Annotated in this window: 65 protein-coding genes and 2 tRNA genes (2 of these 67 running past the window's edge); 34 read left to right on the plus strand and 33 right to left on the minus strand. The window is 62.1% G+C overall.

The features are described 5' to 3' along the window. From ACYJ11_RS13620 to ACYJ11_RS13630, 3 genes are all read left to right on the plus strand, one after another. Positions 1 to 59 carry the 3' end of a 2-oxoacid:acceptor oxidoreductase subunit alpha gene (locus ACYJ11_RS13620; RefSeq protein ID WP_188976875.1) on the plus strand. 1,702 nt of this gene lie to the left of the window's left edge, so the window shows 59 of its 1,761 coding nt (coding positions 1,703-1,761); the start codon falls outside the window, past its left edge; it ends in the stop codon at positions 57 to 59. Next, entirely contained in the window at positions 56 to 919 is an 864-nt protein-coding gene (locus tag ACYJ11_RS13625) for a 2-oxoacid:ferredoxin oxidoreductase subunit beta (RefSeq protein ID WP_306706397.1), read from the plus strand. The genes ACYJ11_RS13620 and ACYJ11_RS13625 overlap by 4 nt, the downstream gene beginning before the upstream one ends. 259 nt (positions 920 to 1,178) lie before the next feature. After that, positions 1,179 to 2,549, plus strand: a complete 1,371-nt coding sequence (locus tag ACYJ11_RS13630) for a cryptochrome/photolyase family protein (protein ID WP_461648443.1) — start codon at positions 1,179 to 1,181, stop codon at positions 2,547 to 2,549. 28 nt (positions 2,550 to 2,577) lie between these two features. Here the strand turns inward: ACYJ11_RS13630 and ACYJ11_RS13635 are convergent, their stop codons facing one another. The 4 genes from ACYJ11_RS13635 to ACYJ11_RS13650 form a co-directional block, all read right to left on the minus strand. Beyond that, positions 2,578 to 2,787, minus strand: coding sequence for a TOBE domain-containing protein (locus ACYJ11_RS13635; RefSeq protein WP_188976877.1), 210 nt, complete (start codon positions 2,785 to 2,787; stop codon positions 2,578 to 2,580). Positions 2,788 to 2,873: 86 nt separating this feature from the next. Next, positions 2,874 to 3,356, minus strand: coding sequence for a metal-dependent hydrolase (locus ACYJ11_RS13640; protein ID WP_461648170.1), 483 nt, complete (start codon positions 3,354 to 3,356; stop codon positions 2,874 to 2,876). Beyond that, complete coding sequence (locus ACYJ11_RS13645) at positions 3,356 to 3,904, minus strand: hypothetical protein (protein WP_461648171.1); 549 nt, start codon at positions 3,902 to 3,904, stop codon at positions 3,356 to 3,358. The genes ACYJ11_RS13640 and ACYJ11_RS13645 overlap by 1 nt, the downstream gene beginning before the upstream one ends. A gap of 62 nt (positions 3,905 to 3,966) precedes the next feature. Next, complete coding sequence (locus ACYJ11_RS13650) at positions 3,967 to 5,136, minus strand: hypothetical protein (protein WP_461648172.1); 1,170 nt, start codon at positions 5,134 to 5,136, stop codon at positions 3,967 to 3,969. Positions 5,137 to 5,247: 111 nt separating this feature from the next. On the opposite strand from ACYJ11_RS13650, the gene ACYJ11_RS13655 reads away from it, so the two are divergent. The 4 genes from ACYJ11_RS13655 to ACYJ11_RS13670 all read left to right on the plus strand — a co-directional run bounded on the left by ACYJ11_RS13655 (position 5,248) and on the right by ACYJ11_RS13670 (position 8,163). Further along, positions 5,248 to 6,483: a digeranylgeranylglycerophospholipid reductase gene (locus ACYJ11_RS13655; RefSeq protein ID WP_170095994.1), complete on the plus strand. Its 1,236-nt coding sequence runs from the start codon at positions 5,248 to 5,250 to the stop codon at positions 6,481 to 6,483. Positions 6,484 to 6,537: 54 nt separating this feature from the next. Next, positions 6,538 to 7,251, plus strand: coding sequence for an NAD(+)/NADH kinase (locus ACYJ11_RS13660; RefSeq protein ID WP_461648173.1), 714 nt, complete (start codon positions 6,538 to 6,540; stop codon positions 7,249 to 7,251). Between the two features lie 41 nt (positions 7,252 to 7,292). Then, entirely contained in the window at positions 7,293 to 7,754 is a 462-nt protein-coding gene (locus ACYJ11_RS13665) for a DUF7313 family protein (protein WP_170095996.1), read from the plus strand. Positions 7,755 to 7,986: 232 nt separating this feature from the next. Beyond that, the gene (locus ACYJ11_RS13670; protein ID WP_170095997.1) at positions 7,987 to 8,163 is read left to right on the plus strand and encodes a DUF7317 family protein; all 177 of its coding nucleotides are present in this window, start codon (positions 7,987 to 7,989) and stop codon (positions 8,161 to 8,163) included. Between the two features lie 37 nt (positions 8,164 to 8,200). On the opposite strand, the gene ACYJ11_RS13675 is transcribed toward ACYJ11_RS13670, so the two are convergent. From ACYJ11_RS13675 to ACYJ11_RS13710, 8 genes are all read right to left on the minus strand, one after another. Beyond that, a complete protein-coding gene (locus ACYJ11_RS13675; RefSeq protein WP_004517812.1) occupies positions 8,201 to 8,470 on the minus strand; it encodes a DUF7314 family protein in 270 nt (89 codons plus the stop codon). 10 nt (positions 8,471 to 8,480) lie between these two features. Then, entirely contained in the window at positions 8,481 to 8,780 is a 300-nt protein-coding gene (locus tag ACYJ11_RS13680) for a DUF7315 family membrane protein (RefSeq protein ID WP_188976891.1), read from the minus strand. 111 nt (positions 8,781 to 8,891) lie between these two features. Then, positions 8,892 to 9,656: a cytochrome bc complex cytochrome b subunit gene (locus tag ACYJ11_RS13685; protein WP_188976893.1), complete on the minus strand. Its 765-nt coding sequence runs from the start codon at positions 9,654 to 9,656 to the stop codon at positions 8,892 to 8,894. Positions 9,657 to 9,660: 4 nt separating this feature from the next. Further along, positions 9,661 to 10,464 carry a cytochrome b gene (locus ACYJ11_RS13690; protein WP_005534629.1) on the minus strand — a complete coding sequence of 268 codons (804 nt, stop codon included), beginning with the start codon at positions 10,462 to 10,464 and terminating at the stop codon, positions 9,661 to 9,663. Between the two features lie 3 nt (positions 10,465 to 10,467). Then, positions 10,468 to 11,334, minus strand: a complete 867-nt coding sequence (locus ACYJ11_RS13695) for a ubiquinol-cytochrome c reductase iron-sulfur subunit (protein WP_170095999.1) — start codon at positions 11,332 to 11,334, stop codon at positions 10,468 to 10,470. A gap of 1 nt (position 11,335) precedes the next feature. Beyond that, entirely contained in the window at positions 11,336 to 11,755 is a 420-nt protein-coding gene (locus tag ACYJ11_RS13700; RefSeq protein WP_170096000.1) for a DUF7318 family protein, read from the minus strand. Then, a complete protein-coding gene (locus tag ACYJ11_RS13705) occupies positions 11,755 to 12,411 on the minus strand; it encodes a halocyanin domain-containing protein (RefSeq protein WP_461648174.1) in 657 nt (218 codons plus the stop codon). Before ACYJ11_RS13705 ends, ACYJ11_RS13700 begins: the two co-directional genes overlap by 1 nt. Before the next feature lie 64 nt (positions 12,412 to 12,475). Continuing rightward, positions 12,476 to 13,399 (minus strand): DUF7319 domain-containing protein, encoded by a 924-nt coding sequence (locus ACYJ11_RS13710; protein ID WP_461648175.1) that lies wholly within the window; start codon positions 13,397 to 13,399, stop codon positions 12,476 to 12,478. Between the two features lie 87 nt (positions 13,400 to 13,486). On the opposite strand from ACYJ11_RS13710, the gene ACYJ11_RS13715 reads away from it, so the two are divergent. Together ACYJ11_RS13715 and ACYJ11_RS13720 are read left to right on the plus strand one after the other, a co-directional pair. After that, positions 13,487 to 13,969 carry a DUF7321 family protein gene (locus ACYJ11_RS13715; RefSeq protein ID WP_461648176.1) on the plus strand — a complete coding sequence of 161 codons (483 nt, stop codon included), beginning with the start codon at positions 13,487 to 13,489 and terminating at the stop codon, positions 13,967 to 13,969. Positions 13,970 to 14,059: 90 nt separating this feature from the next. Continuing rightward, positions 14,060 to 14,566: a universal stress protein gene (locus ACYJ11_RS13720; RefSeq protein ID WP_461648177.1), complete on the plus strand. Its 507-nt coding sequence runs from the start codon at positions 14,060 to 14,062 to the stop codon at positions 14,564 to 14,566. 16 nt (positions 14,567 to 14,582) lie between these two features. Here ACYJ11_RS13720 and nth read toward each other — a convergent pair whose 3' ends face one another. Further along, positions 14,583 to 15,266, minus strand: coding sequence for an endonuclease III (nth, locus tag ACYJ11_RS13725; protein ID WP_188976901.1), 684 nt, complete (start codon positions 15,264 to 15,266; stop codon positions 14,583 to 14,585). A gap of 117 nt (positions 15,267 to 15,383) precedes the next feature. Between nth and ACYJ11_RS13730 the strand changes: the two genes are divergently transcribed. Together ACYJ11_RS13730 and ACYJ11_RS13735 are read left to right on the plus strand one after the other, a co-directional pair. Further along, positions 15,384 to 15,902 carry a GNAT family N-acetyltransferase gene (locus ACYJ11_RS13730; protein WP_461648178.1) on the plus strand — a complete coding sequence of 173 codons (519 nt, stop codon included), beginning with the start codon at positions 15,384 to 15,386 and terminating at the stop codon, positions 15,900 to 15,902. Between the two features lie 55 nt (positions 15,903 to 15,957). Continuing rightward, positions 15,958 to 16,497: a GNAT family N-acetyltransferase gene (locus ACYJ11_RS13735; protein ID WP_461648179.1), complete on the plus strand. Its 540-nt coding sequence runs from the start codon at positions 15,958 to 15,960 to the stop codon at positions 16,495 to 16,497. Here the strand turns inward: ACYJ11_RS13735 and ACYJ11_RS13740 are convergent, their stop codons facing one another. Then, complete coding sequence (locus ACYJ11_RS13740; protein WP_461648180.1) at positions 16,498 to 16,953, minus strand: redoxin domain-containing protein; 456 nt, start codon at positions 16,951 to 16,953, stop codon at positions 16,498 to 16,500. Positions 16,954 to 17,156: 203 nt separating this feature from the next. Here ACYJ11_RS13740 and ACYJ11_RS13745 point away from each other — a divergent pair, with 203 nt between their 5' ends. Continuing rightward, positions 17,157 to 17,456: a PRC-barrel domain-containing protein gene (locus tag ACYJ11_RS13745; RefSeq protein WP_005534615.1), complete on the plus strand. Its 300-nt coding sequence runs from the start codon at positions 17,157 to 17,159 to the stop codon at positions 17,454 to 17,456. Here ACYJ11_RS13745 and ACYJ11_RS13750 read toward each other — a convergent pair. Beyond that, positions 17,453 to 18,919 (minus strand): DHH family phosphoesterase, encoded by a 1,467-nt coding sequence (locus ACYJ11_RS13750; RefSeq protein ID WP_005534613.1) that lies wholly within the window; start codon positions 18,917 to 18,919, stop codon positions 17,453 to 17,455. The genes ACYJ11_RS13745 and ACYJ11_RS13750 overlap by 4 nt on opposite strands. A gap of 256 nt (positions 18,920 to 19,175) precedes the next feature. Between ACYJ11_RS13750 and ACYJ11_RS13755 the strand changes: the two genes are divergently transcribed. Further along, positions 19,176 to 19,249: transfer RNA gene (locus tag ACYJ11_RS13755), tRNA-Lys, on the plus strand. Positions 19,250 to 19,458: 209 nt separating this feature from the next. Here the strand turns inward: ACYJ11_RS13755 and ACYJ11_RS13760 are convergent. Then, a complete protein-coding gene (locus ACYJ11_RS13760) occupies positions 19,459 to 20,250 on the minus strand; it encodes a YihY/virulence factor BrkB family protein (RefSeq protein ID WP_461648181.1) in 792 nt (263 codons plus the stop codon). A 135-nt stretch (positions 20,251 to 20,385) separates the two neighbouring features. Continuing rightward, complete coding sequence (locus ACYJ11_RS13765; RefSeq protein ID WP_461648444.1) at positions 20,386 to 20,826, minus strand: GNAT family N-acetyltransferase; 441 nt, start codon at positions 20,824 to 20,826, stop codon at positions 20,386 to 20,388. Positions 20,827 to 20,913: 87 nt separating this feature from the next. Here ACYJ11_RS13765 and ACYJ11_RS13770 point away from each other — a divergent pair, with 87 nt between their 5' ends. Then, positions 20,914 to 21,138, plus strand: coding sequence for a hypothetical protein (locus ACYJ11_RS13770; protein WP_421642298.1), 225 nt, complete (start codon positions 20,914 to 20,916; stop codon positions 21,136 to 21,138). Positions 21,139 to 21,342: 204 nt separating this feature from the next. On the opposite strand, the gene guaB is transcribed toward ACYJ11_RS13770, so the two are convergent. After that, on the minus strand, positions 21,343 to 22,827 hold the full coding sequence (gene guaB, locus ACYJ11_RS13775) for an IMP dehydrogenase (RefSeq protein WP_170096011.1): 1,485 nt from the start codon (positions 22,825 to 22,827) through the stop codon (positions 21,343 to 21,345). A gap of 413 nt (positions 22,828 to 23,240) precedes the next feature. Here guaB and ACYJ11_RS13780 point away from each other — a divergent pair, with 413 nt between their 5' ends. From ACYJ11_RS13780 to ACYJ11_RS13805, 6 genes are all read left to right on the plus strand, one after another. Further along, complete coding sequence (locus ACYJ11_RS13780) at positions 23,241 to 24,128, plus strand: DUF5794 domain-containing protein (protein ID WP_461648182.1); 888 nt, start codon at positions 23,241 to 23,243, stop codon at positions 24,126 to 24,128. 41 nt (positions 24,129 to 24,169) lie between these two features. Next, positions 24,170 to 24,397: a DUF5795 family protein gene (locus ACYJ11_RS13785; RefSeq protein ID WP_050037997.1), complete on the plus strand. Its 228-nt coding sequence runs from the start codon at positions 24,170 to 24,172 to the stop codon at positions 24,395 to 24,397. Between the two features lie 54 nt (positions 24,398 to 24,451). Further along, a tRNA-Trp gene (locus ACYJ11_RS13790) sits at positions 24,452 to 24,632 on the plus strand. A 200-nt stretch (positions 24,633 to 24,832) separates the two neighbouring features. Then, positions 24,833 to 25,513: a carbonic anhydrase gene (locus ACYJ11_RS13795; protein WP_461648183.1), complete on the plus strand. Its 681-nt coding sequence runs from the start codon at positions 24,833 to 24,835 to the stop codon at positions 25,511 to 25,513. Positions 25,514 to 25,649: 136 nt separating this feature from the next. Beyond that, the gene (locus tag ACYJ11_RS13800) at positions 25,650 to 25,895 is read left to right on the plus strand and encodes an AbrB/MazE/SpoVT family DNA-binding domain-containing protein (protein WP_188976991.1); all 246 of its coding nucleotides are present in this window, start codon (positions 25,650 to 25,652) and stop codon (positions 25,893 to 25,895) included. Then, on the plus strand, positions 25,892 to 26,278 hold the full coding sequence (locus ACYJ11_RS13805; protein ID WP_188976992.1) for a PIN domain-containing protein: 387 nt from the start codon (positions 25,892 to 25,894) through the stop codon (positions 26,276 to 26,278). Before ACYJ11_RS13800 ends, ACYJ11_RS13805 begins: the two co-directional genes overlap by 4 nt. A gap of 192 nt (positions 26,279 to 26,470) precedes the next feature. Here the strand turns inward: ACYJ11_RS13805 and ACYJ11_RS13810 are convergent, their stop codons facing one another. Beyond that, positions 26,471 to 26,764: a chorismate mutase gene (locus ACYJ11_RS13810; protein WP_004592890.1), complete on the minus strand. Its 294-nt coding sequence runs from the start codon at positions 26,762 to 26,764 to the stop codon at positions 26,471 to 26,473. After that, the gene (locus tag ACYJ11_RS13815) at positions 26,761 to 27,639 is read right to left on the minus strand and encodes a shikimate kinase (RefSeq protein ID WP_188976994.1); all 879 of its coding nucleotides are present in this window, start codon (positions 27,637 to 27,639) and stop codon (positions 26,761 to 26,763) included. Before ACYJ11_RS13815 ends, ACYJ11_RS13810 begins: the two co-directional genes overlap by 4 nt. Positions 27,640 to 27,780: 141 nt before the next feature. On the opposite strand from ACYJ11_RS13815, the gene ACYJ11_RS13820 reads away from it, so the two are divergent. Beyond that, entirely contained in the window at positions 27,781 to 28,218 is a 438-nt protein-coding gene (locus ACYJ11_RS13820; protein WP_461648184.1) for a hypothetical protein, read from the plus strand. Positions 28,219 to 28,240: 22 nt separating this feature from the next. Here the strand turns inward: ACYJ11_RS13820 and ACYJ11_RS13825 are convergent, their stop codons facing one another. Then, positions 28,241 to 28,375: a hypothetical protein gene (locus tag ACYJ11_RS13825; RefSeq protein WP_255356166.1), complete on the minus strand. Its 135-nt coding sequence runs from the start codon at positions 28,373 to 28,375 to the stop codon at positions 28,241 to 28,243. 124 nt (positions 28,376 to 28,499) lie between these two features. On the opposite strand from ACYJ11_RS13825, the gene ACYJ11_RS13830 reads away from it, so the two are divergent. Both ACYJ11_RS13830 and ACYJ11_RS13835 read left to right on the plus strand, forming a co-directional pair. Continuing rightward, positions 28,500 to 29,183 carry a potassium channel family protein gene (locus tag ACYJ11_RS13830; RefSeq protein WP_461648185.1) on the plus strand — a complete coding sequence of 228 codons (684 nt, stop codon included), beginning with the start codon at positions 28,500 to 28,502 and terminating at the stop codon, positions 29,181 to 29,183. A gap of 1 nt (position 29,184) precedes the next feature. Beyond that, positions 29,185 to 30,879, plus strand: coding sequence for a potassium transporter TrkG (locus ACYJ11_RS13835; RefSeq protein WP_461648186.1), 1,695 nt, complete (start codon positions 29,185 to 29,187; stop codon positions 30,877 to 30,879). A gap of 27 nt (positions 30,880 to 30,906) precedes the next feature. Here the strand turns inward: ACYJ11_RS13835 and ACYJ11_RS13840 are convergent, their stop codons facing one another. The 6 genes from ACYJ11_RS13840 to ACYJ11_RS13865 form a co-directional block, all read right to left on the minus strand. After that, entirely contained in the window at positions 30,907 to 31,263 is a 357-nt protein-coding gene (locus ACYJ11_RS13840; protein ID WP_170096023.1) for a hypothetical protein, read from the minus strand. 73 nt (positions 31,264 to 31,336) lie between these two features. Further along, entirely contained in the window at positions 31,337 to 32,872 is a 1,536-nt protein-coding gene (locus ACYJ11_RS13845) for a TrkH family potassium uptake protein (protein WP_461648187.1), read from the minus strand. Between the two features lie 206 nt (positions 32,873 to 33,078). Then, a complete protein-coding gene (locus ACYJ11_RS13850; protein WP_461648188.1) occupies positions 33,079 to 33,501 on the minus strand; it encodes a hypothetical protein in 423 nt (140 codons plus the stop codon). A 22-nt stretch (positions 33,502 to 33,523) separates the two neighbouring features. Continuing rightward, complete coding sequence (locus ACYJ11_RS13855) at positions 33,524 to 34,261, minus strand: cell surface protein (protein ID WP_461648189.1); 738 nt, start codon at positions 34,259 to 34,261, stop codon at positions 33,524 to 33,526. Positions 34,262 to 34,306: 45 nt separating this feature from the next. Beyond that, entirely contained in the window at positions 34,307 to 36,973 is a 2,667-nt protein-coding gene (locus ACYJ11_RS13860; protein WP_461648190.1) for an alkaline phosphatase PhoX, read from the minus strand. Between the two features lie 278 nt (positions 36,974 to 37,251). Continuing rightward, complete coding sequence (locus ACYJ11_RS13865) at positions 37,252 to 37,539, minus strand: DUF7111 family protein (protein WP_461648191.1); 288 nt, start codon at positions 37,537 to 37,539, stop codon at positions 37,252 to 37,254. Between the two features lie 87 nt (positions 37,540 to 37,626). Here ACYJ11_RS13865 and ACYJ11_RS13870 point away from each other — a divergent pair, with 87 nt between their 5' ends. Then, positions 37,627 to 37,917 (plus strand): PadR family transcriptional regulator, encoded by a 291-nt coding sequence (locus ACYJ11_RS13870; protein ID WP_188977010.1) that lies wholly within the window; start codon positions 37,627 to 37,629, stop codon positions 37,915 to 37,917. Between the two features lie 83 nt (positions 37,918 to 38,000). Next, on the plus strand, positions 38,001 to 38,255 hold the full coding sequence (locus ACYJ11_RS13875; protein WP_005534539.1) for a hypothetical protein: 255 nt from the start codon (positions 38,001 to 38,003) through the stop codon (positions 38,253 to 38,255). Here the strand turns inward: ACYJ11_RS13875 and ACYJ11_RS13880 are convergent. Continuing rightward, positions 38,252 to 39,400 carry an acyl-CoA dehydrogenase gene (locus tag ACYJ11_RS13880; RefSeq protein ID WP_461648192.1) on the minus strand — a complete coding sequence of 383 codons (1,149 nt, stop codon included), beginning with the start codon at positions 39,398 to 39,400 and terminating at the stop codon, positions 38,252 to 38,254. The two genes, ACYJ11_RS13875 and ACYJ11_RS13880, sit on opposite strands and share 4 nt — an antisense overlap. 105 nt (positions 39,401 to 39,505) lie before the next feature. After that, positions 39,506 to 40,363, minus strand: a complete 858-nt coding sequence (locus ACYJ11_RS13885; protein WP_170096032.1) for a 3-hydroxyacyl-CoA dehydrogenase family protein — start codon at positions 40,361 to 40,363, stop codon at positions 39,506 to 39,508. A gap of 268 nt (positions 40,364 to 40,631) precedes the next feature. On the opposite strand from ACYJ11_RS13885, the gene ACYJ11_RS13890 reads away from it, so the two are divergent. After that, the gene (locus ACYJ11_RS13890; RefSeq protein ID WP_461648193.1) at positions 40,632 to 41,507 is read left to right on the plus strand and encodes a class 1 fructose-bisphosphatase; all 876 of its coding nucleotides are present in this window, start codon (positions 40,632 to 40,634) and stop codon (positions 41,505 to 41,507) included. Between the two features lie 18 nt (positions 41,508 to 41,525). Here the strand turns inward: ACYJ11_RS13890 and ACYJ11_RS13895 are convergent, their stop codons facing one another. Then, positions 41,526 to 43,529, minus strand: a complete 2,004-nt coding sequence (locus tag ACYJ11_RS13895) for a PKD domain-containing protein (protein ID WP_461648194.1) — start codon at positions 43,527 to 43,529, stop codon at positions 41,526 to 41,528. Positions 43,530 to 43,767: 238 nt separating this feature from the next. Here ACYJ11_RS13895 and ACYJ11_RS13900 point away from each other — a divergent pair, with 238 nt between their 5' ends. The 4 genes from ACYJ11_RS13900 to ACYJ11_RS13915 all read left to right on the plus strand — a co-directional run bounded on the left by ACYJ11_RS13900 (position 43,768) and on the right by ACYJ11_RS13915 (position 47,200). Next, positions 43,768 to 44,151, plus strand: a complete 384-nt coding sequence (locus ACYJ11_RS13900) for a DUF5658 family protein (protein ID WP_188977014.1) — start codon at positions 43,768 to 43,770, stop codon at positions 44,149 to 44,151. 190 nt (positions 44,152 to 44,341) lie between these two features. Beyond that, entirely contained in the window at positions 44,342 to 45,598 is a 1,257-nt protein-coding gene (locus ACYJ11_RS13905; RefSeq protein WP_461648195.1) for a Glu/Leu/Phe/Val family dehydrogenase, read from the plus strand. Between the two features lie 63 nt (positions 45,599 to 45,661). Further along, positions 45,662 to 46,147 carry an SRPBCC family protein gene (locus tag ACYJ11_RS13910; RefSeq protein ID WP_461648196.1) on the plus strand — a complete coding sequence of 162 codons (486 nt, stop codon included), beginning with the start codon at positions 45,662 to 45,664 and terminating at the stop codon, positions 46,145 to 46,147. 144 nt (positions 46,148 to 46,291) lie between these two features. After that, a complete protein-coding gene (locus ACYJ11_RS13915) occupies positions 46,292 to 47,200 on the plus strand; it encodes a DMT family transporter (protein WP_461648197.1) in 909 nt (302 codons plus the stop codon). A gap of 16 nt (positions 47,201 to 47,216) precedes the next feature. On the opposite strand, the gene ACYJ11_RS13920 is transcribed toward ACYJ11_RS13915, so the two are convergent. Continuing rightward, a complete protein-coding gene (locus tag ACYJ11_RS13920) occupies positions 47,217 to 48,011 on the minus strand; it encodes an RIO1 family regulatory kinase/ATPase domain-containing protein (protein WP_461648198.1) in 795 nt (264 codons plus the stop codon). A gap of 82 nt (positions 48,012 to 48,093) precedes the next feature. On the opposite strand from ACYJ11_RS13920, the gene ACYJ11_RS13925 reads away from it, so the two are divergent. Further along, the gene (locus ACYJ11_RS13925) at positions 48,094 to 49,233 is read left to right on the plus strand and encodes an acyl-CoA dehydrogenase family protein (RefSeq protein ID WP_461648199.1); all 1,140 of its coding nucleotides are present in this window, start codon (positions 48,094 to 48,096) and stop codon (positions 49,231 to 49,233) included. 15 nt (positions 49,234 to 49,248) lie between these two features. Here ACYJ11_RS13925 and ACYJ11_RS13930 read toward each other — a convergent pair whose 3' ends face one another. Further along, positions 49,249 to 49,665: a universal stress protein gene (locus tag ACYJ11_RS13930; protein ID WP_188977019.1), complete on the minus strand. Its 417-nt coding sequence runs from the start codon at positions 49,663 to 49,665 to the stop codon at positions 49,249 to 49,251. Between the two features lie 55 nt (positions 49,666 to 49,720). Next, on the minus strand, positions 49,721 to 51,193 hold the full coding sequence (locus tag ACYJ11_RS13935) for an RtcB family protein (protein WP_461648200.1): 1,473 nt from the start codon (positions 51,191 to 51,193) through the stop codon (positions 49,721 to 49,723). Positions 51,194 to 51,415: 222 nt separating this feature from the next. On the opposite strand from ACYJ11_RS13935, the gene ACYJ11_RS13940 reads away from it, so the two are divergent. From ACYJ11_RS13940 to ACYJ11_RS13950, 3 genes are all read left to right on the plus strand, one after another. After that, entirely contained in the window at positions 51,416 to 51,940 is a 525-nt protein-coding gene (locus ACYJ11_RS13940; RefSeq protein ID WP_005534519.1) for a DoxX family membrane protein, read from the plus strand. A gap of 14 nt (positions 51,941 to 51,954) precedes the next feature. After that, positions 51,955 to 52,251, plus strand: coding sequence for a hypothetical protein (locus ACYJ11_RS13945; protein WP_461648201.1), 297 nt, complete (start codon positions 51,955 to 51,957; stop codon positions 52,249 to 52,251). Positions 52,252 to 52,442: 191 nt separating this feature from the next. Beyond that, positions 52,443 to 52,821: the 5' portion of a metal-dependent hydrolase gene (locus ACYJ11_RS13950; protein ID WP_461648202.1), read on the plus strand. The gene runs 314 nt beyond the window's last position; the window shows 379 of its 693 coding nt (coding positions 1-379); it begins with the start codon at positions 52,443 to 52,445; its stop codon lies off the right edge, out of view.

Consider the following 52,821-nt stretch of genomic DNA (forward strand, 5'->3'; position numbering starts at 1 on the left):
ACGAACTGGCGACCGAGATCAAGCAAACGCTTGACACACCCGCGGAGGCAACACAATGAGTTCCGACGTTCGCTTCACAGACTTCAAATCCGACAAGCAACCGACCTGGTGTCCCGGCTGCGGTGACTTCGGGACGATGAACGGCATGATGAAGGCACTGGCAGAGACGGGCAACGACCCCGACAACACCTTCATCGTCGCCGGTATCGGCTGTTCCGGCAAGATCGGGACGTACATGCACAGCTACGCGCTTCACGGCGTCCACGGCCGCGCTCTGCCGGTGGGCATCGGCGTGAAGATGGCCAACCCGGACCTCGAAGTGATGGTCTCGGGCGGCGACGGCGACGGCTACTCCATCGGTGCCGGCCACTTCATCCACGCTGTTCGCCGGAACGTCGACATGAGCTACGTCGTGATGGACAACCGCATCTACGGGCTGACCAAAGGGCAGGCCTCGCCGACCTCGCGCGAGGACTTCGAAACCTCGACCTCGCCTGACGGGCCGAACCAGCCGCCAGTCAACCCGAAGGCGCTGGCGCTGGCCTCCGGTGCGACGTTCATCGCGCAGTCGTTCTCCTCGAACGCACAGCGACACGCCGAGATCGTCCAGAAGGCCGTCGAACACGACGGGTTCGGCTTCGTGAACGTCTACTCGCCGTGTGTGACGTTCAACGACGTGGACACCTACGATTACTTCCGCGACGCCATCGTGGACCTCGACGAGTCCGACCACGACCCATCGGACCGCGACCAGGCCAAGGACAAGATCCTCGAAAGCGAGAAGGAGTACATGGGCGTCCTGTATCAGGACGAGGACTCCGTCCCATTCGAGGAGCGTGAGGGCGTCGAGGGCTCGATGGCCGAGATTCCGGACGGCGCGCCCGAGGGCGCGATGGATCTCGTCCGCGAGTTCTACTAGACCACCTTTTTCAGCGTCGCCTTTCCTCGCGCGATCACAGAGCGCGCTGTGGGAAGGCTCCTCGAAAAACGTGGGCGAAAAAGGCCGGAATCGAGGCCGAGCCTCGATTCCGGTGAAACGGCGGCCTGCGGCCGCCGTATGCTGACCACTGTGATTTTTGACTCGCTGACCACCCGGCGACAGCACATTGGCTTTGGGACCGACGCCTACACAATAGAATCGGGTTTGGACCCATATGCGGGCATCCCTAACAACAGGTATGCACGTCTTCTGGCACCAGCGGGACCTCCGGATACCGGATAACCGCGGACTGACTGCCGCCGCCGCAGACGAGGAAGTACTGCCGGTGTATGTTCTCGACACGGACCTGCTGTCGAAGGTCGGGAAGCGGCAGCGAGCGTTCCTGCTGGCCGGCGTCCGAGCGCTGAAACAGGCGTATCGGGACCACGGCGGAGATCTACTCGTCAGGAAGGGAAGCGCCGTCGAGGTGCTCTCAGATGTCGTCGACGAGTACGATGCCGACCGGGTGTACTACAACGAACACTACCGGCCCGCGCGGCGGAACCGCCAGCGGCGAGTCAACGAGTCGCTCCCGACGAAATCGCTGACAGACCTCGTGCTCGTCGACCCGGCGGGGCTCGATAGCCGGTACCAGAACCACAGTCGCTTCTACGACGACTGGCAGGCCCACCACAAGCTACCGCCGGTAGGACGTCCGGAAGGCGACTCGCTCGTCGACATGTCGGACTCGACGACGGCCCCGAGCATCAAGACGGATATCGACTTGCCGACGCCCGGCTACGAGGGCGCACGGCAGCGGTATGACGACTTCCTCACCGGCGGCATCGAGACGTACAACGACACTCGGGATGATATGCGGGCTGCCGTCGAGCGGCCGACCAGCGCCGTCTCGCGTATGTCGCCGTACCTCGCGGCGGGGATGATCGGCATCCGCGAGATGTGGCGGGACGCGTCCGACCGACATACAGAAGCCACCGGCGACGCCCAGCGGAACATCCAGAAGTACCGCTACGAGCTTTCGTGGCGCGAACAGAGCTACCACCTGCTGTACCACAATCCGACGCTGCTGTCGGAGAACTACAAGTCGTTCCCGAACCGCATCGAGTGGGAAAACGACGAAGACAACTTCGAGGCCTGGAAGCGCGGCGAGACGGGGTATCCGTTTATCGACGCCGGGATGCGCCAGCTCGAACGGGAGGGGTACATCCACAACCGGCCGCGCCAGAACGTCGCGTCCTTCCTCACAAAACACCTCCTCGTCGACTGGCGTGAAGGGGCGCGGCACTTCCGGAAGCGACTGGTCGACCACGACCCGGCTAACAACGCCGCCAGCTGGCAGTGGACGGCCTCGACCGGGACCGACTCCGTGGACGTGCGGATCTTCGACCCAGTCGCGCAGATGAGCAAGTACGACAGCGGCGCGGACTACGTCACAGAGTACGTGCCGGAACTTCGTGACGTTCCGGCGAACAAAATCGTCGACTGGCCGACGCTCTCGGACGGCGAACGCGAGGACCTGGCCCCAAACTACTACCACCCAATCGTCGACCGGAACGCCGCTTACGAGCGAGCACAGCGCGTGTTCGAGACAGCGCTTGGAAAGCGGTAACCGGGTTGCAGCCTCGTTGTCGCCGTTCTCAGTCCTTGTTAACCATCACTTCGCTGGCCTTGATGACTGCCGACACCTCGTCGCCTTCTGCGAGGTCGAGCCGATCCGCGGACCCGCGTGTGATCGTCGACGTGACCGTCTCGCCGCCGTCCAGTTCGATGACCACCTCGGCCATCACTTCATCCATCGTCACTGAACGAATCGTCCCGCTGAGGTTGTTCCGGGCACTGAGTGCCATGCGAACTGGTTAGATATGCAATAGTAATACAGTTGTCATCCCGGGGAGTATGGTCGCGAGGCTGGCAAGTGGGCCGGTCCGTATAATCACGAGCGGGACGCGAACAGCCACGCTGCCACCGCGACGGTTCCGGTGACGCCCGTGAGCCAGATATCCGTACTCAGGTACAGCCCCGGGGTCGGCGGGTGGTACTGTGTCAGTGGCCACAGCACTTCGTACGACCGCCCAGAGGCCTTCAGCAGAAGTGCATCGGCAAACAGGTGGCTGGCCGCCCCGAGCGACAGCAGGCCGAACACGCGCCGTCGGTCGGAGCGGTTCACGATGACCGTCCCTACGAGGACAGCGACGAACGCGCCGCCGAGCGTGTGGACGCCCAGCCAGTCGAACGGAATATCCAGCGCCGCCTCGACGGCCGCAGCGTCCACGAGAATCTTGATCTTCGCCATATCCGGGATGAACGCGCCGGCCATCCCCACAGTGACGTACTCGCCGGTGAGCCAGTCATACCGGAGTGACAAGAGAGTACAGACGGTGAACGCGATGAAGGCGTGCGAGAGCAGGTCCGGCATCAGAGAAATACCTCCCGTATCTTACCGAGAACCGTCTGTATCGGCCGGAGCCGGTTCTCTCGCCGGCAGAGCGCCCACGTCTGCCAGTTCAGCCGCCAGCCACAGATCAGCCGTCCAAGGGTCCACAGGCCGGCGATAGCGGAAACGAGATACATCGCCGTGTAGTTCATCGCTGGCACGCGCACGCTGTTCTCCGCGGTGATGGTTTGGTCCGGGCCGAGCGTCCCGTACACCTGCAGCGATTCGCCTTCGGTGACGGCTTTGTCGACGTTCCGGACGGTGATCGTGAGCATGCCGCTGTGGTACTCGCCGTTGGCAGCGTACTCGTACCCGACGGCGATCTCGACTGGCTCGGTCTTGGTCACCGTGCCGGTCACCTGAACGGACTCGCCGACGTACCTGTCGTAGTCCGTAGCCAGTGCGTCCTCTGCGGGATAATCGCCCAGTTCGGGGGCCGGCATGGCGGTGCCGAGTCCGACCATGAGTGCGAACAGCACGGCTAGCAATCCACAGATAGCTGCGACCCTGCCCACCCGCGAATGAAGCATTCAAATTTCGGTGCGGGCGGTGGGATATAAACTCTGGCGCTCGACCGGTATCGCTCGTGTGCTTACTCAGGCTTCCCGGGCAGGACATCCGGGTCGCCGGAGCGGTAGATGTACTCGACAGCGACGCCGGTCAGCGGCGAGTCGGCGGCCGTGGCGTAGGACTTCGCGAGATCGAGGTACTGTTCGGTCACGTCGACGACGCGCCGATAGGCGGCTTCGTCGTCGGGCGCGAGCAGGTACTCGGCGGTGACGGGCGTCAGTTGTCCCTCCGCGCGGTCGTCCTTGTAGTCGTCCACGTCGTCGAGCCACACCTGTGCGCCGATGATGGCGAGGACGATGGCCTTCGCGAACTCGTCGTCGATGTCGAGGCCAGCGAGTCGGTAGAGATCAAGCATTCCGTCGTAGAGGACGCCCACGCGAGCGTACTGGGTCTTGCTGTAGGGGAGTTCCTTCTCTGTCTCGGTGAGGGTCGCCGGCTCCTCGTCGTACTCGGCGAACTTGTACGCCTCGCGGATATCGGTCAGGGCATCGGCGTCGCCGTCCTCGGCCGCGGTCATCAGCTCCCGGAAGTAGTCGTCGCGGTCCTGATGGGCCTCGCTGTAGTCGACGGCCCACTGATAGGCGTTCTCGACAACAGGCGGCATGTCCTCCAACAGGCCGTCGAGATGGGACTGCAGCGCGGACTGGGCGACCTCGGCGACGCGACGACGGTCAGCTTCGCTCACGTCAAAGTCGACCTCGAAATCTTCGAACTCGTCGTCGTTGATGGCGTCGCGCATGTCGCCATCGATGAGTGCCTCGATGGAGAGGCGAGTCATCTGCTCGGCGCGGACGACCATCTCGCGGGGTGCGAGGTCCTGTGCAGGCCCCTTTTCCAGTGCCGTCTCGTCGACCGTCGGGACGCCGTCGGCGATAGTATCGATAACGGGGTCACCGGGTGCCTGCTGACGGGCGTTGCGGTAGACGTAGCCGAGCGTCAGCTGTGCAGGCAGGATGAGCTTCGTGTCATAGGAGAACTCGACCGGACGGCCGAACTCGTCTTCGAGGGCATCCTCAATGCGGTCGGTTACGTCGGCGACCATCGACTCTGTCCGCTCGTCGATCTCGGACTTCAACGAGAGGCTGCCGGCGTCGAACACACCGGTGTCCGCGTAGTATCCCAGCACTGCCCGTACTGCCGTGGGAAGCCGCCGTCTATCCGCGAGCACGCCCGCGCCTGTCTTGAGAACCATTGTATGTCGCCCCGGGTGTTCCCGTCATGGTAGTGGGGCCGTCTTTACCCTTTCGAGAACGCCCTCGGTATATTCGGAAAGACTGATTACTGACAGGGAATACCCACAACCATGCGCGAGCGCTTTGACGTGGTAATAGCCGGAGCCGGCCCTGCCGGGGCGCAGTGTGCCCGTGATCTAGCGGAGCGAAACTACGAGGTGCTCGTTCTCGAAAGCGAGCCCGAAGACGGGTTCCCGCGTCAGAGCAACAAGTCTACCGCCGGGACGTTTATGTCGGCGATGACGGGCTTTGCGATTCCTGATGACGTGGTGATGAACTACACAGACAACGTCGTGCTTGAGTCCCCCAACGACCATTACGTCCGCAGTCAGACCGGCGCGGTCTTGGAGTTCGCGGAGTTCAAACAGTGGCTCGTCTCTGAGGGCCGGGATAAGGGCGCGACCTACCGCTTTGACTCCCGCGTCTCGGCGCCGATCATGGAGAACGGTGAGATCGTCGGCGTCCGCTACGACGGCGACGAAGAGGTGTACGCAGACATCGTCATCGACGCCACCGGCCCTGCCGCGCCGCTGGCGAAGAAACTCGACGTGTGTAACCTCCAGCGGGACCACCAGGCCATCGGCGTCGAGTACGAGTTCGAGGGCGTGGAAGTCAACCATGACGACTACGCCGACCTCAGGGACGCGATGATGCTCCGCCTCGATCACGACCTCGCCCCGGGCGGCTACTCCTGGATTTTCCACACCGGTGAAGATACGGCGAAGGTCGGTCTCTGTTACATCCAGAACGGCTCCCACCAGAAGTACGCTAAAGACGGGATGGGAATCGACGACTATCTGGAGTACTGGCTCGATTCGGACCCCAGGTTCGACGACGCCGAGCGCATTGAGGGCACACAGGCCCACCGCGGATCGGCCCACATCCAGCCACCCGATTCGATGAGCACGGACAACTTCATGGCTATCGGCGACACCGTTCCGACTGTCGACCCGCTGTGGGGAGAGGGGATCCACAAAGGGATGAAATCGGCCCGCGCCGCAGCCGCGACAGCCGATTCGGCGCTCAAGCCCGACGAACCCGATACGTCGGCGGAGAACCTCTCTGTTTACGATCAGCTCTGGCACAGCGAGGTAGCCCCGAAACACAACGCCCGCCTGATGATGACGGAACTGCTGTATCTCGCCCCGAACGAGCGATACGATCAGCTAATGGCCGATCTCCGAAGCACCGGCCAGGATACCCTCAGGCAGATCAACGGCGGCGACCGGCGGGCGATTGCGAAACTTACTCACCTCTCTGATATGCCGATTCTCGTCGAATACGCCCGCCGTCGCCTCGATATTTGAACTGATCGCGCGAAGTGCGGCAGGTTTTTTTCCGCCGGCCCGGAGTTTCAGGTGATGGGAACCCCCGTTGGTGTGGTCGGTGACGACGCCCTGGCAGACGTGCTTCGAGACGCCGGCATAGCTGTTGAGCGGGGTAGTGACGGCGCTGTTCCGGATACTGACCGGGTCGTCGCCGTCGGCGAGGACGCCGTCGCCGCCGTGGCACGGGTCGAAGGTGACCCGCTCGTGTTACCGGTCGCGGCGGGTCGCGGCGTCCGGTCAGTGCCACGCGACGACGCCGTCGCCGCTGTGTCGGGACTCGCTGATGCCCGGATTGAGACGCATCCGGTCCTCCACGTGACAATGCCTGACGAGACGGTCGAACAGGCATTCTGGGACGTGACTCTCGTCACTGCCGACGCGGCCCGCATCTCCGAGTTCACTATTGCATCGACGGCTGACCGCATCGGACAGTTCCGGGCCGACGGTGTCGTAATTGCGACGGCCGCTGGCTCACCGGGCTACGCCCACCGTGTCGGCGGCCCGATTCTGGCACCGTCAGACCAGGCGGTGGTAGCACCGATCGCGCCGTTTGCAACCGACCCGGATCACTGGGTGTTGCCCGTCGACGGACTCAGTGCTTCGATTGAGCGCGACGAGGCGACTGTGGAATTACTTGTTGATGACCGGATCTCGCGCCCCGTTAGCTATCAGGAGCGTATCACGATCTCGCTCGGGTCCCCTGTTCGGACCGCTGTCGTCGACAAGAGCCAGTCCAGATTCGAGTGAGATTGGAAAGACACTAATGGACGGTGGACAGATCTTTGGATATGCAGCCATCCGTAACGCTCTTTGGGCCACTGGATACCATTCTGGGGAACCCCACAGTCGGCGGTTCGTTCCTCATTGAGTACATCATTTTCGGAGTGGTAATCGTCAACTTCCTCACGCGGCAGCTCGCCCACAGAAGCCACGTCAAGCAGTACGAAAACGGTGGCGCGGACGCGATCAGCCGCCACCCGGCACACACGTTCACCAACATCGCGCTGATCGTGCTGTCGTTCTTCTACATGACGCTCCACCACCACGGTGGGATGGTCCTGTCTGTACTCGTACTCGGTGCAGTCATCACCGACTTCTTCGAGTTCGAGTCCCGGAAAGTCGAGGCGCGCCGTGACATTCCGCTCGAACGGCCGAAGGGAGCCATCGTCGCCGCCCTCGTAGTGTTCATGTACGCGGGCTACCAGAGCCTGTTCTGGGTCATCAAGGGTCCCTGGAGCGCCATCGTCTAAACACGGTTTCTCCTTTTGCGGATTTCGAGTGCGACAATTCAGCAGCCGCGCTTATCGGTAGCCTCGTATATGCGGTCGGTAACTACTTGCCAGGCTAGATCGTTCGTCTGTATAGTTCTATGCTATTTGATTGGGCCATCGTTTACTTCTGAACACTATTATCGACAGTTTGGTCTAGTATTGGGCGAAATAGTTTAATACCACCGCTGCATGGGTATCGATGTAGACCAAAATGTCACACAGGTCCCTCACAACGGCGCTGACACTGTATCGCGGGGAAACACTCACACTCGAAGAGGCGGCGACGTACGGCGGGGTGTCACCAACAAAATTCGCTACGGCGCTTCGCTCGCGCGGCATTCAGGTGCGTGACGAAGACGTTGCGCCAGTCGACCAGACTCCGAACTGAGTTCGGCGTCGGTCCCGTGAAAAAGGCTACTGCGTACTTACGCCGACCGCTCGTTGAGATACGCCTGGAATTCACTGATCAGCGGGAGCACGACCCAGAAAGTCAGTGCGCCCAGCACCGCGAACCAAAAGAACGCGTCGCCCATGAACAGGGCGATCTGGTCGAACGTGGTCGGTTCCTCGATAGTAAGTTCGCCCGTGAGCTGTGCCCCCTCGAAACTCGGCGTGTTGTACCATCCTTTGATGGTCATCCAACCCAGTCCGCCGACCATGAGGCACGCGAACCCCTTCATGAACTCGTCAGCCATTATCCGAACGTTAGGTAGCGTCGTCTTTAGACTTTCCCATTTCCTCGGTCCGGAACCGTGTCGAAAACGCATAGACGACTGTGCCAGCGAGGATGCACGCGATTCCGGCGATGCCGACCGGCACATCGATCTCCGAGGCGGGCGCTGACGCCCGCTGTGTCGCCACGTCGACGAGGATGAAGCCGGCGACGACGCTGACGACCGCAAACAGCGTCGAAAACACTGTCACGGCCTTGTACACGCGCAGCGGCACCACAACGTCCCGCCGATCCGAACCGTCTTCAGTCCCCGCTGACTGGTCCTCTGTCATCGGTACTAGTAGGGACGGGAGCCACTTTACTGCGGCGAGACGAGTCGCCACCGCTTGCGACAGCCACGAGCAGAGAACGTGAGAAACGACGGAGAAAAGTACTGACCGGGGTTACTTCGGCGGTCGTAGCCGGTAGTACCGACGGTTGAGGTCGAACATGTAGCCCTCGCGCATCGTCTTGAGCACCGCGTAGGTAATCGTCGCACTGATGATGGGGACGAGGAACGTCAGGTCGAACAGCAGGTGGGGAGCTATCGGGGCGAGGTTCTTGATCGACAGCGCCGCGATGGTCAGGCTGAAGATGACGCCGGACATCCCGACGGCGGCCCAGAACGGCTGCTCGACGGGACGGCGGGCGGACCCCTTGTTCAGGAAGGGGACGATGGCAACGAAGCCGACGACCACGACGTTTGCCAGCACACCGTAGGTTCGGTCAGCCATGAGCTTCGAACCGCCGAGGATGCTCAGGTCGGGGTTCAGCGGGCCGAGCTTGAGCAGGCCGAAGGACCAGTAGAGATACCAGTCCGGCAGGATAATCGCCGGCGTCACGCTGGAGTTCGCCGGATTCGGCATCTCCGGCGGGAGTGTCGCCGCTACGAACAGGATCATCCCGACGAAAAAGGAGGTGAGCGCGATGTTGCGCATCATCTCGTGGGGCCAGGCCGGGAACGCGAGCACGTCACGCTCGACGTAGTCCGACTGCTGGCGAAGGTCCTGATCCTCGCGGCGCGCCCGCTCGAAGTACTCGTACGTCAGCCGGGAGAGCCCCTGGGTCCGCTCTTTGCGTTCGGACCATGCGGGGGTCTCGTCGTCCGGCGAGACGATACCGGTGCCGGAACCGTCCGTGCGAACGTCGTCTGTGTCGTTGTCGCTCATAGTATTAGTGTGGTTCAGCGATCCCCTGCATCCAGACGATGCCGATGTGGACCGCGATGATGGCAGTCGTGATGAACGGCAGGAAGAACACGTGCAGGATATACATCCGCTGGAGTGTTGCCTGCGAGAGTGTGAACCCGCCGAACATCAGCTGTGCGACCCACTCACCGATAAGTGGGATGGAGAGGGACATTTCAACGCCGATCTGGCCGGCCCAGAACGAGAGCTGGCTCCACGGCAGCAGATAGCCGGTGTATCCGAACACCAGCGTCAGCGAAATCAGGACGATGCCGATGAGCCAGTTCAGCTCGCGCGGCTCCTTGTATGCGCCGGTGAAGTACACACGGAGCATGTGGAGGAACACGGCAGCAACCATGATCTGCGCGGCCCAGCGGTGGACCGAGCGCAGGAAGTAGCCGAGGTTGAGCTGGCCCATGATGAGCATCACTGAATCGTATGCGACCGTGGGCGACCCATCAGCAGCCGCGGCGGCCGGAGCGTAGTAGAAGCCCAGCAGCGCGCCTGATATCGCAGCAACGATGTACGCAACTGTCGAGAACGACCCGAGTGCGTACAGTGGGTACCAGTACCAGAACTTGTTGTCGAGGTTGTACTGTTCCGTGTGGCTCTTCGGCATCTGCATGTTGACCTTGTAGTAGAGATCTTCGAGGATCTCCAGATAGTCAACGACGCGCAGCCGCCGATCGAGCCAGATAAGCACGGTCAGGTACACCGATTCTACCGGCGTCAGCTCGCGCGATTCCATCCAGCCTTTGTGGTCGTGTTCGTCTTTGCGTTCGAGACTCATTGGTTACTCCGTCAGTGGTGGGCGTGGCAGCGCCACGAACGTCGCTTGCACAGGGCTGAACGGGTCGTACACGGACTGGTGGCACTGACAGTAGATGTCGTTGGCCGCACCGAAGTTGGCGCTCCCGCTCTGCGTTTTGAACCCTGGCACACAGCAGAAGTGCGTGCACTTGTTCAGCCAGGCGATGAAGCCCTGATCTGTCGCCTCGGAAATGAACGACTGGACGCTTCCGGGAAGCTCCGCGTACTCGCCCTCGCCGTTGGCCATCTTCTCAACCTCAGGTGACCTGATGATCTGCACCGGAACCCCATCGCTTCCCTCGCTGTTGGTCCGCCAAGCGACACTTGCTGGCTTCCCGAGGCCGGAGTCGCCGATGCCGTTGCCCCAGTCCTCGTAGTCGGTGAACATATCGACTGTGACTGGTTTACCGGACTCGTACTCACCCTGCCAAGAGAAGGACCCAGTGTCGTTGAGGAATGTGCTGTTCCGGTCCGATTGCGGGTAGACAGCCTCACTGCTCTGGATACCGCAGTACTGGAACCACTGGGAGGTGTAGTCGATACCGCTTCCACCGAAGTCCGGTGCAACGGCCGCACCGGCTTCCTCGTCGTATTCCGGCCAGTGCCCGCTGATCTCGCCACCGTTAATCTCGATAGGAATGATCGGCATCCCCCGCGGGGCCGGTCCGCCGATGTTCTCGACGGCAACGAACGGGGTCGTCCCGCCACCTTCGCCAGCGGCGTCTGTCGTCGCGTCGACGGCTGCTGCACCACCGACACCAACGCCGGAGAGTGCCGCACTTCCGACGACGCCCTTTACGAAGCGGCGACGGCCTGTTTCAGCCGGGTATTTGTCTTCATCAAGTGGCATATTATTTCTTGTAGTATGGGTACACTGCGCGTTTGAATGTCTCTGCGAGCTTGTCGCCGTCCGCCACCGTCGTTCCGTCGACGTCTTCCTGACGGATGTAGAGGTCCTCCCATTTGCGACGGCGCTTCTTGACGATCATCACGTCGGGGAGGAACTCCTTGCGGTACAGCAGCATGATGAACGCCAGGTCGATGAAGATCGCCGTCAACACGCCGCCCATGAACATATTGGCCTCGATGAGCCGCAGCGTCAGCGACGTGCCGATGCCGGACGCCCACCCGGCGATCATGCCGTAGGTGAAGAGTCCGACAAGGCCAACCTGGATAATTGTCAGGAGTACGATGCCGACGGCCGCTGCTGTGCTCTCGCGCGGCGGTTCGTATCGGTGGATGTCACCGTAGGTGGAGCCTTCGGATGCCATCAGTTGTTCCCTCCGCTAGTGTGGGGCGACTCGCCGTACTTCAGCTGGAAAAAGGTGAAGATAAGCGGGATGATGACTGCGAGTCCAGCGCCGAACCCGACGTAGTGTGGCTGTATCGGGACGCCAGCTTCGTGGGGAGCGACCTCGACGGGGCCGCCGCCGCCGATTGTCTGCGTCGCATACTCCTCGCCGACAACGACAGCACCCTTCATGTTGAGCCCTTGGTGGGGCGCACAGTAGTAGGGATAGATGCCGTCTTCCTCGAAGGTGTGTTCGTAGTTGACGCCGGCACTGGAAGTCGAGCTGCCGGAGTCCAGTGGTCCGTCGCCCTTCGAGACGACGTTGTGGCCGCCGCCGTTGCCTGTCCACTTCCACTGGACGGTTGCGCCGTTGTCGACGTGGATAGCGGGCGGACCGAACCCGAAGGCACCTCCGTTGGCCTTCACGCCGACCTCGACAGTTGCTGTATCCTGTCCGGTCGCGTCAGCGGTTGACCCGTCGAAGTTACTGACCTGATCCAGGAAACCGCCGTAGTCCGGGACGGTTTCGCCACCGCCACCGCCTTCCTCCTGTGCGGCGGCTGCGCCGGTGGCACTGAGGGTCGCCGCAGCACCGGCGGCCCCCCCTGCTGTCCGGACGAACTCCCGTCTGTTCATATACACTCTGGAATCAGGACTGAGTTTGTATAAACCCACCGAATACCACCCGCAGGAACCGTCATTACCCGGCTTCGTCAGTTTCGCCAGCCCCCGCTTCAGACCCCGAATTCTGCGGGCTGAGCTCCGGAACGAACTCCGGTCGCTCGCCATCCTCAAGCCCGATGGCCCGCAGTCTGTCCCGGTACTCCTCAGAGCGGAACGTGTCTGAGAGCCTCGCGTTTGCGACGGTGAAAAAGAGGACGAGCGACACGCCGATGAAGGCGACGCCAGCCACGACCAGCAGTGCAATGCTGGTCCCCCTGTTGCCGATGACGCCGGCGGTCGCAAGAACCGCACCTCCGAGCAGGGCAATCCCAGCAAGGAACTGTGCCCCGGCAATCGCCTGTAGCATCCAGTTCCCGAGTTCGCCGCCGCCCTCGGGGACCTCCTCCGGCTGGGGGAGAGGCCTGTCGGGAACGTCTTCGGGCACGTCGTAGGAATCCATCGAACACAGCGCGACCGTGGGCTTTACGTCACGCATGACGGTTCCCTCTCCTTCGAGGCTTCCGTCTGGGTAGACGACCGCGTAGCCTTCGTCGGAGTACGCAAGCACCCGCGGCGGATCCCGATGGCGTTCGATACGGGCGAACACGTCGCGGCTTGCGACGCGATTTCGGAGGTCCCGCGTGACCCGGTCAAGGAGTTCGTCGCCGGTGATCCAAGAGTCCTCGTCGAAGGCAACGTCCCATTCCTCGGCGGTCATCTCGGCCATGTCCGCCGGACCGAAGTTGTCGAAGTCGTACTTCTCTTCTACTTGCTTCCGGAGCGCCTCCGTATCAAGCTCCTCATCCGACTCACCGTCATCGCCCGACTCGCCAGCACCGGCGGTCTCACCGCCGTCGCCCTCAGCCCCGTGTTCGCCGGGCTCGGTTTCGGCAGCTACCGCGTCCGCAGGGGTGTTCCCGCGCTCGTCCTCCGTGGGAGACGTCGAGTCCGGGTCGGCCATTGCTCGGGTGTACGGACCGCGACGGCTTACAAGTTCTGACCTTCTGCATCCGGCAGTCTTTAGCGAGCACTGTCCCTAGGTCGGCCCATGGTGTCGGACGGCCTCGTGGCCACAGTCGCGTTACTGTCGGTGAGTCTCAGCCTCCCCTGTTTCCTGTACGGCGCGTACTACATCATCGAGACGGAGCCGGTCACCTGGGACGTGCTCGTGCATCATCTGAAGTTCGTCACGACGGGGTTGGTGTTGACCACCGTCCCGATGGTGTTCTGGATGGTCCCACGGCTCCCAGACCAGCTCGGTGGCCTATCCGCTGTCCACGCGATGCTCGGCCTCCAAGCGTACGCGCTGCTTGCCTTCGGCGGAACGGGCATCGTCCGGATATTCCGGGCGAAGCGGGAACACGACCTCTACAACGAGTACGACGAGGATCTGTTACTGGACGAAATCGGCGATGAGACGTTCAGCCACTGGCGCTCGCGGCTCCGTATCGGCGTGTTCGGCTACGTCATCTTCTGGCTGCTGGCGTATCTGGTCGGCGTCGCTCGGTACGCCCTCCGGTACGTGGCGTGAGCGCTGTCGATAGCGGTCCTGATTCTCGGCTTTTGCGAACAGACTAGATGTTTCATTAGCATTGCATGTCCATCGCTAGCTGTGGTTCCAATGTACGAACACATTCTCTTTCCGACGGACGGTAGTGACGGAGCAGCAGCCGCGCTGGAACATGCATGCAATCTCGCCGAAACGCACAACGCGACGTTACACATCATGACTGTCCTCGATACGTCGTCGCCGCATATCGGCATGACCGCCGCTGGTCCGGAGGGAGCAACGACCGGCATGACTGCGGAGGAACACGATGAATCTGAGCCGGGGATGGTCGGCGAAGAGCACAACATCGACTCATCGCTACAGGAGCGCGCGCAGGCCATCGTCGACTCGGCGGCAGACGAGGCCGACGGAGTCGATACCGTCACCGCTATCGAACGCGGCCCCCCACACAGCGCGATCCTTGACTACGCCGACGAGAACGACATCGACCTCATCGTCATGGGGACTCACGGTCGAACGGGCATCGAGCGGTATCTGCTCGGCAGCGTCGCAGAAAAAGTCGTTCGGACGTCGGACGTGCCCGTGCTCACTGCACGCCTCGGTGACGACAAAGACTGAGCCGCTCTGTGCGGGGCTACCACGCCTCGCCGCTGGCGAGGTCGACGTCGCTGTCTCCTTTCTCGGAAGGACAGATGTCCGCGAGCACGCACGCCTCGCAGTCGGCCGACCGCGCACCGCACACGGCTCTCCCGTGGTCGATGAGCAGGTGGGTGAACTGCTGCCACTCGCCTTCTGGCACCACGTCCAGCAGATCCTGCTCGATAGCCTCCGGACGCTCTTTCTCAGTAAGCCCCAGTCGCCGCGAGAGCCGCTGGACGTGTGTGTCCACGACGATCCCTTCGACGACATCGTGGCCGTGCTGGAGGACGACGTTCGCCGTCTTGCGGCCGACACCCGGGAGGTCGGTCAGCGCCGACATCGTATCGGGCACCTCGCCGTCGTGTTCACCGGTCAGAATTTCACCGATTCCCTGAAGATAGCCGCCCTTGTTGTTGTGGAACGTGATGCCGTAGATGTCCTCGGCGAGTTCCTCCTCGGTGGCTTCGGCGTAGTCTTCGGCGCTCTGGTACTTCTCGAACAGGTCCGCCGTGACCTCGTTGACTCGCTCGTCAGTACACTGTGCCGAGAGGACGACGGCAATCAGCAGTTCCAGACGGTTGCTGTAGTTCAGTGAAATCGCCGAGTCGGGGTATTCCTCGTGCAGTCGGTCGACGACCTCCGTTGCCTGTTCCTCACGTGACTCCAGCGGCGTTCCCATACCGCAGGACAGTACTGAGTTCCCTTTTCCGTGTCGTTTTCTACTGCCCAGTATTTGCATGGTATCTCCTCACAGACTACGACAACAGCCTTGTGTCAGTTGCGACTGGTTTCACCTATGTCAGGACCAGTGTTCATCCACGGCGAACGGGTGACACTCCACCCGCAGCAAGCAACCGATAGCGACCTGTTACAGCGGCTCTTAAACGAGCCGCAGGTCCGGCACAATATCGGTTTCAGCGAGCCGCTTTCCGGGCCTGCCGCCGACGACCTCGATAACCGCGATGCCGACACGCACTTTGTCGTCTGTGTGGACGATGAGCCGGTGGGGACGTGCATGCTTCACGAGGCCCACCATCCGTGGGGATTTGGTGTGCTCGGGTACTCGATCTGTCCGGATCACTGGGGCAACGACTACGCGACCGATGCCGTCGACTGTCTCGCACAGTATGCGTTTCAGGAACTGCGACTGAACAAACTCGGCGCGGACTGCTACGCCACCAACTCGGCCTCCGCACGTGTGCTTGAAAAAGTCGGATTCCAGCAGGAAGGGCGACGCCGCGACCACGCGTTCGTCGACGGCGAGTACGTCGACCTACTGGAGTTCGGCCTGCTCGCTGATGAGTGGTCTCCTTGAAATCCTCTCACACACCTTCCGAAGCTTCTTTCAGTACCCCTTCGTCGGTCTGTATATGCCTGGACCAGCATTCCTCCGGGGCGAGACAGTAACGCTCCGAACGGTCGAAGTCGAAGACGTGTCGTTCCTGCAAGAGACAATCAACGACCCGGATGTCAGACACGGTCTCTCAGCCACAGAGCCGATCTCCGAGGAGGCTGAGCGCGAGTGGGTCGAATCCGTCGCCAGCGGCGAGACCGACGACGTGCATCTGCTCGTCTGCGTCGACGGCGAGGCAGTCGGGATCATCGGGCTGAACGACGTTACGGACCGGATAGGGATGGCCGAACTCGGCTACTGGCTCACGCCGGACGCGTGGGGCAACGGCTACGCGACCGACGCCGCCCGGACGATCACCGAGTACGCCTTTCGAGAGCGCCGGTTCCATCGGGTGTACGCGAAGGTCTTCGCCGGCAACGAAGGATCACAGCGCGTGCTCGAAAAGACGGGGTTCCAGCGAGAGGGGACATTCCGGGACCACTGGTTCCGCGACGGCCGCTACGAAGACGTACACATCTACGGTCTGCTAGAGGACGAACTGGACCGCGGTGAGTAGCTACAATTCGGCGAGACCACGCAGAACTTCGTCGAGGGATGGCGCGGTCCCGTCGGTCTCGTCGAACACAGTCGCCCCCCGAACCCGACATCGCTGGTCGACGACGAACGCCGCTCGCTGGACGCTCCCGTCCTGTTTTCTGACGCCGAACTGCGTCGCGACGCCGTGGGTGTCGGCCAGCAACGGGTATGGAAGCGACAGCGCCGCTGCGAGCGACCGGCAGTCGTCAATATCTGCCGGGAGAACACCAAGGACGGCCACGGCATCCGATACGCTCGCCCAGTCTGCGTCGGCCAGTGCACTGAGGACGGCCTGCGACTCGGGGCCGTCGCCGGGAACGAACGCCACGACTGCCGGCGCGTGGTTTGTCGCAGCCGACAGCCGATAGGCACCGACACCCCCGTCAGCGGTCCCTTGTAGGTCGAAATCCGGGGCAGGGTCACCGGGAGAGAGCATACTGAGCGAACGGGGGAGCGGGACAAAAGTCCCGCGACCCAGATAGACGACTGCTTCCTGTGCGGGTACGCCGGCAGCGGAATCAGAGTAAGGCCAGCAGTCATTGTCCGGGGGCATCTCGTAGCATTTGCTCCCCCGAGCCGGAGACGTTTCAGTCGCAAAGAAGCTTTATAAGCCGTCCGACCAACCACCGTCGTATGGGAATGGAGAATCTGCCACAGGAGATTACAGCCCTCGTGGGTCGCGAGGTGTATTCGAAAAACGGCGTGTTCGTCGGCGAAGTCGAAGACCTTCGGCTGGAACTCGACCGAAAGGAAGTGACAGGGCTGGCACTCCACCAGCTTAACACAGAACTGTTTGACGAAGAAGTGAACGCATCGCGAGGCGTCATCATTCCGTACCGGTGGGTTCAGGCTGTCGGCGATATCGTCATCGTCAGCGATATCGTCGAACGGCTCCGCCAGCCCGAGGCCGGCGACGAAGAAGAAGAAGTCCCCGCCTAGTTTCCGTTCGAACTCTCGCTACTGGAACTGTCAACGCCCATTGCTTCGAACAGTTTCCGTTTGACCGCTTCTTCAGTGAGTTCCAGCAGTGTATCTCTGTTGTCGTCGCTCGTATCGAGGCCGGTGAAGATGCCCAGCGGTATCTCGACGCTAGCGTCGGTGGAGTGACCTGCTGTCTCCCCCATCCCGCCGAACGCGTCCGACAGCACCTTGCCGATGTTCATCCGGATGTCCTTCGAACGGGCAGCGAGGTAGATGGTGTCGTCAGCGATGGCGAACACCGCTGTGGTCGTAATCCCCTCCAGATTGAGGAGGTGCTGGGCTGCCTGCGCTAAGGCGTCGCGATCCCGGATGAACCCGGCGTTGGAGACGAGGTGGCTCCCCTGAACCTCTCGGTTCCGGATCGCCTCGGCGAGCACGTCAAGCGTTTCCGGACTCATCGACGGCGATTCGACCTGTTCGAGCGTGTCGTGGTCGGCGAACGGGTACAGATACGCCGCGGCGGTCAGGTCTGCCGGCGTCGTGTCCCGTTTGAAATCCAGCGTCTCGGCACGGATGCCGTACAGCAGCGCCGTGGCGACGCTCTGGTCGAGATTGAGATCGAGTTCCTGAATGTACTTCGTTAGAATCGTCGACGTGGCCGAGATGTTGGGCCGGATATCGGAAAAGGCGGCGTCGTGTTCCAGTTCGTGTTCGTGCTCGTAGTGATCGACGACGATGTCGACCGAGTCGATAGCCGGTTCGCCGCCCTTGGCAACGTCCACCAGCGCGAACGTGTCGTACTCGTCGAGGTCGACATCCTCGTTCGAAGTCAGTTCGATGCCGAGGAGATTGACGAACGCACGGTTCTCTTGGTGCCCGATCTCGCCCTCGTAGATGATATCTGCTTCTACGTCACGGCTCGCAGCGATGGCCCGCAATGCGGCCGCCGAGGCGATGGAATCGGGGTCCGGCGACCGGTGGATGAGTATCGCCATGCGTTCCTCGGTCCCGTCGATGACGTCTCCGAGCTGGGAAGCCTTGTACTCCAGTTCACCAGTTTCCAGCGCTCGAAGTGCCGAATCCGCGATGACCGCGGAGGGATTGATAACCACGTCTGCACCGAGTTCCGTGAGGTCGTCGGCGGACACCGGGTCGTCGGCGCGGGCGACGATGAACTGCTCGCCGCCGGACTCGCGGATGTTCTGCACCGCCTCGGCGTTGGCGTTCACGTCCGGAGACATGATGAGAACCACGTCGCGGTCGGCAACCGTCTGGGCGACGTCAGTCTCGCAGATGTCTGCCTGCTGTGCGTTGAGGTCCTGGTCACGGAGCGCCTCCACTCGCCCCTCGTCCGCGTCGAGGATGAGGACGTCTTTCCCCTCCTCGACGAGTTCTTCCGCCACGGCGTGGCCAACACTCCCACACCCGAGGATGGCGTAGGTCGACATAGAGGCCATCGTGATGCCGCTGGCTGTACTCATTAGTGTCTGTATCGCTTGGCGTCAAGCCTCTTTAATGCCAGCTATTTCACCAACAACTGGGAACGCTCTCCTGACAGGGAGGTCTGAGAAGCCGTCAAACGTCGTCCAGAACGGTCACAGTCGCGCCCGCCGGCCCTCGTGCCGAGGTCCAATTGCCGCTAGCCGACTATTGTGTGCACGAAACGTGAGACCGACCGACACGAGGCGTCCGAATGAAAACCTATTTTACCGGGCCGTCCAGAGAAATGAGTGCACTGGGCCGGTAGCTCAGTCTGGCAGAGCGACGGCCTCTTAAGCCGTCGGTCGAGGGTTCAAATCCCTTCCGGCCCGTATTCTTGCGCCGCGAATAAAACCGTGAGCGGCGCGAATCCGATAAGAAGAGGTTTGAAGCAAGGAGTGCTCGCGTAGCGAAGCGAGCATGTCCGACCGTGGGTGAAATCGCTTCTGTCTATCAAGGCCATCAGCCAAAGAACGGTAACTGAGAACAACGCTGCCGACAGGCGCTTCAGTGAGTTGTACTGCAGTTCGGCCTCCCAGCCTCAACCACTCACGTCGTATAGGTTGTCAGTGTCGGTAGCGAGTACCGCGTTGACCACGACGCCGATCATCAGGACAATCGCGGCGACGTACGTGGTTGTGAGGATGAGGATGAGGCCGCTGAGGACCCCGTAAATCGCGTATTGTCCGGCGTTCGCGACGAAAAACTGTATCGCCGCGTGGAGAACCGTCCAACCGATAGCGGTCGTTATCGCACCCGGAAGGGCGTCTTGAGGCGTATTCACGACTCGCGACGGGACGAAGTACAGGGGCAACAGCGTCACGGTTAGAGCGACAAACAGGAAGCCAAACCCGGCGAGGATACTTAACGGACCGGTCGCCAAGAGGGCCAGAAACACGCTCTGGCCGATAATCACGAGAATCGTGGCCGAGAGCGTCGCGAGGACGGTCACACCATCGTACACCTGTCTCGCGAGGGGTTGGTCCGCCACCGCCTCGATACGCTCAACGACGGTCAGGAAGCCGACGGCGACGTTGGCACCGCTCCACGCAAGGACGACCACGGAGAGGACTGTCGCCGCAGTCCGTCCTGACGCGGTCGTCAATCCATCGTACACCAGTTGCTGCGTTTCGGGTGTGAGGAACTGCGCCTCCGAGGCGGAAATCGTGCCGGCGACTTGCCGGCCGAAGACAATGAAGACGAGCAACAGCACCGGCATGAGCGAGATGAAGGCGTAGTACGCCAGCGATGTCGCGATGTATCTGATGTCGCTCTCGTAGGCGATGCTGGCGACTGCCTTCGCGCTTGCGACCCACTCGGCTCGTCGCCTCATACCTCCAACAGGGCGGACGCAGTGAAACGTGTTTACACTGAGACAGCTCACGAGGGGAGCCGGCTATACTGGTCGGCCACGGTGTCGTACCCGTCTTCGGGGGGCACACGGCCCGCTGGTCACTGTGGAGTCAGTTCAGCCGTCCAGCTGTTTTCGCATCTTGACGTGTGGGATGCCGGCTTCCTCGAATTCATCGCTGACCGTTTCGTAGCCGAGTTGTTCGTAAAACGGCTCGACGTGGGACTGTGCGTGGAGTTTAAGTTCGGTTGCACCATCGTCACGAGCGGCAGCTTCGACGGCCTGCATCAGCGCCACGCCGATGCCATCCCCTCGGTAGGGCTCACGGACCGCGACTCGCTCGACCTTGCCGACCGTGGGCTCGGGGAACCGGAGCCGAGCAGTCCCAACGGGATACTCGTCGTCACGGGCCAGAAACTGAACGGCGTCCGAGTCATTTCCATCGAGTTCCTCATCCTCGGAGACGCCCTGTTCCTCGACGAACACTGCTTTTCGAACGGCGGTTGCCGCGTCTCGGAACGCATCCCAGGAACCGACATCGACTTCCACGTTGCTCATGGCCGTCGCTTCGAGCGGGTCCCCTGTATGTGCTGTCACTGAGAATCGCCGAAACCATCAACACAGACCCGGGTGTAGCGGGCATGCATGACGTACGACTACGCTCGCGACCACGAGCACGAACTGTCGGCGGAGTATCTGTACGCCTCTGATGCGGAGGTTCTGGGAATCTACGACGCCGATGACGCTCTACAGGTCGACGTGGCGGTTATCTGCCCCGAGTGCAGCGAGACACTCCGTCTGGAGGCGACCGTCGACAAAGTCACGTCGTCCGGGACGGAGCTGCCGCTTGACGAAGACTACTACGACTGACCGGCGTCCCGAAATGATTTTTTCCGCGGCGCGAGTACAGTTGGCCGCTATGTCCGACTTCGATACGTTCGAGTGTGCGAGCTGTGGTGAGTCGTTCAAAGCGTATCCCGACGCGAATGCAGCACAGAAAGAGGCGTGTAGTCCGGCCTGCGAAACCGACTTATAATCGGCTGCGGCTTTCTGCGTCCACTCCGGTTGTCAGCGTTAGCTGTCGGGGCTGTAGTTGGGCGCTTCGTCCGTAATCATCACGTCGTGTGGATGGCTTTCCTGCTGTCCGGCCGCGGAGACCCGCACGAACTCGGCGCGCTGCTTGAACTCGGGAATCGTCTCGGCCCCGACATAGCCCATCCCGGACTGCATCCCGCCGACGAGCTGGTGGAGTTCGGAGGCCAGCGAGCCCTTGTACGGCGTCGCGGCTTCGACACCCTCAGGGACGAACTCCTCGCCCTCCTCGTCGTCCTTGAGGTAGCGCTCGCCGCCGCCCTCGTTCATCGCGCCGACGCTGCCCATCCCGCGGTACTGCTTGTACTTCTTGCCGTTCATCGTGATGACGCGGCCCGGAGCCTCGTCTGTCCCGGCGAAGTAGGAGCCGAGCATCACCGCGTCCGCACCCGCGGCGATGGCCTTGATGGCGTCGCCGGAGTAGCGGATCCCGCCGTCAGCGATGACCGGCACGTCGTGCTGGCTCGCCACGTCGGCGACCTGCGCGACGGCGGTGATCTGTGGCATCCCAGCACCGGTGACCACACGGGTGGTACAGATGGAGCCGGGACCGATGCCGACCTTGACGCCGTCGGCGAAGTCAACGACGGCTTCGGCGGCTTCTCGGGTCCCGATGTTGCCGACGACGACGTCGGCGTCTACTTCGGCCTTGATCTCGCGGGCGCTCTCGATGACGTTCGCGTTGTGGGCGTGCGCACAGTCGATGAACAGGATGTCAGCACCGGCGTCGTCGGCGACCTGTGCGCGGTCCATCTCGAAGGGACCGACGGCGGCACCACAGCGGAGCGAGCCGTCGTCCGCGCGGGCGGCCTGGTCGTACTCGCGGCGCTGGAGGATGCCCTGCATCGTGACCAGCCCGACGAGTCGGTTCTCGTCGTCGACTATCGGGACGCGCTCGATCTTGTGGTCGTACATCAATTCTAGCGCTTCGCGGGGGGTCACGTCCTCGGGTGCGGTGACGACTTCGTCGGTCATCGCATCCGTGACGGCGTCGTCCTCACCGACCTCTAGATACGGGCGGATATCCGTCCCGGAGATGATGCCCAGCACTTCGTCGTTGTCGTCACCGACAACCGGTGCGCCGGAGACACCCTCGCGTTCCATCATCTCATCGACCTCTCGAACGGTCTGGTTCGGGCTGGCCGTCACGACGTCGCGGATGATGAGTTCGTCGGCGCGTTTGACCCGCTCGATCTCTGTCGCCATCTGGTCGGCGTTCATGTTGCGGTGGAGGACGCCGATACCACCCTGCCGCGCCATCGCGATCGCCATATCGCTCTCGGTGACGGTGTCCATCGCCGCGGAGACAACAGGGACGGTTAGTTCGACCGACTTCGAAACCCGTGTTGTGGTATCTGCTTCGTCTGGTTCGACGCGTGACTCCTTGGGTCTGAGGAGCACATCGTCGAACGTCAGCGCCTCCGGCACTCGGAGCTTCTCTGAGAAAGGCTCGGAATCGTTCGCCATGTAAATCGTCCACGACGGTCCGGCAAAAACGTTGCGAGACTCGGTGCTACGTGGGGTTCGATGCCACACCTGTCCCCGGCAGCCCCTTCCAGAAATCCACCATCGATCTCTCATTTGTCACGCCCTGGTCCCGAAGGTGAGACATTCGTCCACAAACAGCGGGGCATTCCGGAAAAGCGGTGGCGTATGTGCGCAGTTCTCACGCAACGGTTATGTGCGAATGAAGGATAATTATGAACATGCGACTCACCGAACCCGCACGGAACGGTACTGCCCGTCAGATGACGTCCACAGCGTCGGGCAACACAACGTTCGCGTGGTTCGGTAACAAGTTCTGGCAGGCCTGTCGTGTGCGTCAGGACCGAGTGAGAACTTCCCGACGGGAGTTGGGTTACGCTCGACCGTAACACGACATGAGTATCTCTAGACACCCGATTGCACTCGACATTGAGCAGCAGGTCGGCCGCGGTGGTCGGCTGCTGGCGACCGTCATGGGCCTCCCCCTTGTCGACGGCATCTTCCCGGTGCTCGTCCTCGCAGGGGCACTCTCGACCTGGATGGGCGTCCTCGAAGTGGGTTTGCTCGTCTTCGGCGGGTCGGCCACTGTCGCCGTCGTGTTAGCCGAACTCGAAGGCGGTCCCCGACGGCAGGCGCGCGCGGTACTCATCATTGGGGCCGTCCTGATGCCGATCGCGCTCGTCGAAGCGGCCCTTGCCCCGACGATCGCGGGGATCGTCAAACTGGGGACCCTCGAACGCTTCGCCGGCCTCGTCATCCTCGCGATCGCCGCACAGACTGCAAGCGCCCGAATCGGCGAGTACCTGCCGCGGCCGGCCGTCATCGTCGGACTCGGCCTACTGGCGAGCCTCGACCCCGCCGGCGCAAAGCTGGTCACCGCTATCGAACCCGGTGTCCTGCTCCGCGCGGCCGCCACCACCGGCGTCGGTATCGGCTTCGCCCTCGCCGTCGCTTTGGCGAGTCCATGGCTCCGCAATGCCGTCGACATCGACCGCTTCCGCTTCGGGAGTGCTGTCGCGCTCGGTGTCCTCGCCCTCTCTGTCCTCGGCGTGATGCCGACCGACGCGCCGGTGGCGCTGGCCGTGCTGGCCGTCACGGCACTGCTGTCGTTCGATCCGGAGAACGCCCGGACGCGTCACACGGAATACCGACCCGACGCCGTTGACCTCACCGCCGCCTTCGCCGACGGCGGCGCGTCCCAGGGCGTCGCCGCCGACGAGCAGACCGACGAAGGGGCCGCTGTCGAGTACGAGCCTGACCAAGAGCGCGCCCCGTGGCTGTGACGAGGGAGAACTTTTAGGCCTCTCAGGCTCGGCTGTCCGGTATGAGCGATAATCGCGTGGTCCAGGGTCGGATGCAGACCCCCGAGAGCCTGGCCGAACTCATCGAAGGCGAAGACGTCATGGACGCAGAGCCGATCGAAGACGCCGATGACGACTGCCCTGAGTGTGGCGAAAACGTCATCTCTGTGGGATACATGCCCTCTGCGCTGGAATTTGTCACTGGATACAAGTGCCAAGAATGCGACTGGTCGGACACCGACCGCGACTGAGCGCCGTCTGCCAATCGAAATCCCTTTAATGCGAGTCGGCTTACGCCGGAGTGCGGGGTCGTGGCCTAGTCCGGGAAGGCGGCTGACTCCAGAGGCCACGCGCCTGGGACGACACTTCGAGGGCTGATATACTGAGCGGCCGGCTGATCACCGGTCCGCGACGATGACCCTCTGGAGTTCCGAGGCGCAGGACGGAGATATCAGCCGATCGGGGGTTCAAATCCCTCCGACCCCATACTGTTACCCTTCCAGACCTGTCTATTCATTGATATTCGCGTAGTATTACAGCTAAATAATCTATATCTGTCTTCAAAACCCGCTCTCAGCGAAGCCAGCGCATTCCGGAATCATAGATTCTCGAAACCAGTTCCAAGTTGGGACGCCAACACTGCCTAAGTCCAATGAGTTTACTGCGTGGGGGATATCTGCCCACGCATGAGTCAGTTATTACGTGATTTACTTGTCGGAAACGCCGACCACGCGGCGGAGTTCCGGGACCGGTTCGACAGCGTCCAGAACTCTCAAAGGCCAGATGCTGTCACGGTCTGTTGCTCCGACTCGCGGGTGCTCCAGGACCATATGTGGGGCAACAGCGAGCCGGGGCATCTCTTTACCTGTAGCAATATCGGGAACCGAGTCATTCAGCGGACCGCATCCGGCGAGGCGGTGTCCGGTGACGTACTGTACCCGATCGAGCATACGATGACCGAAACTGCCGTCGTCGTCGGCCACACCGGTTGTGGAGCGGTGACGGCAACCTATGACGACCTGACGGACGGCCTCGACGAACCGGCGGGCATTGATCACTGTCTCAGTGTTCTCAAGCCCCATCTCGAGCCGGCACTGGAACACCTCCCAGAAGATATCGAGCGGGCGGCAGCCGTCAACCGACTCGTTGAGTACAACGTCGACAGGCAAGTCGAGTTCCTCCGAGGCAGCGACGACGTGCCCGACACCGTCGACGTGTTCGGTGTCGTCTACGACTTTCAGGACGTGTACGGGGGGCAACGGGGTGAGGTCCACGTCATCAACGTCGACGGCGAAACCGATGTCCACGCACTCAGGGCAGCCCACCCCGACATCGACTCACGGATCAACCGCCTCTGGGAGTACTAGTCCGGCTACCGGCTTTCGCGCTGTTCGACCGTATTCAGTTCGATAACAGTCTCCACCACTATTAAAAGGGTTTTATGGAACCATTAGGATTTTACTGATGGTAACACTCTTTATCTGTGGTAACTAAGTCCGTTCTATGTCAACAGAGACGGATGCACAGGGACGGCTGTATATCCCAAAAGAGGTGCGCGAAAAGTACGGCCAGAAGTATCACATTGTCATGTACGAGGACAGAATCGAACTGATCCCCGTCGCAGACGATCCACTCACCGCTGTCCGTGAGGCGGCAGGTGAGCTTCACGATGCATCCGTCCAGGAGATTCAAGATGATATCGAGGCGGAAGCGAAAGACGTAGCTGAGGAGGACGGTGGCGACAGATGACGGTGTATGTCGAGACAGATTTCCTGCTCGCACTGGCAAAGGATACCGGTTGGCTACAGAGCTCCGCAGAGGACGCCCTCGTCGAGTACGATGTCGAAACGTCACCGTTCTCGTACCTCGAACTCCTTCTCGCTCGGGAACGTTACGAGTTCGACTACGTTCCGCTGGTAGCAAACCTGCTCGAACTCGTCCCCGTACGAAACGAGGAAGAGAAACAGGTAGTTCTGAAAGCCGTTAACTACTACGACGAGGGAATGACGCCGTTCGACGCATTTCATGCAGCGACTGCGGAAACGCGGGGATTGGATGTCCTCTCCTCTGAGAAGGACTATGGAGAAGTGGAGGTCGACCGAGTCCCACTCGAACCGACCGACAAAGAATGACTTCGGACTGAAAAGAGAGTCGCACAGTCCTGAATCATGGTTTTCACGATAGTTATGCTGACCACGGGTGCGACAGACCGGACCAACTCTTCCGGCTGCCCGTCGAGTCCAAAAGTTCGGACGGTGGAGCGAGTAACATCGCACTCAAGCCACTAATGCGCGTATAGAAGTCCTATTGAAGCCGTTCTTCTGCTACCGGCTCTCTCTTTGTTCGACCTTGTTCAGTTCGATCAGCAACCGGAAAATCGCTTTCACGAGGTTCTCGTCGACGTCGAACTGCTCCGCGTTGTCGCCGGCGCGGTCCATGACGGCCTGCTCTTGCTGTTCGTCGGTCGTCGGTAGCCCTTTCTCGTCTTTGACCTGTGCGATGGTGTCAGCCACGTAGGTTCGCTGTGCGATTTTCTCGACGATCTCCCGGTCGATAGTCCGGATTTCGTCGCGCAGTTCGTCCAGCGACATGTCCTCTGGGTTCGGATTCGTGCTCATACTGTGTGTGTTCCCTCGGTTTGTGTCGTCGTCAGCCAGGTCGCTCCGGGTCGCTCGTCCCAGGCGTCCTGTACGGCTTCGAGTGCGGCCCGCTCACCGACGGCGGTGAACGACGGTCCCGTCCCCGACAGGGAAACGCCCTCGACGTGCTGGAGCGCGTCGAGTACCGGGTCCGTCTCGAAGTCCAGCGCGGCCGAGAACGCGAGCCCGTTGACTGTCATAGCCCGCTGGTAGTCGCCGTCGAGCGCGAGATCCTCGACGAGGCGAGCCATCGGTGCGATCTGCCGGCATCGCTCGACATCTGCGTCAGCACTAAACGACTGTTCCGGCGGCGTCCAGACGAGCACGTCCCAGTCGACTTCCTCGCGGGCCAGGAGCGCGTCGTCCTCGTTGTCGGTGACAGTGACGCCGCCGAGCATCGACGCCGACGCGTCGTCGAAGGCCCCGGTGACGGTGACGCCCACGTCGCGAGCAGCCATGACACCCAGACGGGCCATGTCCTCACGGCTCATCCGCTCGGTCGCATCGAGGGCGTCGAGCGTCGCCATGACGGTCGCGTTTGCGGCCGCACTGGAGCTTTTGAGCCCCGACGCCATCGGGACCTCGCTCTCGGTGGTGACGGTCCCGCCGGAGACCGCCGGGACGCCCACGTTCTGTGGACCGCCGTGGGCATCAATAACGTACTCGACACAGCGCTCGATGAGCCGCGTGTCGGCGTCCGGCGCACCGTCCACCTCGCCGGTGACACCGTCGGTCTCAGTCGAGAGCGTGACGGTCGCTGTCGTGTACTCGTCGATAGCAAACGCCGCGCCGTGGCCGGTCGCGAGCGCGTTGAGGACCGTCCCTGCTGCGGGCGCTGCTGCCTTCCCTTCCATCGACGTGTACTCTCACACGGACCTATTTACTAACTGCGATACCCCTGTAGCGGCCACATTGACCGCAGCAGCGAAGCGATCGCGTCACAGTAAGACGGACAACACTATACCGACCAGTTCGAAGGGAGCCAGCAACGGGAAATGAGCATCGGGAACATACTTCGTGGACTCGCGGCAGGCATCGCGGTTCTGGGCTACGTCAGCCTGTTTCTGTTGTTGCAGGTCCAGGCGGCCCCAGTATCAGCGCTGGCGGGAATTGCAGTGCTCTCCACTGCTGCGCTCGTCATTGCTGGTGGCCGGCCCGCAGTTCGCCAACTTCTGGGTCGCGGGTCGTCCTCTCAGTCGGACACGTCCGGGTGGTGGCTCGCTCGCGTCGAACCCGCACTCGAAGACGCCTGGAACACGTATGCGGATCTCGTGCTAACGGTCGGCCTGTGGGGCATCAGTATCACCTCCTTTGGCGGACTCATAACCTACCCCGGCGACAACCCGCCGTTCGGCCTCGCTATCGTCGGATTCCTGTCGATGGTCTGTGGACTCATCTCGCTCGGGTTTCTCATCGATTCGAGATACGAGTGAAATCGGGTGACTCGGGTTCCGCTCAGGCCGGGAACAGGAGGTACGGCAGAATAAACAGCAACAGGAACATGAACAAGAGAATGATGCCGTACCCGGCGAGCGTCCCGGCGGCTGTCAGCCAGGCCGGATGGTCGAACTGCTCGGTTAGATGTGCCATACCGTCCGGTTCAATCGGGGACAGTATAGTGGTTTGGGAGCAGGACGTACCCGAACTACTGCAGTGTCCTCACTGCGACTGGGAACGGTAGGCTTTCAACGATCGGTTCAGTACACTGGCAAAAATGTATATTGTCATCGTTGGTGCGGGTGATATCGGGTCGCCGTTGCTTGAGATTGCGACAGCGGGGGGGAACGAGGTCGTCGTCATCGAACGCGACACGGAGCGGGCGGAACGTGCGTCGAGACAGTACGACTGTCTCGTTATCAACGACGACGCGACGGTGAAGGATACGCTGGAGGACGCCGGTGCGGACCGTGCCGACGCGCTCATCTCGACAACCGATCAGGACGCGACCAACATCATGGTCTGTCTGCTGGCACAGGAACTGGAGGTGCCGGACATCGTCTCCGTCGTCCACAATCCCGAGCACATGAACGTGTTCCGCCAGATCGGCGTCAACACGATGCAGAACCCACAGCGGCTCATCGCCGAGTATCTCTACCGGGCTGTCAAACGGCCGTCTATCGTCGACTTCATGCGCATTGGCGATCAGGCGGAGGTATTCGAAATAACAGTCACGCCAGATGCTCCGATTGCAGGCAAGACACTAGAGGAGGCCAACACGGAGGGGCTCATTGGCGGCCAGACGCTTATCGTGGCCATCGAGCGCAACGGCGACGGTGATCCGATAACGCCCCGCGGTGATACGCGCATCGAGGCGAACGACCTCCTCACGGTCTACTCGGGAGACGGTGCGACACCGGAGGTGACCGACATCTTCGGTCACTCCGAGGATCACAACTGACATGTCGCGACGGAACGGCGGGCTGATCCCGACGGACCTGAAAACGATCGCCCACGATATTGGCTCGCTCCTGCTGATGGAGGCCGGACTGATGACGATCACAGCCGCGATTGCGCTGGGCTTTCAGGAGTTCTACGCCGCTTTCGGGTTCTTTACTGCGGCCGGGGTGACCGCCGCTGTCGGCGGCCTCGCAAACCGGGGGTTCACCGATGCCCCAGCCCCAGAGATGAAACACGGTATGGTCATCGCCGCCGGCGGGTGGCTGCTGGTCGCTACGTTCGGCTCGCTGCCGTTCCTGTTGACCGCGTGGTTCACGCCCCCTGCCGTCATGGACACGTTCGTTCCAGTCGGAACGGACACGAGTACGTGGGAGCCGATCAGGGTCGGCGGGACGACGACGTTCTCCAGCCTGGCGTACTTCCGGAACCCGCTCCACGCCTTCTTCGAGAGCATGAGCGGGTGGACCGGGAGCGGCCTGACGATGGCGATTCACGAGCCATCGCTGCCTCGTGCAGTCCAGTGGTGGCGGTCGTTCATCCAGTACGTCGGCGGCGTCGGTGTCATCGTTCTGACCGTCTCCATCCTGTCGCGGCCCGGCAGCGGCAGTTACGCGCTCTACCAGAGCGAGGCCCGCGAGGAGAAGATCCATCCCAGCGTCGTCTCCACCGTTCGCACCGTCTGGAAACTCGTCGCCGGCTACACGGTTCTCTCCTTTGCGCTCCTGTTCGGTGCCATCCTCGCCAGCGACAGCGAGTACGCGGCGTCGCTGTCGCTGTGGGAGGCCGCCTGGCAGGCGCTCAATCACGCCATGACCGGGCTCACGACCGGCGGGTTCTCTGTCACGGACAACTCGATCGCGACGTACAACTCGCCGCTCGTCGAGACTGTCCTGTTGCCGATCATGATTCTTGGTGCAATCGCGTTCCCGGTCCACTACGTCGTCTTACACGACAGGCAGATTCGCGAACTGGTGTCGGACCTGCAGACTCGCTGGCTGTTTATCCTGCTCGCGCTCGGCGTCGTCGGGCTCTCAGTACAAAACGCGTGGTCCGTTCCTGCGACGACTGAGGCGTTTGCCACCCAGTCGTTCCTGCCGTTTTCGGTGCCGATGCTCGACGCTGCACAGCTCGATGCGGTCAGGGACTCGACGTTCCAGTGGGTCAGCGCCCTCAGCTGTACCGGCTTCCAGTCGGCACCGATCGGTCGCTGGCTCGCCGGCGGCAAGGTGCTCGTGGCCGGTGCAATGGTGCTTGGCGGCGCTGCGGGGTCCACTGTTGGAGGCATCAAAATCATCCGAGGATACACCATCGCCCGCGGGATCATCTGGCAGTTCTCGCGAGTGTTCCTCCCGACGAACGCGGTGATTACGGCCCGCATCGGCGACCGGACGCTCGACCGCGAGTCGATGGAGCGGGAGTTCAGCGAAGCGGCCATCGTGACGCTGCTGTGGCTCATCATTCTCGTCACCAGCAGTATCGTCCTCACCAACGTCGCGGGACCGGGGTTCAGCTACGCCGATGCCCTGTTCGAAGTCGCCAGCGCGCAAGGGAACGTCGGCCTTTCCTCGGGGATCACCGGGCCGTCGATGTCCCCGCTTGCGGAGGGAATGTTCGTGTTGAATATGTGGGTCGGCAGACTGGAGATCATCCCGATACTCGTGTTCATTCGGGCTGGACTGTACGGGCTCGATCCGTAAACCGTCGACTGTCCCTCCAACCGCCGCTCACTCTTCGTCAGGATACACTTCGCCAAGAAACATCCAGCGGACTTTCGTTCCACCTTCGGGTCTGGTCTCCTCCTTGACGTGGTAGAGATACGGTCCGTGTGGACAGTCAGCACATTCTTCAGCACAGGTAGTCCGCTTCACCACCTCAGTGTAGCCATCGCGTTTGGTCGCGCGAAGGATTTCCTCGTTGGGGCCTGGTTCCACCGGCGAGTCCGTCTCGTCGTGAAAGCGCAGGAGTTCCTGCGCATAGATGATCGTATTGCGGAGTTCGTCAGGCGTCAACTGTGGCAGTTCCGTCGCCACTTTATCCGGGACCCCCTCAGGCGGTGTCGGTCCGTTTTCAGGACTGGACATACGGACATCTCTATCTGGGAGGTATATAACTGAACTGGCGGCTACAAATAGCGGTGGAACAAGTTGCCGGCACTCACTCGTTCCAGAACGCCCCGGTAAATATCACGAACACCGGAATGATCTCCAGTCGACCGATCCACATCAGGAAGACCATCAGCAGTTTGCTGGTCTCCGGGAAGAGTTCGTAGGTCCCGAACGGCCCCAGAAACCCGAACCCGGGGCCGATATTCCCGATGGTCGCCAGGCTTGCGCTGATGGCTTCGAAAACAGTTAGTTCGAGCCCGACACGGCCGGCATCGAGGAGGAGAAACACCGTTGCGATACCGAACGTGAGCAGGTACAACAGGGTGAATCCATATATCGCGTTGATAACGTCCTCGTCGATGACCTGCCCGCCGAGCCGAACTGGTTTGACGGCGCTAGGGTGGGCTGTCGTGAACAGTTGGCGTCGGATGCTCTTGAGCACGACGAGCCATCGGACGATCTTGACGCCGCCACCGGTCGACCCTGCGGAGCCGCCGATGAACATCGCGAACACCAGGACTCCCTGTGCGGTGTTGCCCCACTGGGCGAAGTCGCTCGTCGCGTACCCGGTCGAGTTCAGCAACGAGGCGACCTGAAACGTGGCTTGCCGGAGCGAGTTCTCCAGCGCCCCCTGTGTAATGCCCCCGAGTTCGAGCGGCGGCGCGGACCCGGTAAAGAGCAGTCCCCAGAGGATGACGGCCACGCCGGCGTTCGCGCCGAGGTACGCCTGTAGTTCTCGGTCCTTGAGGAAGGCGGCGTACTCGTCCTGCAACAGAAGGTAAAACAGCGCGAAGTTCATCCCGGCGATGAGCATGAACGGAATGACGGCCCACTGGACAGCCGGTGAGAAGTAGGCGATGCTCTCTGCCTGTGGGGAGAAACCGCCGGTCGGCAGCGTCGTGAATGCATGAGCAACGGCATTGTACGCATCCATATTCGGTGCGTAGCCCGCGTAATGGAGGCCGAGCAGAATGAGGACGTACAGGACAGTAAAGCCCAGATAGAACAGCCAGAGGAGTCGGGCGGTCTCGGCTATCTTCGGCGTCAGCTTCTGGAGTTCTGGACCAGGCGCTTCTGATTCGATCAACTGCGCCCCGTTGACGGCTGCCTCCGGAAGAATGGCGACCATCAGGACAATAATACCCATCCCGCCGAGCCACTGGGTGAGCTGTCGCCACATCAACAGCGCATGGGAGTGGCGAGCAAACGATATTTCGTTGGTAGCGGTCGCGCCAGTGGTGGTAAACCCGGACATCGATTCGAACAGCGCGTTCACAGGCTCACCGAGCGCTGATTCGGTCCCGTACCCGGCGATAACGTATGGGATTGCACCGATAACCGCGACAGCCCCCCACGAGAGACCGACGAACAACAGCGCTTCGCGCGGCCCGAGTTCGTGGCTGTCGCTGGCTTGCTCTATCGCTACGCCGAGAGTGATGGCGATCCCGATAGAAATCAGGAAGACAACGGTGTCCTCTCCGTACAGCAAACCGATCCCAAGCGGGACCAGCATTGCGACGGCGAGATACTTGATGACAGTGCCGGTCAGAGCGACGCTCTGTCGCCAGTCGACGCGAACCGACATCACTAATCACCGACCATTAACTGACGCTCACACTCCCGATATGAAAAAGCCCCACGTTCCAACAGCGCTGTTTCCGGCGGATTCACTCGTGAACGGCATCGGTACGGGGCGCTTCTTGTTCTCGTGGCAGTCACCCAGTCCGTCCGCAGTCGCGTCTCTATGGTGGATTTTGCCGTCGGAGCTACCCGAAAGGCTGTGCTGGCGACTCAGGCGTGGCCCTGTTCTTTCGCTCCCTCGCGGATCTGCTTTGACCGCTTACGGATGCGCGAGATGTACCGCTCGATCTTCTCCGGTTTCTCGCCGTAGAACGACGCTGCCCAGTGGACATCGACACCGGCCTGCGTGAGGAAATACGCGACGAGCGTATCACGGCCAGCCTGGATCACTGTCGGTGGTACGCCGCGGTCCCCAGTCCCGGCCTCCTGAAAGCCGTTCACGTCGAAGTACACGTCGGCGTACAGCGTCGCCATCTCCGGGTCCGCGAACTCGGCCCCCTGGTGGTCCGGGGCCTCGAATCGGTAGCGTGTCTCGCCCTCGTCTGTCGTTCGTTCGACGATGCGCACGTCGAGGATGTACTCGCGGTAGGTCGGACTGTCCGTCGGTGCGTCTGCGGTGCCTGATTGTGGCATGGGTAGTGTTGAGTTGTTACGGTTATCGAGCGGTTCTGGCCGCGAGTACCACCGCTCCGGCGACTGCGGCGAGCACCAACGCCATCGGGATCGAACCGTCGGCTCCGGTCGTCGACTGGTCGCCGACAGCCGTAGCATCGCCGGTCGCGTCACCCGCGGCACTCGCCGATTCGGTTGCGGACCCGGCGGCCGATGAGGACGCTTCGGTCGAGCTGGCAGCGACAGTGTCGGTCGTCTCGCCGGTCACCGTGACTGTCGCCGCCTCTGTGGCCGGCTCAACCGCCCCGCCGCCGTCGGCGTCGACCTGATTCGACGCGACAGTCACCTGCGTCTCACCGACGTCGACGCCAGCAAGCGTGACTGTCGCGAGTGTCACACCGCTAGCTCCGGGCTCAATCTGCCCGTCGAGGTCAGCCGCCTCAAGCGTGACTGTCCCGCCATCTGAACTAACGACGGGATCGGTCGTGAGTCCGAACCGGTCGGGATAGCTCGCGTTCTCGAATCGGGCGACAGCGGGGTCATCGACGGAGAGTTCGAGCTGGTAGCCGGCCAGTCCGTCCGGCGCGCTGGTGAGGACGACCGGTACGGCCATCGTTTCGCCGGCAGCGACGGAGTCTGTCTCGATACTGATTGCTGGCGTACTCTGCCCTGTGGCGAGTGCGGGGACCGTCCCCGCGAGGAAGACGAGCGCGACGAGCGCGAGGGGGCGGCTGGCGGTTCGGACGCGACCGGGTATCGAACGGGTGGTGTCGTTGGTCATTGTGTTGCTGTATCGAAAGATGGGAATGGGATCCGGTCGCGGCCGTCAGTTGACCTCTTCGTAGAGGGCCGTCACGTCGGCGAAGTCGATCTTGCCGTTTTCGTTGAAGTCGTACGCGCCGGTGTTCAGTTGGATGCTGTCGGAGTCCATGTTCGAGAACAGCACCTGCACGTCCTCGTAGTCGAGACGGCCGTTGCCGTTGAGGTCCTCGAAGTGACCGTCGCCGTCGGGGTCGGTCGGTGCGGCGTCGCCGACGACCGTCTGCGGGCCGCCCACGACGATGCCGTTTCGAACTTCTGCCTCGATGGCGTTGCCGTTCTCGTCGTCCATCTGCTCGATAGTGACGGTCAGGTCAGTCGTGCCGCCGCCGTTGGCGCGGACGTCGAGCGTTGCGAGTGACACGTCCATCGCGCCGGACTGGACGTTCGTGTCGACGTCGGCAACACGGATTGTCGCCGACGAGCCGTCGTCGCTGATGGAACTCTCGGTGAGTCCGAGCGCGTCGGGGAACGAAATGCCGGTAATGGACGCGATTTCGGGGTTCGAGACGGTGACGGTGAGCTGGGCACCGGAAAAGCCAGCGGGGAGTGACGAGGCGGTCAGCGGGACGCTACCCGTCGACCCGCTGCCGACCGCGGCGGAGTTGGCGCTGACGACGACGTTGGGCTGGTAGACATAGAGACCGTCGTTCGGGTACGAGCGCGCTGGGCCGCCGAAGCCGTCCTCACAGCAGATGACGCGGCCGTCGCGCATCGTGTAGACGTTGTCGATGTTCCGGAGCGCATCGTTCGCGTCCTCCGGCGAGTCGGTGAAATCGGGGCCAGTGATGACTGGTTCGAGCGTCGAGACGTTGTAGTCCGATTCCAGCACCCCGCGATAGACGACGCCGCCGTCGACGCGGTCGAGTTGGATATCGCCCTCGTCGTCCGCGAGTGCGTCGTTGAACTCCGAAATACCGAAGTAGATGAAATCGCCGGGCTGTGAGTTATCCACGGTGTCAACGCCCTCTGCCTTGTTGAACTCGATGGATGCATCGATCTCCTTGGCGGCTGCACGGGTCTCAAGGAACGGGACGCGACGGAGTTCCTCGTCGACGCCGTCGGGCCCGTTCGCCTCGTACTGCTCGGCCCACTCGATGATTTCCTCGTTCGTGATGTAGTTCCGGTTCCCGTTCTCGATGACGGACAGGTCGGCCTGCTTGATGACCGCCGCTGTCACCTCGTCGCCGTCCGCCCAGTCGGCGTGTGCGCTGAGGTAGTCAGCCTGAGTCACGTCGTCGTACTCGGCGACCCAGGATTCGACCTCGCCGTTGGTGGCGTGGCCGAGTTCTATCCACTCGATTTCGAGTGGAGTCTGTGCGGGAGAGTTCCGCTCCCCGGCTTCGGCAGCGTTGGCTGCGTCGTTCGTGATCTTCGGTGCGTACAGCGTCCCGGCGACGTCCATCGGGTCGTCGTACTCCGGAATCGGTTCGTCGGCGACGAACTTGTAGATGCCCTTGCTGTCGCCGTCCGAGCAACCATAGAGGGTCCGCTGGTCGCCTTCGATGTCGGGTGCCTCCCACGAGGCCCGCCCCATCACGTAGTACTTGACCGCTTCAGGTTCGTCGGCGGTCGGTTCGCGGAAGTCGACGAAGTACCCGTACCGGTACGGATTCGGATACACGTCGTCGAGCAGTGTCGTGTCGAGGTTCTCGCCGTCCCCCTGGTCGTCGCGCTCCGCACCGAGATAGTACGCGAGGAACTCGACGCCGGTCAACGCCCAGTAGCCCTGCGGGCCGAAGTTCTCGTCGAGGTCGCCGCTCTCGGCGTAGGACTCGATTGCGCCCGAGATCTCGCTCGGGTTCGGCCGGTTCCAGAACTGACACCCGCCGATGAGGCCCTCGCCCGACCCCGCCTCGACGATGTCGCTTACCGTCGCCGTCAGGCTGACGCGGGGGTGTGCGTAGTTCTCCTCGGCGGAGATCATCGTCTCCCACGGGCTGAGGTCGCCGTAACAGTTGATCCGCGTCCCGCCGTGTTCACGGAGCGAGTCGGTGTTGGTCAGGTTCATCGCGTTTTCGGTGTCCGCGCTCCACTCGCCGTTCTGGTTCTGGCTAAGCGGGACCCGCGAGACGCACCCGGGGCTGTTCTCCCAGTTTGTAAACAGGTAGCCCTCGGTCCCCTCGTCGTTGCTCGGGACGAACTGGTTACAGTCGGGGTTCGTCGCCGCACCGCCGTACTGCGTGCCGGCGAAGTTCTCCTGCGTGATATCTGTCCCGTCAGGTGTCTGGACCACGCCGAGGCGCTCCTCGCCGTCGTTGATCGGTTCGCGCCCCTGTATGAGGATTTCGTAGTCACCGGCCGCTGATCGGACCTGCCGCTGTTTCTCCTCGGTGTCCGGAACCCCTACCTCCGGGAAATCGTCGTTGCTCCCGTCGAACTCGAACTGGAAGCCGCTGAAATAGCCCACTGCGGCCCGTCCGAACGGTTCGGGATTCTCCCCTTCCGGGTGCTGGAGGCTGTACAGCAGTGACCCGTCCTCGAAGACGAACGGCCCTGTCACCTCCGCGCCGAACGCCGTCGTCGAGAAGCGTTTGAGACTCCCGGCGACGCTCGGTGCCCCAGGTGTGTCTGTCTCTTCGACCTCTTCGCCGCTTGCCACGCCGATGACGCTGGCCCCAAGCGCAGCAGCCACCGACTGTGAAAGCACCTGCCGTCGAGTGAAATCGACCATGCGAGTGAGGGGTGGCAGTGATTATTAAAGCAGTTTTATAATATCTGAATGATGTATTCGGAGTCCTCTTTCGATATCAATTTTAGCTATACTACTAACCAGCTGGACATATCACAAATACTGCTATTTTTACAGAATACGTACTGAATGGCTCCGACGACATCCGCTCATACTCCGGTTCGTACTCACCTACTTACCAGTCAGCAAACGGCATAATTACCACACAATACTCACGCTGTCAGGTCACAAGTCACACTGACGACTGTCGTAGCCAGCCGCTACATCCCCATGTCGGCAGCCGGGTCGGGGACTGGAAGCACGTTCGGGGACACACCGAGCAGTTCCGCCGCGTGGTCGAGTGCCATGTCGAAGCCGTAGTATCGTTCCAGTTCGTCGCCGTCAGCGGTCGGCCGGACCTTCAGCATCGCGTACCCCTCGATGTTCTGTGCGACCGCGGCGCTCCCGCTGTCGCTCTCGAATATCAGCAGCCGTTCCTCGTCTGTTTCTCGGTAGGTGGCCGTGATACCGTCGGCTGACGCCTCGACGGGGAGTTCGGAATCGGTCATCGGCGGCTCTAGGGACCGGGGGTATGCGAACTTGGCGGTCCACTCGGAACCGCAAACGCGAAACCGGGCGGCTGTGACCGGACACCTATGGCGAAGTGGCTCCAGAGCGGCCGCCGGCGCGATATGTGCGTCCTGCTGGCTGCTGCCGAGGACGGGGAACTCTCCGGCCAGCGGCTGAAAACGCGGCTCGAACGCCGCTACGACACGCGAATCGAACCGAAGAGCTTCTACGGCGCGCTCGACGCGCTGGAGTCGGCGGGGTTCGTCGCTCACCGCGAGGACGGCATCGCCGACAAGTACTCGCTGACCGAGGCTGGCGAGCGGCGGCTCCGGGACCAGTTCGAGTGGATGCGCGAGGCGCTCGGCGAGGATAGCTAACTATTCATTCTCGGCCCTGCCGAATCTCGTCGGCCGCTACCGATGGGATATCCTTTTTGTGAGCGCTCCCACAGAACACAGGTATGTCCCTGTCCCGCTCACTCCTCCTAGCAGGTCTGGACGCTCTCCCGTTTGCGGCGCTCGCCAGCGTCGCGACGTACGTGTTCGCACGCACAACCATCCAGCCGTCAGTAGTTGTCGGCATGCTCGCCGGGACCGTCGGTGTGGCAGTGCTTCTCGCGCTTGGAATTGCCAGCGCGAGATGCTACCGTGCGGACGGAAAACCGTTCTACTTCACGCGTGCGGTCGTGGTCGAAGGGCTCCTCTCGCTTCCCTAGTCGAGAAGCTCGCTGGCAATCGTATTCCGAAGAACCTCGCTGGTCCCCTCGTAGATCTCGTTGAGTTTGGCGTCGCGGTAGAACCGCTCGGCCGGGAAGTCTTTCGTGTAGCCGTAGCCGCCGTGAACCTGAATGCCCTCGTTCGCCACTTCTCGGGACACCTCGGAGGCGTAGAGCTTGGCCTGAGCGGCCTCCTTGACGAACGACTCGCCGGCCATCTTCTTATCGGCGGCCTGGTGCATCAGCAGGCGGGCCGCCTGCGTCTTCGTGTCCATGTCGGCGAGCTTGTGCTGGATAGCCTGGAAATCGCTGATCGGCTGGTCGAACTGCTCACGGTCCTGGGCGTATTTCAGTGCCTCGTCCAGCGCAGCTTGGGCGATGCCGACACCGCGGGCCGCGATAGTGATGCGTCCGCCGTTGAGTGTTTTGAGCGCGTGGACGAACCCACGGCCCTCCTCACCGAGCATACGGTCGGCAGGGATGCGCATATCGTCGAACCGCAGTTCGGCGGTCGGACAGCCCTTGTCGCCGAGTTTGTGCTCGGTCCCTTCGACGATGAAGCCGTCGTCCTCCTCGGGGCGAACGATGAACGAGGAGATACCCTTGTTGCCGGCCTCGGGGTCGGTCTTGGCGAACAGGACGACGGTGTCGGCGACGGACCCGTTGGAGATCCAGAGCTTGCCGCCGTTGACCAGATAGGCGTCGCCGTCGTCGACGGGTTCGGCAGTGGTGTCCATCGCGGGCACGTCACTGCCCGCACCTGCTTCGGAGAGGGCGAACGCGCCGATTTCCTCGCCCGCTGCCAGCGGCGTGAGGTAGGTCTCCTTCTGGGCCTCGTTCCCGAACTCGTAGATCATGTTGCAGGCCAGCGAGATGTGTGCGGCGACGATTGTGCCGAGCCCGCCGCTTCCCCGCGAAATCTCTTCGAGGGCCATGGCGTAGCTGTGGTAGTCCAGTTCGGCCCCGCCGTACTCCTCCGGAATCGGCATTCCCATCAGACCGAGGTCGGCCATCTCGTCGACGAGGTCCCACGGGAACTCGTCGGTTTCGTCGATCTCCGCTGCTCGCGGCTTGACCTCCTCGTCGACGAAGTCCGCGACCATCTCCTGTATCTGGCGCTGTTCCTGTGTGGGGCTAAAGTCCATGACAGATTCTAACGCTGGTTGGGTCTTTACTGTTGGCCAACGCTCGGCCCGTTGCCGGGTATCGTACTCAGACTGCTACTGTCGGCGTTTGCCACCGCGGATCGGTCAATCGTAGTCGTAGAAGCCCTTACCGGACTTTTTGCCGAGATCGCCGGCTGCAACCTTGCGCTTGAGCAGGTATGCAGGCTTGTAGCGGTCACCCAACTCTTCATACAGCGTCTCAGAGGCGTCAAGAACCACGTCGAGGCCGATGTGGTCGGCTAGTTCGAGCGGCCCCATGGGGACGTTCGTCCCGAGCGTCAGACCACGGTCGATGTCGGCCTTGTCGGCGACACCCTCGTCGTACGCGCGAATGCCCTCGTTGATCCAAGGCATCAGCACGCGGTTCACGACGAAGCCGGGCTTGTCGTCGGCTTCCCAGGTTTCCTTGCCGATGTCGTGGGCGAACTCCCGGCCCAGCGTCACTGTCTCGTCGCTAGTTTTCTCGCCGACGACGAGTTCGACGCCTTTCATGACGGGTACGGGGTTCATGAAGTGCAGTCCGAGAACCTGCTCTGGCCGTTCGGTGGCACTGGCGATTGTCGTAATCGAGAGCGTGCTCGTGTTGCTGGCAAGCACTGTGTCAGGCCCACAGACTGCGTCGAGGTCCTCGAACACGGACTGCTTGATCTCCATGTCCTCCGTGACGGCCTCGACGACGAGGTCGGCATCCGCGAGGTCGTCCATCTCGGTGGTGCCGGTGATGCGGGCTGTTGCCGCTTCTGCCTCCTGTTCTGTCACTGTGTCGCGTGCAACGAGTGTCTCGAAGCTCGACTGTATCTCCTCGAACCCGGCGGCAACCAGTTCTTCTGTCACATCGCGCATGACGACATCGTAGCCGGCCGTCGCGGCGACCTGGGCGATGCCGTTGCCCATCGTTCCAGCTCCAACGACGCCGACGGTGTCGACTGTTTCGAGATGCATACCGGCGCCTTCGTCCGGTGGTCGTGTAAGTCTGCCGACGGTATCGGATCATCGCGGGGCCGGAGTTCCCCGAGTTAACCAGTCACAGGCTTAGCGGCAAGCACTGCCCCGCGACTGAATATTCACTCGAAATGTAGTAAATGTCAGGAAAAAGATACTTATGGTGTGCCGGAGAACCAACTGGTGATGAGAGACCCTGCGGGCAGCAGGCTCGGAGACAAATTCGACTGGTCACTGGATGGCCAGTCCCTGCCCCTACATCTGACAAATGAGTAAGTCACTCGACACCTCGACCACCGAAGCCGCGCAGACAGTCACGGAAGTCATCGACACCATCGCCGCGACGACGCCGGACGTCCGCCGCGCTGTTGCCGACTACCGTGGCCAGAGCAACTCCGTCAACCCCACCGGCGACGACCAGCTCGCGGCTGACCTGCGTGCCGACGAACTGTTTGAGCAGCGGGTGCTGGGCATCGACGGCGTTGCCTCCTACGCCAGCGAGGAACGCGCAGCGGTGAAAACAACAGACGGTCGCCTCCACGTCGCGATGGACCCCCTCGACGGATCAAGCAACCTCGAACCGAACAGCGGGATGGGGACGATTTTCGGCATCTACAGCGAACAGCCGCCGACTGTCGGCACCAATCTCCTCGCCGCCGGGTTCGTCATCTACGGCCCGATCACCTCAATGGTCGTTGCTCGGGACGGCAGTGTCCACGAGTACATCCTCGAAGACGGCGACAAGCGGGTCGTCGACGACGATGTGACGGTCCCTGAAGATCCCACAGTGTTCGGGTTCGGCGGCGGCGTCGACTCCTGGACAGACGAGTTCGAGTCATACGCCGAAGAGATCCGTCACGAACTGAAACTCCGCTACGGCGGGGCGATGGTCGCGGACATCAATCAGGTGCTCACCTACGGCGGTATCTTCTCGTACCCTGCACTGGAGTCACGCCCTGAGGGGAAACTCCGAGTCCAGTTCGAGGGACACCCGATGGCCTACATCCTCGAATCGGCCGGCGGTCGATCCTCCGACGGTTACCAGTCGCTACTCGAAATCGAACCTGACGGGCTGCACGAGCGGACGCCGCTGTATCTCGGGAACGACGACCTGATCGACCGACTCGAAGCGAATATCGACTGACGACCTGGATTCTGTCGTTCAGTAGCCGAGGTAGATCGCCAGTCCTTTCAGAACGCTGTACAGCCCGACAGCGACGCCCAGTAGCCCGCCGAGAACGGTTCCGACGATGCCGTCAGGCCACAGCGAGAGCGGGTTCGGAACCCCGATCGACGGCAGCGCTGGAATCGAGAGGCCACCGCTGTCATCCGTCACGTTCCCGACGCGTTGCCCGTCGACAGTCAATTTTCCAGTGGTCCCCTCTGGCACTGAGCGGGCAAACTCCGTCGTTCGCGTCTCACCGGCAGGAACAGTGACTGTCCGTGTTGTCAGTATCGACGTGTTGAGCGCGACGATCACGTTGTGGTCGCCGCTCGCGGTGCCCCGGTTTTCCAGTTCGACCGTGATGACAGTCCGGTCGCCGGGACCGAGTGTCGATGGTACCGCCGTAGCGTTCGTAACCACGATATCCGGCTGTCCGGGTGTCGATTTCTCCGTCATCTCTGGTTCGGACGTCGACGCTTCCGAGTCGTTCGTCGCCGTCTCCGCATCCGTGTCTGTCGCTGTCGTCTGTTCGACGCCAACGACGAAGGTCGAGAGACCCGGCGACTCAGCCCGGTAGACGATGTGTGACTCTCCCCGGCTCGCGATCTCAGTCGACAACGGCATCCACCCGTCGCCGCTCCGGAACAGCGTCACAGCATCGGGCATCGCGCCGACCGCCGCCAGCGCGTCACGGTCCACAGTAAACGTGAACGTCGCGTCCTGAGCCGGGACGGAGCCGTGATCGATGTCGAACTGGCTGATAGCGATGTGGCCAGTGGCAGTCGCGAACGTTGACGTGGGCCGACGGGAGCGAATGTTGAGTGTCGCGGATTCGTTACGCGGGAACGACACGGCAAGTCGCTCCAGCGTTCCGTTCTGGCCGGTGACGAGCGCTCCGTCTATGGGCTGAATCCGCTGTGTCTGCCCGGACCCGTTCACCGAGACGTTCGCCATCGTCGCGTTCGGCTGCTGCACGGTCACGTTCCCAGCGGGACCATTCCCCGTCACAGACACGACTTTGGTCACTGTTTCCGTGTTCCCGAGCGGATCAGCGGCCGTCACCGTGACTTCGTGACTGCCGGGTGAAGCAAAGGCTACTGTGATGTTCTCGCCGGTGAGAATTGTATCACTCCCGACTTGCCACCGGACCGAGTCGACGCCCTGGTCGTCTGTCGTCTCCGCCGCGGAGAAGGTCACCGACTCGCCGACCGTTGCGTTCTCCGGCCCAGTGACGGTGACGTTCGGCGCAGAGTCGTCATAGAGAAACGTCTGCTGTCGGCCAAAGGAGTTCTCGTTTCCGTTCTCGTCGGTTACCGACAGCAACAGCAGCGAGTACTCGCCTTCCTCGGGGAACGTGTACGTCCGTGTATACGTGAGCGTGTCTCCGGTGCGTTCGGTGAACCCCGAGATATTGAGTGTGTCTATCGACGGGCCACCGACGGAGATCTCGAGCTGCTGTATCGGTTCGTGAATCCCGACAGAGATGCGGGCGGTAGAGCTATTGACGCGACTCAGTTCGAACGACTGGTACTTCGGTACGACGGAGTCCATCCCGGTGACGGTGACTGACTCGTGGGGAAGCTCGTTCCCTGCTTCGTCTGAGATACTGCCAGTGTCACGGAGGCTGACGGTGACGTTGTCTGTGTCGACTTTTTTCTCCAGCAGCAGGGAGACGCGTACCCCTGTCCTGTTTGCTCCGGAGGCGTTGATCGATGCGACCGAGACGTTCTCCACTCGGCCCTCAGTTAACGCGAAATCCGCCGCCTGAATCGTACTCGTGTCTATCGACCCGCCGTCGTCGTACAGGGACACCTCGATAGTCGTAGAATTGCCCCGCGTCGCATTGCCCCATTCCGGCGATTCTGTGTCTTCGGCCGCGGCCGTGCCGGAACCGACGATACCGAGCAGTGGGAGCAAAAAGAGTACGAGGAGAAGCGGAAGCCACCAGCGACGACGCCTGGCCGACGGCGGCGTCTCTCGGGCGTGGCCGGTGGCACTCATGATGCGTGAGTAGTCCGGCACCCGATATCAATGGTGCGCCACCATTATGAGAGGTGATAATCGCATGTGCGGTAGCTGCTACATTATATGCACTGGGTGCATCGAACGCGTCGTTCAAACTCGATCCGGTGGCATCGGATTTCCCGTGGGTATGCAGTCCCTACTCCACCGGTTTCAGCAGTAAACAGTGTGTATTTAATACGTGGGATGACAACCAGATAACAGACCACGTGGGGGCGTGGTTGCGGAGGGTGACGTGCTCAGAACGGACCGAACGGTCTCGATAGGGACCATCGACGGATGGTGTAGCGCCCTGCTCGACGAACTTGTGGCCGTCGAGCGAGAGCTATGGCTTGTCGTCGCCGTGACGCTCATCATCGACGTGTGGCTGACACACGTCGGCCTCCAGCACGGCCTGCAGGAGGGAAATCCGCTGATGCGGGCCGCGATAGAGACGTTCGGAATCGCGGTTCTCGGCCTGACGAAGGTTGGCGTCCTCGGGCTGGCAGGGCTGACCCGCCAGTTGTTGAGCGACCAGCGTGGCGTCGTCGTGCCACTCGGACTGGCACTTCCGTGGGTAGCGGCCGTCGTGATCAACGCGACACTCCTGCTCAGCCTGTAGCCACGCCGGATTATCTTATCCTCCAGTTTCGTCCTCTCACTGGACTAGTACCCCGAACGTATCGTGTCGCCGTGGCCGATTCAGTTGCAGACACCCCGTCTGATTAATCAGGTCCGTTGTAGGTAATTGACATCTGGAAAATCCCATGGACGGCGGTACCCTTTTGCCCACAGTCTGAGATATTGACTGTATGTCGCCTGAGGTAAACCCGTTTGAGAGTTTACAGGAGCAGATCGACGACGCGTCGGACTATCTCGAATATTCGACCGACGTGCTTGAGCGGCTGAAACACCCCGAGCGGGTGCTGGAGGCGAACCTCTCTGTGGAGATGGACGACGGGTCCGTTGAGGTGTTTCGTGCCTACCGGTCACAGTTTAACGGTGACAGAGGGCCGTACAAAGGTGGGATTCGCTATCACCCACAGGTCACACGCGACGAGGTCAAGGCACTGTCTGGCTGGATGGTGTACAAGTGCGCTGCGGTAAACATCCCCTACGGCGGCGGGAAAGGCGGCATCGAGATCGACCCGCGCCAGTACTCGGCCAACGAAATCGAGCGGATAACCCGGTCGTTCGCGAAAGAACTCCGCCCGATTATCGGCGAGGACCAAGATATCCCCGCGCCCGATGTCAACACCGGCCAGCGCGAGATGAACTGGATCAAAGACACATACGAGACGCTGGAGAACACTACCGAGCCCGGCGTCATCACCGGCAAAGCCCCGGAGTCGGGGGGCAGTGCGGGCCGCGTCGAAGCGACCGGCCGATCCGTGATGCTCACCGCACGCGAAGCGTTCGACTATCTCGGGAAGGACATGGCGGACGCGACGGTGGCCGTGCAGGGCTACGGCAACGCCGGCTCCGTGGCGGCGAAGCTCATCGAGGATCTGGGCGCGAACATCGTCGCCGTATCGGACTCCTCGGGAGCCGTCTACAACCCCGACGGACTCGACGCACGCGACGCGAAGGCGTTCAAGAGCGAGACTGGGTCGCTGGCCGGCTACGAGGGCGCAATAGAAGAACTGACGAACGAAGAACTGCTGACGATGGACGTGGATCTGCTCGTCCCGGCGGCGCTGGAAAACGCCATCGACGGCGACCTCGCGCAGGATGTGCAGGCCGACATCGTCGTGGAGGCGGCGAACGGCCCGCTAACGCCGAACGCGGACGACGTGCTCACTGAGCGCGACGTGGCTGTGTTCCCCGACATCCTCGCCAACGCCGGCGGCGTCACGGTGTCGTACTTCGAGTGGGTCCAGAACCGCCAGCGCTTCTACTGGTCCGAGGAGCGTGTGAACAGCGAACTGGAGACCATCATCACGAACGCGTTTGACGACCTCGTCGAGACCTACGAGGAGACCGGCGCGCCGAACTTCCGGACCGCGATGTACGTCGTCGCCATCCAGCGCATCGTCGCTGCGGCCGAGGAAGGCGGCATCTGGCCCTGACCGTATCCCGGAATCAGTCGCGGCTACCGCGGGTGTTTTGCCGGCGCTTCCCCTACTGTGTGTATGGACATTTACGAGCGGCAGGTCCGCGTCGAAGCTCCGCTGTCAGAGGTCTGGAAATTCCACGCGACAGGCGACGGCCTGGTTGCACTGACCCCCGACTGGATGAACATCCGCATCGAGGAAGAGCGGGGACCGGACGGCGAACCGAATCCCGACGAACTAACCGCCGGGTCTGTCGTCGAATCCTCTATCAAGCCGTTCGGCGTGCCGCCACGCCAGCGCTGGGTCTCGAACATCGTCGCCCGGGAGGAGGGCGAGGACGAAGCGATGTTCCGCGACGTGATGGAGGAGGGGCCGTTCCCCCACTGGGAGCACACGCACACCTTCCGGGCGCTGAGCGACAGAGAAACGCTCGTTCACGACCACGTTGAGTTCGAACTGCCCGGTGGGCCACTCGGACGGGCGCTTGGCCCCTTCGGGTGTCTCGGGATGGAACCGATGTTCCGGTATCGCCACCAGCAGACGAAGGAACTGCTCGAAGGGTAACTCGGCCTGCCCGCGGACGGCACGGTCCCGACTATGGTATCCGGTGTTTCTTTATTCCCGTGTTGGATACTGCCACGGGATGAGTGGATGTATCGTCGCAATACCTGATGGGGCCGTGCTGTCTCCGCGCCACAACGGAGCAGAGTGGGCGTGACCGAGCCGCGAATCGACCCGCGACTCGGGCTGGTCGTCGCCGTCCTCGCAGTCAGTACGAGCGCGATTCTCGTCCGTTGGAGCGGGGCCGCGGCGTCCGTGGCGGCGTTCTACCGCGTCCTGTTGACGACCGTACTGCTAGCGCCGCTGGCGCTGGGTCGGCATCGGTCGGCGTTCGGGCGACTCGCTCGACGGGACGTACTGGCGGCTGCGGCGACTGGCGTCGCGCTCGCAGTGCACTTCGCCGCGTGGTTCGAGAGTCTGGCGTGGACCAGCGTCGCGGCGTCGGTCACGCTGGTCCAATGTCAGCCGCTGTTCGTCGCCGTGGGCGCATGGGCGCTGCTGGACGAGCGCGTCACGCGTGGCACGACGGCGGGCATTCTGGTCGCTATCGGTGGCATCGTCGTGATGTCGATCGGCGAACTGCTCGGCGGCGGTGCTATCGGCCCGCGCCCGCTGTACGGCAACGCACTGGCCCTTGTCGGCGGGGTCATGGCCGCTGGCTACGTGCTTGCCGGGCGCTCGCTCCGCCAGCGGTTCCCCCTCGTCCCATACGTGACCGTCGTCTACAGCGTCGCTGCGGTATCTCTCCTCGTCTTCGTCCTCGCGTCGGGCCACCCCGTGACCGGCTACCCGCCGCGGGAGTGGGCACTGTTTCTCGCGATGGCCGTCGGCCCCGGCGTGTTCGGCCACACCGTCCTCAACTGGGCACTGGCACACGTCGAATCCAGCATGGTCAGTGTCTCCCTGCTCGGTGAACCGGTCGGGAGCGCGCTGCTGGCGTTGCTGTTGCTCGCAGAAACGCCCGGTCCGTCGACGGTCGCCGGTGGGGCCGTCGTGCTCGCCGGTATCGGCCTCGTCGCCAGAAGTCGAGCCGTCGGAGCAACGCCGGCAGACTGAGGCCGGTCCGGGCGGCCTACGCGCGCTTTTCGACGGCTCCGCGGATTTCTGCGGCGGCGAAGTCGTGGTCCGGGCGGATGTTGACGAAGTCCAGAAACTCCTCCGCAGCCAGTAGTTCAGACGTATCGTAGTGGCATGCGGCGGCGGAGACAGCGGCCGGCGCACCGATGAGCGGCTCCAGCGCGCCCAGCGCACACGCGAGGTCGTAGGCGCGAGCGTCCCTGATGGCCGCCTCGCGGACGCTCGTCGCGTCGATGAAGTACAGGTCGTCGTGGGCTACGAGTACGTTCTCACAGCGGAAGTCACCGTGGGCCAGACCGTCCTCGTGCATCCGGTGGAGGAAGTCGAATACCGTCGGACTATGTCGCTCGACGGTTTCGGCCGGGAGGTCGTCCAGCGGCTCGAAGTCGGGAATGTATTCAAGTACCAGGACGCCCATCCCGTCGTATTCGAAGGCCTCGATTGGCTCGGGAGCGTTAACGCCGATCTCCCGCATCCGCTCCGTCGCGGCCAGTTCGTGTTCCGCCATCTCGTAGGGCGTCCCGAAATGCTCGAAAAACCCCTCCGTCCCCGACGAGAACGCGCCGATGTTGCGGCCGGCGGTCAACAGCGTGTGAACCAGCGAATTCTGCCCCGTGATGACTTTCACGAACCACTGATCGTTGACGACCAGTGGCGTCGAGAGCCAGTTGTCCGCCTCCAGAAACGTCACGTGAGCCGCAGGCTCGTCGTACCGTTCGATTACCGCCTGCACCACGCCTTCGAGTTGCTCCCAGGGGACCGTCCCGCGGAGGAATCGCCGGAACGCCATTCCCCTTAGGGAAGGCTATGGACGGGCAAATGGCTTGCGTCCGCCCCGTGTGGTATTTATTAACATAAGCCATAGGTCGAGTATGGAGTTCGACGTTCCCGGCGAACACCGGATGATCCGAGATTCGGTCCGCGAGTTCTGCGAGAACGAGATTGAGCCGATAGCCCAGGAGATCGAGGAGGAGCACCGTTTCCCGGCGGCGGTATTCGACGAACTCGGCGAGTTGGACGTGATGGGTGTGCCGATCAGCGAGGAGTGGGGCGGGCTCGGTGGCGACACGCTGATGTACGCGCTCGTCGCCGAGGAACTCGGGCGCGTTTCCGGGAGCATCGGACTCTCGTACGTGGCCCACACGTCACTCGGGAGCAAGCCGATAGAGCTGTTCGGCACGGACGCACAGAAAGAATGCTGGCTCACACCACTCGCCTCAGGCGAACAGCTCGGCGGCTGGGCGCTCACAGAGCCGGGCAGCGGGAGCGACGCCAGCGACATGGACACGACAGCCGAGCGGGACGGGGACGAGTACGTCCTCAACGGCACCAAGCAGTTCATCACGAACGCTTCTGTCGCCGGGTCGGTGCTAGTCAAAGCCGTCACCGATCCAGAGACCGGCTACGACGGTATCTCGACGTTCATCGTCGCCCCGGAAGACGATGGCTGGGAAGTGACGACCGAGTGGGACAAAATGGGGCTGAACGCCTCGCCGACCTGCGAACTCCAGTTCGACGACTGCCGGGTTCCCACGGACCGATTGCTCGGCGAGGAAGGCGACGGCTGGGCGCAGACGCTGAAGACACTCAACGGCGGGCGCATCTCCATCGCCGCGCTCTCGACGGGGCTGGCACAGGGTGCTTTCGAGGCCGCGAAATCTTACGCTACCGAACGCGAGCAGTTCGACCGACCCATCTCGAAGTTCGACGCTGTCCGGGACAAAATCGTCGAGATGGACCGCAAAATCGAGCGAGCCCGCCTGCTGACCCACAAGGCCGCGACGATGTACGACCAGGGCGAAGACGTGACGCGCATGTCGTCGCTGGCAAAGCTCGACGCCAGCGAAATCTGTCGTGAGGTCGCCGAAGACGCCGTTCAGGTGCTTGGCGGCTACGGGTACACGACGGATTTCGCCCCGCAGCGGTTCTACCGGGACGCGAAGCTCATGGAGATCGGCGAGGGAACGAGCGAGATACAGCGAATGGTGCTCGGCCGAGAACTGGGCCTGTAACGACCTTCGGAACGCCTACACGTCGGACGGACCTTCCGGGACGATAGTAACGGGCACGTCGGCGGCGTCGATGACAGCAACTGCGGCGTCGCCTTCTCGGAGTCTCCCGGCCAGCCCCTTCGGCTCGTGACCCATGACGATGTGCTGAACATCCACGTCAGCCGCGAGTTCGAGCAGTTCGTTGCCGATCCGCGTGCCCGAACGCATTGCTGACCGGCCGACGTGTTCGATAGCGACCGTCGCCACGACGGTGGCGTCGCGGAACCGGTCACGCATCTCGTCCCGGAGTTGCATGGCCGTGCCGTCAGCGGTGTCTTCGTCGACGAGGTGGACGACGTACAGTTCCTCGTCGAGCCCGTCGGCGAGGCGAACCGCCGTGTCAATGACTGTCGGAGAGACCGAATCGTTGGCGATAGCCACGAGAATGGTCATACAGGACACAAGGCCTTCGCGTGCAAATCACTTTCTGCCAGACTAACAGGTATGCTCACTCAGTTGCCTTCAGATTGTGGACGGCGTCGACGTACTCGACAACCTCGGCAGTCGGCTGGATGGCCGAGAGTATCGCGTCGGCGTCCTTGTACGCCATCGGCGCTTCGTCCCGGACGCCTTTGATGACAGACTCCGAGTAGATACCGTCCATCGCTTCGGCGAACTCGTCCATGTCGACCTCGCTGTGTGCCTGCCGCCGGCTCATCACGCGGCCTGCACCGTGTGGCGCTGTCTGGTGGTACTCGTCGTTGCCCTTCCCGCGTGCGATAATCGACCCGTCGGCCATGTTGAACGGGACGAGCAGCCGCTGGCCGTCGCGGGCTGGAGTCGCGCCCTTGCGGATGGTGAGGTCGCGGAAGTCGATGTAGTTGTGAATAGACTGGAAGCGGTCGATGGGGTCGATGGGGTCGATGTCGAGTGCGTCGCAGACGGCATCGCTCATCAGTTCGCGGTTCCAGCGGGCGTACTGCTGGGCGAACAGCATGTCGACGAGGTAGCCGTGGGCCTCGCGGCCTTCCAGCCAGTCAAGGTCCGTGTTGCGGTCCTCGTCGTCGCTGCTGTGGATGGCGTCCTGGACCTGTCCCAGCGCGTCGAAGGCGTCTTCGATCTCTTTACCGTCCAGTTCGCGGCGGAGACGGTCCTTCCGGATGTAGGACTCGCCCATGCCGCCGGTGACCCAGGCGTAGAGGTCTCGGGATTCGACCGTATCGGGGTCGAACTTTAGGTACTCGACGTACTCCTCGGGAATCTGGTCGCGGATCTCACCGATAGTCCGGCGGTCCGTCGCCGTCGACTGCCAGTACTCGGCGACGGACTTACCCAAGTAGCGGGAACCGCTGTGGATGACCAGCCAGTAGTCGCCCGATTCGCGTGCCTGGCCGAACTCGACGAAGTGGTTCCCGCCGCCCAGCGTCCCCGCGCTCTTGATGATGTACCCCATGCCCTGGCGCTGATCCGCCAGCACGCGGTCACACAGTGATTCGAAGTAGTCCTCGTCGTAGCCGTCGAAGTCGAACTCCACGGGATCGATGTGTTCGCCGAACCGCTCGGCGTAGGCCGTGTCGAACTGCTCGAAGACGCGGTTGGCCCGCTCGAACGGGAACTCCTCGACGAAGTGGACCGCGTCATCGTAGTCGTGGACATTCCGGCCCATCGGGACCGCCTCGCGAACGCGTCGCTCTCGCTCTTCGTCTTCCAGCGGGAGTTCCGGTCCGAGATTCGTCGCGGCCATCCCACAGCCCACGTCGACGCCGACGATGTTCGGGACGACCCGCTCGCCCAGCGGCATCGTGAAGCCGATGGGTGCGCCGGCCCCCCAGTGCGTGTCCGGCATGATCCGCACCGGTTCGGTGAACGCGGGATGGTCGATGAGCGTCTCGATCTGCTCCCGACACCCGCTCTCGACGAGCGATTCGTCGTCGACCATCACTCGCGCCGTGGTGTGTTCGCCCGTCAGTTCGAGTACCATTGGTGTCGTATCGTAGTCGCATAGAGGGTTTGAACCTCACGGTGGCCCGTGAGTGGGTGCCTCCCCTCCGGAGCAAATAAAAAACCACAGCCGAACGGTCGAGGACACGCTAAATCGTTGATGTTTCCCTTCTCAGCCGCTGAGATGGGTTTTCAGTCTGTGAGAACACCCTGTCCATTATATGCCACCGTGGTGCGGAATTTCACATGTGAGGTGACACAGATGTCCTATCAAGCGGCGAACCCCCTGGCAGACGACTTCGAGCTCGAGCTCGGCGGGGCTTGGACCGCGTACTGGCTGGCGTTCCTGCGTGTCGTAACCGGCTGGTGGTTCTTCCACGCAGGCGTAACGAAGCTCATCGAGAACGGGCTGGCCTACACGTACGGGCCGACCTACCTCAAGCAGATGACTGGCACGGCACTCGGTCCGATCCCCGTGCTGATGGGCGAATATCTGGGCTGGGTCATTCAGGCGATGGTCCCGCTGGGCGAGACGCTCATCGGGCTCGGGCTGATGGTCGGCGCACTGGTCCGACTCGCCTCCGTGTTCGGGGTCTTCTTCATGTCCCTGTTCTGGATCGGCAACGCGGAGTTCGGCCACGGGCTGGTCAACAGCGACTTCATGGGCATATTACTGTTCGTGACGATGATCGTGCTGGCCACCGGTCGCTACTACGGCCTCGATGCGATCATCGAGAAGACCAAACTGGTCAAACGACACCCGAAACTCAGGTACCTGCTCGGTTAACGAGGTGACCACCAATGCAACAACACACCACCGTCATCGACAAAGCGGCGATGGCACTCAGCGGCGGACTGATGCTGCTGGGCGTCGTCGTCCTCGGCATCGTGGAGATCCTGGCGGGGAAGCCCTACAGCGCGGCACCGCTGACGAACGACGCAGGCGAGATCATCGCGACGCCGATGATCGATCCGACGCTCCGGACCGGGCTGGTCCTAGCCGGGATCCTGGTCCTGGCCCTGTACGGGGTCTACAGGCTCGTCGCCCCAATGAAGACTGAGACGGCCACGACACAGCAAGAAATCACGGCAGATTAAGCGGTTCTCGTTTTCGTTGTTTTAACCCGACGTGTCGAGCCTGTCTACAGAAGTGATAGTGGGTGCCGCTCCACCCCACCGATTCCCCACTGACAATGTATTTACTGTGGCCATATTAATCAGGTGGGGTAGTTTCTGATTCTGATAGAGCCCACCACAACGCTCATTTCTGTGGTCGTGTTGATATCTATATGCCTTCGCTGGTGGTTCACTACGCTTTTGTGGGGTTACTTGCTGCAACGCTACTGGGTGCTGCATTCGATAAGCGGTCGCTGCTCCTGTCGATACTCGTCGTCACGTTCCCCGATGTAGACGCGTTCCTCGGCCTCTACTGGCAGGCCGGCCACCGGGCTGCGACGACGAATCTCGTCATCCCGGCAGTGCTGGCGCTCCTCATTGGAGTCGACCTGTACGTGCGTGACGAATCGTATATCAGGGGCCGCTGGGGGGCCTACGGTGTCCGTGTCAGCTGGTTCTGCGTCGTGGTGTACGTGGTTGGTCACGTACTGCTAGACCTGATTACGGGCGGTGCGAACCTCTTCTGGCCGCTGTACGACCAGTTCTACCAGC

This window comes from Haloarcula sp. H-GB5 (assembly GCF_054850705.1).

Excerpts from the sequence above, each read along its gene's own strand:
- ACYJ11_RS13875 (WP_005534539.1), top strand. The coding sequence starts at position 38,001 with ATGTCCCTGTCCCGCTCACTCCTCCTAGCAGGTCTGGACGCTCTCCCG.
- ACYJ11_RS13750 (WP_005534613.1), bottom strand. The coding sequence starts at position 18,919 with ATGAGTACAGCCAGCGGCATCACGATGGCCTCTATGTCGACCTACGCC.
- ACYJ11_RS13770 (WP_421642298.1), top strand. The coding sequence starts at position 20,914 with ATGACGTACGACTACGCTCGCGACCACGAGCACGAACTGTCGGCGGAG.
- ACYJ11_RS13865 (WP_461648191.1), bottom strand. The coding sequence starts at position 37,539 with ATGACCGATTCCGAACTCCCCGTCGAGGCGTCAGCCGACGGTATCACG.
- ACYJ11_RS13635 (WP_188976877.1), bottom strand. The coding sequence starts at position 2,787 with ATGGCACTCAGTGCCCGGAACAACCTCAGCGGGACGATTCGTTCAGTG.
- ACYJ11_RS13700 (WP_170096000.1), bottom strand. The coding sequence starts at position 11,755 with ATGGCATCCGAAGGCTCCACCTACGGTGACATCCACCGATACGAACCG.
- ACYJ11_RS13920 (WP_461648198.1), bottom strand. The coding sequence starts at position 48,011 with ATGGCGTTCCGGCGATTCCTCCGCGGGACGGTCCCCTGGGAGCAACTC.
- ACYJ11_RS13930 (WP_188977019.1), bottom strand. The coding sequence starts at position 49,665 with ATGACCATTCTCGTGGCTATCGCCAACGATTCGGTCTCTCCGACAGTC.
- ACYJ11_RS13925 (WP_461648199.1), top strand. The coding sequence starts at position 48,094 with ATGGAGTTCGACGTTCCCGGCGAACACCGGATGATCCGAGATTCGGTC.
- ACYJ11_RS13695 (WP_170095999.1), bottom strand. The coding sequence starts at position 11,334 with ATGCCACTTGATGAAGACAAATACCCGGCTGAAACAGGCCGTCGCCGC.
- ACYJ11_RS13815 (WP_188976994.1), bottom strand. The coding sequence starts at position 27,639 with ATGGAAGGGAAGGCAGCAGCGCCCGCAGCAGGGACGGTCCTCAACGCG.
- ACYJ11_RS13715 (WP_461648176.1), top strand. The coding sequence starts at position 13,487 with ATGGTGTCGGACGGCCTCGTGGCCACAGTCGCGTTACTGTCGGTGAGT.
- ACYJ11_RS13890 (WP_461648193.1), top strand. The coding sequence starts at position 40,632 with ATGAGTAAGTCACTCGACACCTCGACCACCGAAGCCGCGCAGACAGTC.
- ACYJ11_RS13660 (WP_461648173.1), top strand. The coding sequence starts at position 6,538 with ATGGGAACCCCCGTTGGTGTGGTCGGTGACGACGCCCTGGCAGACGTG.
- ACYJ11_RS13910 (WP_461648196.1), top strand. The coding sequence starts at position 45,662 with ATGGACATTTACGAGCGGCAGGTCCGCGTCGAAGCTCCGCTGTCAGAG.
- ACYJ11_RS13940 (WP_005534519.1), top strand. The coding sequence starts at position 51,416 with ATGTCCTATCAAGCGGCGAACCCCCTGGCAGACGACTTCGAGCTCGAG.
- ACYJ11_RS13840 (WP_170096023.1), bottom strand. The coding sequence starts at position 31,263 with ATGTCCAGTCCTGAAAACGGACCGACACCGCCTGAGGGGGTCCCGGAT.
- ACYJ11_RS13780 (WP_461648182.1), top strand. The coding sequence starts at position 23,241 with ATGAGTATCTCTAGACACCCGATTGCACTCGACATTGAGCAGCAGGTC.
- ACYJ11_RS13690 (WP_005534629.1), bottom strand. The coding sequence starts at position 10,464 with ATGAGTCTCGAACGCAAAGACGAACACGACCACAAAGGCTGGATGGAA.
- ACYJ11_RS13640 (WP_461648170.1), bottom strand. The coding sequence starts at position 3,356 with ATGCCGGACCTGCTCTCGCACGCCTTCATCGCGTTCACCGTCTGTACT.
- ACYJ11_RS13685 (WP_188976893.1), bottom strand. The coding sequence starts at position 9,656 with ATGAGCGACAACGACACAGACGACGTTCGCACGGACGGTTCCGGCACC.
- ACYJ11_RS13830 (WP_461648185.1), top strand. The coding sequence starts at position 28,500 with ATGTATATTGTCATCGTTGGTGCGGGTGATATCGGGTCGCCGTTGCTT.
- ACYJ11_RS13935 (WP_461648200.1), bottom strand. The coding sequence starts at position 51,193 with ATGGTACTCGAACTGACGGGCGAACACACCACGGCGCGAGTGATGGTC.
- ACYJ11_RS13740 (WP_461648180.1), bottom strand. The coding sequence starts at position 16,953 with ATGCTCTCTCCCGGTGACCCTGCCCCGGATTTCGACCTACAAGGGACC.
- guaB (WP_170096011.1), bottom strand. The coding sequence starts at position 22,827 with ATGGCGAACGATTCCGAGCCTTTCTCAGAGAAGCTCCGAGTGCCGGAG.
- ACYJ11_RS13880 (WP_461648192.1), bottom strand. The coding sequence starts at position 39,400 with ATGGACTTTAGCCCCACACAGGAACAGCGCCAGATACAGGAGATGGTC.
- ACYJ11_RS13835 (WP_461648186.1), top strand. The coding sequence starts at position 29,185 with ATGTCGCGACGGAACGGCGGGCTGATCCCGACGGACCTGAAAACGATC.
- ACYJ11_RS13895 (WP_461648194.1), bottom strand. The coding sequence starts at position 43,529 with ATGAGTGCCACCGGCCACGCCCGAGAGACGCCGCCGTCGGCCAGGCGT.
- ACYJ11_RS13650 (WP_461648172.1), bottom strand. The coding sequence starts at position 5,136 with ATGGTTCTCAAGACAGGCGCGGGCGTGCTCGCGGATAGACGGCGGCTT.
- ACYJ11_RS13765 (WP_461648444.1), bottom strand. The coding sequence starts at position 20,826 with ATGAGCAACGTGGAAGTCGATGTCGGTTCCTGGGATGCGTTCCGAGAC.
- ACYJ11_RS13630 (WP_461648443.1), top strand. The coding sequence starts at position 1,179 with ATGCACGTCTTCTGGCACCAGCGGGACCTCCGGATACCGGATAACCGC.
- ACYJ11_RS13665 (WP_170095996.1), top strand. The coding sequence starts at position 7,293 with ATGCAGCCATCCGTAACGCTCTTTGGGCCACTGGATACCATTCTGGGG.
- ACYJ11_RS13735 (WP_461648179.1), top strand. The coding sequence starts at position 15,958 with ATGCCTGGACCAGCATTCCTCCGGGGCGAGACAGTAACGCTCCGAACG.
- ACYJ11_RS13645 (WP_461648171.1), bottom strand. The coding sequence starts at position 3,904 with ATGCTTCATTCGCGGGTGGGCAGGGTCGCAGCTATCTGTGGATTGCTA.
- ACYJ11_RS13760 (WP_461648181.1), bottom strand. The coding sequence starts at position 20,250 with ATGAGGCGACGAGCCGAGTGGGTCGCAAGCGCGAAGGCAGTCGCCAGC.
- ACYJ11_RS13885 (WP_170096032.1), bottom strand. The coding sequence starts at position 40,363 with ATGCATCTCGAAACAGTCGACACCGTCGGCGTCGTTGGAGCTGGAACG.
- ACYJ11_RS13710 (WP_461648175.1), bottom strand. The coding sequence starts at position 13,399 with ATGGCCGACCCGGACTCGACGTCTCCCACGGAGGACGAGCGCGGGAAC.
- ACYJ11_RS13785 (WP_050037997.1), top strand. The coding sequence starts at position 24,170 with ATGAGCGATAATCGCGTGGTCCAGGGTCGGATGCAGACCCCCGAGAGC.
- ACYJ11_RS13855 (WP_461648189.1), bottom strand. The coding sequence starts at position 34,261 with ATGACCAACGACACCACCCGTTCGATACCCGGTCGCGTCCGAACCGCC.
- ACYJ11_RS13945 (WP_461648201.1), top strand. The coding sequence starts at position 51,955 with ATGCAACAACACACCACCGTCATCGACAAAGCGGCGATGGCACTCAGC.
- ACYJ11_RS13810 (WP_004592890.1), bottom strand. The coding sequence starts at position 26,764 with ATGAGCACGAATCCGAACCCAGAGGACATGTCGCTGGACGAACTGCGC.
- ACYJ11_RS13795 (WP_461648183.1), top strand. The coding sequence starts at position 24,833 with ATGAGTCAGTTATTACGTGATTTACTTGTCGGAAACGCCGACCACGCG.
- ACYJ11_RS13860 (WP_461648190.1), bottom strand. The coding sequence starts at position 36,973 with ATGGTCGATTTCACTCGACGGCAGGTGCTTTCACAGTCGGTGGCTGCT.
- ACYJ11_RS13680 (WP_188976891.1), bottom strand. The coding sequence starts at position 8,780 with ATGACAGAGGACCAGTCAGCGGGGACTGAAGACGGTTCGGATCGGCGG.
- ACYJ11_RS13730 (WP_461648178.1), top strand. The coding sequence starts at position 15,384 with ATGTCAGGACCAGTGTTCATCCACGGCGAACGGGTGACACTCCACCCG.
- ACYJ11_RS13745 (WP_005534615.1), top strand. The coding sequence starts at position 17,157 with ATGGAGAATCTGCCACAGGAGATTACAGCCCTCGTGGGTCGCGAGGTG.
- ACYJ11_RS13825 (WP_255356166.1), bottom strand. The coding sequence starts at position 28,375 with ATGGCACATCTAACCGAGCAGTTCGACCATCCGGCCTGGCTGACAGCC.
- nth (WP_188976901.1), bottom strand. The coding sequence starts at position 15,266 with ATGGGAACGCCGCTGGAGTCACGTGAGGAACAGGCAACGGAGGTCGTC.
- ACYJ11_RS13655 (WP_170095994.1), top strand. The coding sequence starts at position 5,248 with ATGCGCGAGCGCTTTGACGTGGTAATAGCCGGAGCCGGCCCTGCCGGG.
- ACYJ11_RS13705 (WP_461648174.1), bottom strand. The coding sequence starts at position 12,411 with ATGAACAGACGGGAGTTCGTCCGGACAGCAGGGGGGGCCGCCGGTGCT.
- ACYJ11_RS13670 (WP_170095997.1), top strand. The coding sequence starts at position 7,987 with ATGTCACACAGGTCCCTCACAACGGCGCTGACACTGTATCGCGGGGAA.
- ACYJ11_RS13720 (WP_461648177.1), top strand. The coding sequence starts at position 14,060 with ATGTACGAACACATTCTCTTTCCGACGGACGGTAGTGACGGAGCAGCA.
- ACYJ11_RS13805 (WP_188976992.1), top strand. The coding sequence starts at position 25,892 with ATGACGGTGTATGTCGAGACAGATTTCCTGCTCGCACTGGCAAAGGAT.
- ACYJ11_RS13870 (WP_188977010.1), top strand. The coding sequence starts at position 37,627 with ATGGCGAAGTGGCTCCAGAGCGGCCGCCGGCGCGATATGTGCGTCCTG.
- ACYJ11_RS13820 (WP_461648184.1), top strand. The coding sequence starts at position 27,781 with ATGAGCATCGGGAACATACTTCGTGGACTCGCGGCAGGCATCGCGGTT.
- ACYJ11_RS13850 (WP_461648188.1), bottom strand. The coding sequence starts at position 33,501 with ATGCCACAATCAGGCACCGCAGACGCACCGACGGACAGTCCGACCTAC.
- ACYJ11_RS13625 (WP_306706397.1), top strand. The coding sequence starts at position 56 with ATGAGTTCCGACGTTCGCTTCACAGACTTCAAATCCGACAAGCAACCG.
- ACYJ11_RS13800 (WP_188976991.1), top strand. The coding sequence starts at position 25,650 with ATGTCAACAGAGACGGATGCACAGGGACGGCTGTATATCCCAAAAGAG.
- ACYJ11_RS13905 (WP_461648195.1), top strand. The coding sequence starts at position 44,342 with ATGTCGCCTGAGGTAAACCCGTTTGAGAGTTTACAGGAGCAGATCGAC.
- ACYJ11_RS13845 (WP_461648187.1), bottom strand. The coding sequence starts at position 32,872 with ATGTCGGTTCGCGTCGACTGGCGACAGAGCGTCGCTCTGACCGGCACT.
- ACYJ11_RS13675 (WP_004517812.1), bottom strand. The coding sequence starts at position 8,470 with ATGGCTGACGAGTTCATGAAGGGGTTCGCGTGCCTCATGGTCGGCGGA.